This is a genomic window from Caulobacter sp. SLTY, assembly GCF_009905535.1.
GTDB lineage: Bacteria > Pseudomonadota > Alphaproteobacteria > Caulobacterales > Caulobacteraceae > Caulobacter.
On record NZ_JAAALA010000021.1, the window covers coordinates 1 to 57671 of the forward strand.

Sequence of the window (57671 nt, forward strand, 5' to 3'; positions counted from 1 at the left end):
CGGATGTGTGCCCGCGCCGCACATGTAGAGGCCCTTCACCGGCGCCCGGTGGGCCCCGTGCCCCAGCACCGGCCGGGCGGAGAACAGCTGGTCCAGGCTCAGCACCCCGTGGAAGATGTCCCCGCCGACCAGGCCGAAGTCGCGCTCCAGGTCGAGGGGGCTCTTGATCTGCCGGCCCAGCACCGAGGCCTTGAAGCCCGGCGCCCACTTGTCGACCGTGGCGATCATCAGGTCGGCGACCTCCTCGCGGTGGTCGTCCCATGACCGGCCGTCGCTGAGTTCCGGCGCCACATGCTGACAGAACAGGCTGGCCACATGCTGGCCCGCGGGACTGAGGCTGTCGTCCAACGTCGATGGGATCAGCATCTCGACGATCGGCTCCTTGGACCAGCCGTGGGTCCGCGCGTCGATCCAGGCCCGCTCCATGTAAGCCAGCGTCGGCGCCATGATGATGCCGGCGGTCATGTGGTCACCGTTGTCCGGCCGGCAGGTGAACTTCGGCAGCTCGCTCAGCGCCACGTTCATCCGGAAGGTGCCCGACCCCGACCGGTACCGCGCGATCCGCTCGTTGAAGTCCCCCGGCAACAGGGTCGGATCGACCAGCTTCTCGAACAGCAGCTTGGGGTGGATGTTGGACACCACCGCCCGCGCCCGCAGGGTCTCGCCCGAGTCGGTGACCACCCCCACCGCCTTGCCGTTCTCGACCAGCACCTCTGCTACCCCGACCCCGGTGCGAATCTCGACGCCCTTCTCGCGCGCCGCCGAAGCGATGGCCTGGCTGATGGCGCCCATGCCGCCGATGGCATGGCCCCAGGCGCCCTTCTTGCCGTTCACCTCGCCGAACACATGGTGCAGCAGCACATAGGCCGAGCCCGCCGCGTAGGGGCTGGCGTAGTTGCCCACCACCCCGTCGAAACCCAGCACCGCCTTGATCGGATCGCGCTCGAACCATCCATCCAGCCAGTCCCCCGCCGACTGCGAGAACAGCGCCAGCAGGTCGCGCCGGGCCGTGGTGTCGAGGCTCACCACCCGCTTGCCCAGGGTGGCGCTCTTGAGCAGTTCGGGCAGCGCCTGCAGCCAGCCGCCCTCGACCATGTCAGGCGGCGTCTGCAGCACCACGTCGCGCAGGACGTCGGCGATCGCGTCCAGCCGGTCGTTGTAGGCGTCGAGCCGGTCGGCATCCTTCTGCGAGAACCTCGCCACCTCCGCATGGGTCCGCCCCTCGCCGGTGACCAGGCTGTCGCTGTCGCTGACCGGCAGGAAGTTGGCCGCCCGCCGCTCGACGACCTTCAGGCCATGCCGGGGCAGATCCAGGTCGGCGATGACCTTGGGATTGAGCAGGCTGACCGTGTAGGCGGCCACGCTGTTGCGGAAGCCAGGGTGGAATTCCTCGGTCACCGCCGCCCCGCCGACCACGCCGCGCTTTTCCAGCACTGTGACCTTCAGCCCCGCCCGGGCCAGGTAGAAGGCGCAGGTCAGGCCGTTGTGGCCGCCACCGATAACAATGATGTCGCTCATGACGCTGGTGTAGAGCGCGCGGCGGCCGCTCCGCAACCGTCAGCCATCCTGCGCCGCCGCCCGCTCCAGCGCCCGCCGGTTGACGATATCGATCCGGCCATAGCCCAGGCGGATCGCCCCGACCGCTTCCAGCTCGCCCAACCAGCCGTTCACCGCCTTACGGCTGAACCCCAGCATCTCGGCGATGTCGGTCTGGTTGGCCGCCACCGTGTCGGAGGCCAGGGCCAGCATCATCAGCCGCGAAGCCAGCTGGGCCCTTGGCGGCAGCGCCACCCGCTCGGCCGCCACCTGAACGTTGAACTGCAGCTGGCGATAGATCAGCTGGGCCACCACCTGCCACACCCCCGGCCAGCTTACCGCCACCTGGCGCAAGGCGGCGTCCGACAGGACCAGCACCAGGCTGCGCGCGCCCGCCACCGCCGTGACGAGCCTTGGCCCACCGCCGAACACCGGACTCTGCCCAATGGCGGCGCCCGGCCCCAGCACGCCGATGAGCGCCTCGCGGTCCCCCGGGGCCTGGGCGAACAGCCTAAGCCGCCCTTCCAGCACCATCAGGATCCCCGCCGCCTCGTCGCCCTCGCCATGCGCCCACTCCCCCGGCGCCAGCCAGCGCAGGCGGGCGGCGGCCAGCAGCGCCTGGCGCAGGCCCGCCGGATGGTCGGCCAGCCAGCCCATGCGCTCGATCTGGTCACGGTAAGGGGCGAGGAGCGGGTCCATGGCCCAACTGTTACCCTGGTGACAATCTCTTGTCTCTGGTCGTGGCCTGATGCCGGCAGCGAAGGAGGACGCCATGATCCAGGAAGCCCTGACCATCGAGAAGCTGCCCGGCTGCGGCGCCATGGTCCATGACGTCGACCTGTCGCGGGTCGACGCCAAGATGGCCGATGTCCTGCGCGAGGCGCTGTTCGAGCACGGTGTGCTGTTCTTTCGCGGCCAGACGCTGAGCCGCCAGCAGCACCTGGACCTGGCCCGCGCCTTCGCCCCGATCGACGTCAACCGCTTCTTCCCGGCCGATCCGGAGTGGCCGGAGATCGCCAAGGTCGAGAAGACCAAGGACCAGACCAGCAACATCGGTGGCGGCTGGCACACCGACCACAGCTACGACGCCGAACCGGCCCTCGGCTCCATCCTGGTCGCCCGCGACCTGCCCCCCAGCGGCGGGGACACCCTGTTCGCCGACATGTATGCGGCCTGGGAAAGCCTGTCGCCCGAGCTGCAGGACCGGGTGCGCCACATGAAGGCGATCCATTCCACCGCCCATGTCTTCGGCGAGGGCGGCGCCTATGCCAACTCCGACCAGGACGCCCTGTCCGGCAGCCGCGACCTGCCCGAGACGGTGCATCCGGTGGTCATCAAACATCCGGGCAGCGGCAAGCCCGTCCTCTACGTGAACCCCGCCTTCACCACCGGCTTCGTCGGCCTGTCGAAGGAGGAAGGCCAGGAGCTGCTCTACCAGCTGCTGCCCAACGCCATCGCCAAGAAGCGCACCTATGCCTTCCAGTGGGAACCGGGCTCGGTCGCCATCTGGGACAATCGCGCCACCTGGCACTTCGCCAAGAACGACTACCACGGCCATTACCGACTGATGCACCGGGTGACGATGGCCGGGGTCCCGCTGGAAGCGGCGTTCTAGCCGACCGACCACGATGTTCGTCAGTCGCTCCCCCTCTGGGGGAGCTGTCCGGCGCGAATACGCGACGGGCTGAGGGGGCAGCGCCGGACCTTCAGGACAAGGCGCGTTCTGGCGCTGCTTTGACAGCTGAGTTCATGGTCAATCCGAAACGCCGGCCCGCCTCCACCACCACGCGCTACGCGCGCGGTTCCCCGCCCCGAAAGGGGCCCGAATTTCATATTGCCGCCGTCCCAAAGCAAAAGGCCCGCCGTTGCCGGCGGGCCTTCGCATTCTCAGAGACAGCGGCGGCTTAGGCCGCCCCCGCCCCGCCCTTCTTCTCGGCGTAGATGACCAGCGGCTGGGCGCGGCCTTCCACCACCTCGGCGTTAACCACCACTTCTTCCACGCCCTCATAGCTGGGCAGGTCGAACATGGTGTCGAGCAGGATGCCTTCCATGATCGAGCGCAGGCCGCGGGCGCCGGTGCGGCGGGCGATGGCCTTGCGGGCCACGGCCGAGAGGGCGTCGTCGGTGAACTTCAGGCCGACGTTCTCCATCTCGAACAGGCGGCCGTACTGCTTGATCAGTGCGTTCTTCGGCTCGGTCAGGATGGTCATCAGCGCCGCCTCGTCGAGGTCCTCAAGCGTGGCGATGACCGGCAGGCGTCCGATGAATTCGGGGATCAGGCCGAAGCGCTGCAGGTCGTCCGGCTCGACGCCGCGCAGGATCGCGCCGGTGCGCCGCTCGTCCGGATCGGCCACCTTGGCGCCGAAGCCGATCGAGGTGCCCGCGCCGCGGTTGGCGATGATCTTCTCGAGGCCGGCGAAGGCGCCGCCGCAGATGAACAGGATGTTGGCCGTGTCCACCTGCAGGAACTCCTGCTGGGGATGCTTGCGGCCGCCTTGCGGGGGCACGGAAGCCACGGTGCCTTCCATGATCTTCAGCAGCGCCTGCTGGACCCCCTCGCCCGACACGTCGCGGGTGATGGAGGGGTTGTCCGACTTGCGGCTGATCTTGTCGATTTCATCGATGTAGACGATGCCGCGCTGGGCCCGCTCGACGTTGTAATCGGCGGCCTGGAGCAGCTTCAGGATGATGTTCTCGACATCCTCACCGACATAGCCGGCCTCGGTCAGAGTCGTCGCGTCGGCCATGGTGAACGGCACGTCGATGATCCGGGCCAGGGTCTGGGCCAGCAGGGTCTTACCGGTGCCCGTCGGGCCGACGAGCAGGATGTTCGACTTCGAGAGCTCGATGTCCGAGTTCTTGGTCGCGTGGTTGAGGCGCTTGTAGTGGTTGTGGACCGCCACCGAGAGCACCTTCTTGGCGTGCTCCTGGCCGATCACATAGTCGTCGAGGACTTCGCGGATCTCCTTCGGAGTCGGGACACCGTCCTTCGACTTCACGAAGGCAATCTTGTGCTCCTCGCGGATGATATCCATGCACAGCTCGACGCATTCATCACAGATGAACACGGTCGGGCCGGCGATCAGCTTGCGCACCTCATGCTGGCTCTTTCCGCAGAAGGAGCAGTACAGGGTGCTTTTCGAGTCGCCGCTGGCGGCCTTGGTCATATCGCTTCTCACACTCCGGTGGCGCGTCGGCCTTATCGCTTCAACGCCCCCTCCCCGCGGAACGATCCTGCGAGCAGAAATCGCAGGTTACACTGGGCGGGTTGTCTAAACCTTGACATTCCCCGATCTGCTGCGTCGCGGCAAGCGCCGCGATGCCACAGGGATCGGGATTCCGGTCACGGATGGACCGTCTCTGCGTCGTTAAGCTTGAAATGGTGCGCCGTTTGTAGCGGTACAATGGGCATATTGGCGTCGCATCGCCTTAATGTGACGAATCGTGATGCAAGCGACGCGAGATTGGGGAAGGGCCCACGCATTTGGGCCGTATGGGGATTGATGGCGCGCAGAGCGACGATGTTGGGCCGACTCAACGTGGGCGGAGGGATCATGACCGATCCCCTGCATGAGATCGGCTTGGTCGCCTTCGACTTCGACGGCACCATGACGGTGAAGGACAGCTTCACCGCCTTCCTGGCCTGGCGGGCGGGCGGGGTTCGCTATGCCGTCGGCTGTGTGAAACTGACGCCGAAGATCATCGCCTATCTGTTCGACCGCAACCGCGGGAAGCTGAAGGCCGCCGCGGTTCGTGAGTTCCTGAAAGGCGCCACCCAGAGCCAGCTGGAACAGCAGGCCCGGGTCTTCGCCGAGAAGAACTCCGGCCGGCTGCTCCGGCCCGACGCGGTCGACACCTGGCGCCGCTGGCGCACCAAGGGGGCGAAGACGGTGATCGTCACGGCCTCGCCGGACTTCGTGGTCGCACCCTTCGCGCGGGGCCTGGGGGCCGACGGGCTGATCGGCACCGAACTGGCCTTCGACGCGGACGGGCGCTGCATCGGCGTTTTGGCGGGCCAGAACTGCCGGGGACCGGAGAAGGTGCGCCGGCTCAAAGAAACCTACGGCGAAGATCTGCGCCTCACCGCCGCCTATGGCGACACCTCCGGCGACAAGGAGATGCTCGCGATCGCCGATGAGCCTGGGTACCGGGTGTTTCGCGGGAAGCCGTAAGGGCGACCACTCGCTCGCCGCACCCCCACGCCGTCATCCTCGGGCTTGTCCCGAGGACCCATTGGAAAGCTGCCGCGAGCGCCTGTCCTGGGGGCGCTGTCGCGGCTTTACCCTGGATTTCGCGCGGCCGGACAAATGGGTCCTCGGGACAAGCCCGAGGATGACGGTATTGGGGGGCAGAAACGAAAACGGCCCGCATCGCTGCGGGCCGTTCCGTATCAGGTTGGCGGAAAGCCTTACGCTTCCACGCCGGCCTCGGCCGACTCGCGGCTCTCGTAGACGTGGTCGACGATGCCCCAGGCCTTGGCCTCTTCCGAGCTCATGAAGTGGTCGCGGTCGAGGGTGGTTTCGACCTCCTCGTAGGTGCGGCCGCAGTGCTTAACGTAGATCTCGTTCAGCCGCTGCTTGGTCTTCAGGATGTCCTCGGCGTGGCGCATGATATCCGAGGCCTGGCCGCGGAAGCCGCCGCTGGGCTGGTGGACCATGATGCGGGCGTTGGGCAGGGCGATCCGCTGGCCGGCGGCGCCGGCGCAGAGCAGGAGCGAGCCCATCGAGGCGGCCATGCCCATGCAGACGGTCGAAACCGGGCTCTTGATGTACTGCATGGTGTCGTAGATCGCGAGACCGCTGGTCACCACCCCGCCCGGCGAGTTGATGTACATCGAGATCTCTTTCTTGGGGTTCTCCGACTCCAGGAAGAGCAGCTGGCTGCAGATCAGCGAGCTCATCCCGTCCTCGACCGGCCCGGTCAGGAAGATGATCCGCTCCTTGAGCAGGCGGGAGAAGATGTCGAAGGCCCGCTCGCCACGGCTGGTCTGCTCGACCACCATCGGGACGAGGTTCATGGCCGTGCGCTGGTGGTGTTCGTAGTCGTACATGCGCGAAGAGCTCCTTGGATTTCGCATGGCGTGTCGCGAATCGAACCGCGCCGACGTCAGGCCACCGATATCGGGCGGCGGTTAACAGGATGCAAGGGCGAGACGCAGAGTCCCTTCCCGCTGCCCTCAGAACGAAAAAGGGCGCGGCGTTGGACGCCGCGCCCTTTCAATTCGTTCCGATCGCGAAGGATCAGTAGCCTTCCGGCATATCGTCTTCGGCTTCCAACTCTTCCTTGGAGACCTTCTTGTCGGTCACTTCGGCCTTGCCGAAGATCAGCTCGACGACCTTGTCCTCATAGAGGGGCGCGCGCAGCTGGGCCTGGGCCTGGGGGTTCTGGCGGAGCAGGTCGAAGGCCTGTTGCGGTTGCAGGCCGTACTGCTGGGCCATGGCCATGGCTTCGCGTTGCAGGGCCTGGCTCAGCTCCTGGTCCGAAACGGTGACATTGTTGATGCGCCCGATCTCGGCCAGCACCAGGCCAAGGCGCACGCGGCGCTCGGCGATCTTGCGGTACTCGGCCTTCAGCTCGTCGTCGGACTTGCCGGCGTCGTCCTCGGCCAGGTTGTCGCTGCTCTTGTCCTGCTCGACCTGTTGCCAGATGCCGGCGAACTCGGCTTCGACCATGCCGGGGGGCAGCGGGAAGTCGTGGCCCTTGTCCAGTTCGTCGAGCAGGGCGCGCTTCAGCTTGAAGCGGCTGGCGCGGCCGTACTGGTCGGCCAGGTTCTTGCTGAGGATGTCGCGCAGGGCGGCCAGGTCCGACAGGCCCAGGCGGGTGGCCAGCTCGTCGTTGACTTCGCTATCCTTAGGGGCGCGGACTTCATGCACCTTCACGGCGAACTCGGCATCCTTGCCGGCCAGTTCGGCCGACTGGTAGCCCTCGGGGAAGGTCACCTTCACCGTCACATCGTCGCCCGGCTTGGCGCCGATCAACTGGTCTTCGAAGCCGGGGATGAATTGGCCCGAACCCAGGACCAGCTCGTGGCCCTCGGCCTTGCCGCCCTGGAACTCGACACCGTCGACGCTGCCGACGAAATCGATCAGGACCTGGTCGTCGGCCTTGGCCTTGACGGCCTTGCCGGTGCGCGGCTCGTAGCTGCGGGCCTGCTTGGCCAGGTCGTTCAGGGCCTCGTCGACTTCCTTGTCGGTCGGCTCATAGACCGGCTTGGTCAGCTTCAGCTTGGAGACGTCCAGCGGCTCGAACTCCGGCATCAGCTCGACCGACAGGTCGTAGGCCAGGTCGGCCTTGCCATCGACCACGTCGTTCATGTCGACGGTGGGCTTCAGGTCCGGCTGCGCGGCGGGGCGCAGCTTGTTGTCGTCCAGGATCTTCTGGGTGGTCTCGTTCAGGGCGGCGTCGATCACCTCGCCCATCAGGCCCTTGCCGTAGATCTTCTTGACGTGGGCGGCCGGCACCTTGCCGGGGCGGAAGCCCTTGATGTTCATCTGGGGCCGGATCTCCTCGATCCGCTTCTCCAGGCGCTCGGCCAGTTCGCCGGCCGGGACGGTCACGCCATAGACCTTGCTCAGGCCTTCACCGGACTTTTCAACAATCTGCATGGTCTGTCTTCATCTGTCGGACCCGCCTGCCCGTTGGGCCGGGCGCATCCGCGTGGGGGGTGGATCGGGCGCGCCGAAAAGACCCCCCAAGGAGGCCGAAGCAACGCGAAGCGGGCCTTATGTCACGGGCGCCCCTCAGGGCCAACCCCAAACCCTATTTGTCGCCTTCGCCCTCTTTCAGGGTCTTGGCCATGGTTCCCTCGATATCCCGCTTCTGGCTGTCGGAATTGCGGGCGTCGCGGCGGGCTTCATAGACGCCGGTCAGATAGGCGGTGTCCCAATCGGTCAGCGCCTGCTGGGGCTCGACCCCTGCGGCCTTGTCGGCGAACAGGCTGAGGATGGAATTGGCGCTGGTCGGGGCGGCTTCCGGATCGATCTGGGCCAGGGAGACGAAGGCGATGTAGTCGGCCAGGGCGGCGAACCGCACCTGCCCCACCCGCTTGGCGTCCACCACCACGATGGCGCGGTCGAAGTCGTCGCGGGTGCGACTGCTGATCCGGCCGGTGGAATAGACCTGGACCTGGTCGCCGGAGTTATAGCGGGTGCCGTCCTCGGTGACCCGGTGGGTGACGTGCCACCACCGGACCGGGGCGTCGGACTTGGTGAACCGCCGCAGGGCCGTGCGGCCCGCGGTCATCTCCAGGTCGTACCGAGAGAAGGCCTGGGGATGGTTCTTCAGGGCGCGCTGCACGAAGCCATCGCCATCGGGGGTGAACACCACCAGGACGTTGACCTTGCACCCGGGCTCCCCGACCTCCAGCCCGACCTTCAGCGCTGTGGCGGCGATGCGGTCAGCGATGAACTGCGCGTACTCCGGCTTCACCCCCGCCACCCCGGCGCAGACCTTGCGGTCCCAGCGGGCGATACGGCCATTGCCGCTGTCGGCGGCCACGTTGTCGACGAAGGCCTTGATGGCTTCCTTCTCGTCGAGCTTGGCGGGGGCGGAGATGACCACGCCGGAGACGGTGGACTCGTCCTTAGGCTCCTCGCCCGGCTGGAACGCGAGCGCGGCGGCCGCCGCCAGAGCGATGATCGACATGGAAACGGTCCCCGGCCCTGGGCCATTGATACTTGGTGCGGATGAGAGGACTCGAACCTCCACGCCTCACGGCGCTGGAACCTAAATCCAGTGCGTCTACCAGTTCCGCCACATCCGCAAGGTTCGCGAAACCCCTTACGGGACGGGGCGAAATCGCGCCAGCGCAAAGAAAATGTGTCGCAGCACGACGGGAGCAAAAGGGAACGCAAAGCCAACGAAATTGGGGCTTGGGAAGCTGCTGCGTCACACCTACGGCACAATTTGTGCCGGTTTGTTCGCAGCCCGCGGGTTGGCTCGCGAGCTATCCGGCGGACCTTGCAAGCCGGTCGATCTCATCCCGGTAGAGCGCCTTTAGACTCTCCGGAGCCTCGATGGTGATCGCGCCGCGCCAGGTGAATAGGTGCCAGCACAGCTCCAGCTGACCACCGACTCGCAGGTGAATGAGGACGCTGCCGTCCGCCTGAGGCTCCAGACGTTGGCTCGGATGGAAGCGGAAGGACCGGGCCCGGTCGGCCGCATCAGGCTCGACCCTCAGAACGATGTCCTCCGGCTCCTCCTGGAAGACACCGAACGACCGTTCCGAGTAGGCCGCCAGGTCGAAGTCCGCCGGCGCTTCCGCCTTGGCAGCCTCGACGCGCGCCGCCGAAATACGATCCAGGCGCCAAAGGACAACCTCTGGTCGCTCCGCCTGCCGGCCGACCAGATAGTAGACTGAACCAAAGAGCAGGCCGCAGGGATCAACCAATCGACGCGTGGCCGGTTCGCCTTCTGTGGAGGCGTACAGGAAGCTCACTTTCTGGAGGGCCAGCAACCCCTGCCGCAGGGTCCGAAGCGTTTGCTCGCACTCCCCTGGACGCGGCCCGGGCCGGAGCGCGATCCGCTCCGCCATCGCTAGCGCCTCGACGTCAGGCGCCAGCCGGCGGCGAAGGTCAGACTTGAGTCGGCCTTGGATACGACCGGCCAGGGTCGTGAGGTTCTTCGCGCGGGAGGCTTGGCCGTCCTGTTCCGCCGTTTGGGCGCTGAGCGTCAGATCGGCCAGTTCCTCGGCTGTCGGGACGTCCATGAAGGCGTCCAGCCCGCCTCTCAGCACGAACCGCTTCCCTCGGCCCTCACGAACTTCCTCGACTTGCGGAAAGAGCTCCCGCACTGCGTCACGCATTCTTTCGGCGGTCCGCCGGTCAACGGAGAACTCCTGGGCAATCTCCTCAAGCGAGACCCCATCGGCGGAGGACGCCATCCGGCGCGCCAGCTGAATGATCAGGACAGCTTTTTCCAGCCTCACCGGTCGTCTCCAGCAACTACGACAGGACCGAGCGGCCAGAGGAGCGGATGCATCCTATTCCGCCAGAAGTCTGCGCTTCCTCACGGCAAACTCCTCCTCGGTCAGGATCCCCTTGTCCCTGAGATCCGCCAACTGCAGGAGCGAGTTGTGCAGATCGGCGGCCGGCTGGGCCGCGGGCTCCCGCGACGGGCCTCGCTTAAGGTTCTTGTAGACGCCCAAACCCGCACCGATCGTCGCGCCCACGACGGGCCCTATCAGCGGCACAGGTACGGCTACCGCCGCGCCGATCCCGGCGCCGATCGCGACATCTTTCGCCATGTCGGATCGAATAGCGGACTTCGCCAGCTTCCCCGCCTCGGCGCTCGCGTCGGTCGCGACCTGCTTGGTCCAGTCCATGGCGATCCGGGCATCTTCCCCGTCCACCTTTCCGTCGCCGTTCAGGTCACCGACCAAGGTCGCGGCCTTTGAGGCGGCGGAGCCCGCCGCTTGAGCCGCTTGGCCCAAGCCTTCACCAATCTTCTTGAACATGCGTATTCCCCCCCAACTTTCAGAACTATATGCCGATTTCTTGCGGCTTGACCATTACGGGTAGCGCGGCAGACGAGGCCTAGAACTCAGGCCAGCTGGGCGACCGTGGTGGAGAGCTCAATCGAGAGCGGGTGTTCTGGCGACAGCCTCTCAGAAAACACTCCGACCAACTCTCGATAGTACCAGACGGTCCCATCGCGACCGGCCTTGAAGCGCTGGAAGACGACGTCCCCAACCACCCTGCGATCAGCAACGATCGCACGGGCGTTGTGGAGTTTGTCGCAGGCCGAGACGAGGAGGACGTCGGCTGGCGCCTCCCTTAAGTGGGCGAGGTAAGCTTTCTTGCGGTCCCTCCAGGGCGCCTTGACGCCCGCGTCGTCGGGTACGCCATCAGTGCACCCCTCAACGATCATGCCCACCCGCGGGCCGAAGCGCTCTCCGACCGCGTGCCGATGAACCTCGCCGCAGTCCTCGTTGACGTCATGCAGAAGCCCGGCGATCGCCTGATCCTCGTCCCCGCCATATTCCAGCACCAGGGAGCACACCCCCAAGAGGTGAGACAGGTAGGGTATGGTGGTCTGCTTCCGGACCTGGCCGTTGTGGGCTTCGGCCGCGTAGTCGAGCGCCTCGTGGAGGCGGGGAAATCTGTGCATCAGTTTCTTTCGATTTGACCGCCCACTCGAAGTGGCGGCGATGTCTTGTGGACGAAAACTAGAGGATCGCCTTCCCGACCGTACTCCAGGCCTCGAGAATGCCGCGATCCCCAAAGGGAAACTTGCCGGCGCGCCCCAGGAGCAGGCGGTCAATCAGCCACGCCAGCGTTGCGAGGTCCCGCTGGGTGTCCGTCTCAGAATACTGCTTTGGATCGCGGTTGATCGTCACTCGCTCGAAGGTGACTCTTCCCGGTTCCTCCCGGATGTCCGCGGCGTAGATCAACGCGCCAGTCCAGCTTCGACGAAACAACAGCTGGGCCCCTTTTCGATGGATGAACCATTTGTCTTCCATCTCCTCGGGAATGTAGCCGTTACGGATCAGGCAAGCGTCCAGCCCCTGGAAGGTCCGCTCGAAAGGAACCGTGATCCGCTCGTCTGGCATTGGGCCGTTCTTGCTGCCGAAACTCGCTTCAGTGGCGCCGGTGAAGATCGCTTCGTCCTTATCGCGAAAGATCTGGCTGACGACGTCCTCCATCGTCATTTGCCTTTTGTAACTCGATGGCGGAAAGGAGCGCTCGAGCAGGTCCGGCCAGTGCAGCCCGACCCAGGCCCGTGTCAGCGGCTCAAGGACCAGGCTTTCTCCGATCTGCCCACCAGCAGCGCCTTCCACGACCTTGAGCTCGAGGCGTGAGCCAGATCGCGAAATCACCCGAAAGAGCCCCTCAATCAAGGCGGGTCCAGACGGCTGCAAGGGCGCCACCAGGGACAGTTTGACTGTGCCTTTCCCTGCCTGCAGAGGCTCGAAATCTAGAACGAACGCAGGGCTGGCTGCCCAGCGATCAGGCCGCGCCGGTGTTGCTGTTAGGCCAAACCACCGGCGGATTTCTAATGTGAACACCGCCAACCCCACTTTCGAGACAAAGAGCTATCAACTCGAAACGACAAAGTCGGTCGGGTGACCATTGCGGTTCAGAGCTGCCATCGATCAGCGCCCCCTCCCCCAGTCTTACAGCTCGCGCAGAAGCACCTCAGCCTGCGCCAGCACCGTCTGCACCGCCGCGTCCGACAAATCCGGCGGGTAGCCGTACTTCTTGAGGGTCCTCTTCACCAGGACACGCATCCTGGCCCGCGCGCCCTCTCGCTGGTGCCAATCAACCGTTGCATTGTTGCGAAGCTGTTCCAGCAGTTCGTGCGCGATCAGCCGCAGGGTCTCGCTGCCCATGGCCTCGACGGCGCTCTCGTTCTCAGCGAGGGCGTCGTAGAAGGCCACCTCTTCGGGTGACAGTCCCTGTTCCTCCCCGCGAGCCCGGGCGGCCTTCAGGTCCTTGGCCAGTTCGATCAGCTCGTTGATCATCTCGACGGCTGACAGGGCGCCGGCGTGATACCGCTTCACGGCGTCTTCCAGGCGCTTTGAGAAGGACCGGCTTTCGACGACGTTGGTCCGCATCCGGCTGCTGATCTCGCCGGCCAGCAGTTTCTTCAGCGCCTCGAGAGCCAGGTTCTTCTTCTCCATCCCCTGGATCTCGAGGAGGAACTCCTCGGACAGGATGGAGATGTCCGGTGTGGTGATCCCGGCCACCTTCAGGACGTCGATGATCTCCGCCGAGGCGACGGCCCTGTCGATCAGTTGCTGCACCGCCAGGGTCTTGTCGGCCATGCTCAGCTTGCCGGTGGCGGTGCTCTTGGCGATGGCCGCCCGCACCGCCTGGAAGAAGCCGATCTCGTCGCGCACCTCGCGGGCGTCGTCGCTCGCCGACGCGAGCGCGTAGGCGCGGGTGAGCTCCAGCACCAGGTCGAGATAGCGCCGGTGCGCCTTCTTCTTGTCCTCGGGGGACTGGGCCCTGGCGGCCTCGGTCTCCGCCCACTTGAGCACCCAGTCGATGGCGCCGGCCAGGCACTTCAGCCGCTCCATCGGCTGGCCATGGATGCCGGCCGAGTAGTCGAAGCCGTGGAAGATGCCGCAGACGATCTCGTACCGCTCCAGCATCGCCGCCACCGCGGCCTCCTCGTCGATGCCGGTCTTCTCCTGATCGGACTCCGTGTAATCGCCGAGCGCCTTTTTCAGGTTGGTTGCGATGCCGATGTAGTCAACCACCAGCCCGCCGGGCTTGTCGCGGAACACCCGGTTCACCCGGGCGATCGCCTGCATCAGGCCATGCCCGCGCATGGGCTTGTCGACGTACATGGTGTTCATGCAGGGGGCGTCGAAGCCGGTCAGCCACATGTCCCGCACCAGAACCAGCTTCAGCGGGTCGTTCGGGTCCCGAGCCCGCTTGGCCAAGCCGTCGCGGCGGCGCTTGTTGCCGATGTGCTGCTGCCATTCGGGCGGGTCAGAAGCAGCCCCGGTCATCACCACCTTGATGGCGCCGGCCGCGTCGTCTTCCGAATGCCAGTCAGGCCGCAGCGCGACGATCTCGTTGTAGAGCGCCACGCAGATGCGCCGGCTCATGCACACGGCCATGGCCTTGCCGTCCATAGCGTCCAGCCGCGCCTCAAGGTGCTGCACGAGGTCGGCGGCGATCTGGGTCAGCCGTTTCTCGGACCCCACCAGCGCCTCGACCGTGGACCACTTGGCCTTCGCCTTCTCGGCCTCGGTCTGGGTCTCGTCCTCAATGAGCGCCTCGACCTCCGCGTCGATCTTCGGCTTCTCGTCCTCGTTCAGCTCGATGCGGGCCAGCCGGCTCTCATAGTAGATCGGCACCGTCGCGCCGTCCTCGACGGCGCGGCTGATGTCGTAGACGTCGATGTATTGGCCGAAGATCGCCGGGGTGTTGACGTCTACCGCCTCGATCGGCGTGCCGGTAAAGCCGATGAAGGAGGCGTTCGGCATCGCCTGGCGAATGTAGTGGGCATAGCCGTAGCGGCGCACACCGGTCTTCGCATCGAGCCGGGCGTCGAAACCGTATTGGCTGCGGTGGGCCTCGTCGGCCATGACAATCACGTTGCGGCGGTCGGTCAGCTCCGGGAAACTCTCCTCCCCGCGCTCGGGCGAGAACTTCTGCACGGTGGTGAAGATCACCCCGCCGGCATTGCGCGCCAGCAGGCGCCGCAGGTCCTCGCGACCGTCCGCCTGCTCGGGGTTCTGGCGCAGCAGGTCCCTGCAAAGGCTGAAGGTCGCGGCCAGCTGGTCGTCCAGGTCGTTGCGGTCGGTTAGCACGACTATGGTGGGGTTCTCGAGCTCGGGCGTCTTGACCACCAGGCCCGCAAAGAAGGCCATCAGGAAGCTCTTGCCAGACCCTTGCGTGTGCCAGATCACCCCGATCTTGCGGTCGCCGTCCGGGCGGCTGGCGGCAATAGCCTCGCGCACGGCCTTTCGGGCGCCGTGGAACTGATGATAGCCGGCGATGATCTTGAAGGGCCCGGAGCCCGCGTCGCCGAAGACGATGAAATCGCGGATCAGCGCCAGAAAATGCTCCCGATCGAACACCCCGCGCAACAGGGTTTCCAGCTCGGGCTCGCCGCGGTGGGCGAAGTCCTCGCCGGTCACCGTCCGCCACGGCATGAACCGTTCCTTGTCGGCGGTCAGGCTGCCGATGCGCGCCTCGATACCGTCGGAGGTCACCAGCACGGCATTGCTGCGGAAAAGTTTCGGGATCTGCAGGCGGTAGGTCTGCAGCTGGCTGAAGGCGTCGTCGATTGTCGCGTTCTCGGCAGCCGCGTTCTTCAACTCCAGCACCGCCAGCGGCAGGCCGTTGACGAAGGCGATCAGATCTGGGCGCCGGTTGTGGTGGCCTTCGACCACGGTGAACTGGTTGACCACCAGCCAGTCGTTCGCGGCCACATTGTCGAGATCGATCAGCCAAACCCGGCCGCCGGTAATGGCGCCGTTGGCGGCCCGATACTCCACCGGCACGCCGTCGGTGATCAGCCGGTGCAGGCGGCGGTTCTCCTCGACCAGGGACCCCGTCTCGCTGGTCAGGACCTGGCGGATGGCCTCGCTCCGCGCGCCCTCCGGGATCAGCGGATTGAGCTCGGCGACGGCCCTCTCCAGCCGCTTGAGAAGAACCACGTCGGAAAAGGCGGCGCGCTGCGGCGCGGGGCCGTCCGGGGCGATGGCCGAGCCGGGAAGGAAAAGCCAACCGAGGTCCTTCAGGATCTCGATGCCGGCCTGTTCGACGATGTCTTCGGAGAAGCCGCTCATACCGCGCCCCCCAGCGCCAAACCCAACAGGCGGCCGCGAATATCGGCCGACGAGGCGGCCAAGTCCACGGTGGCGATCCGGATGCGGTGCTTCTGGATCACCGCCCACTCGTCGATCCGGCAGTTGACGGCCGGATAGAGCAGCACCCCCTCCGCCGCGTCGGCCAGGTCATGCCCCTGCCCCGCCTGCGTCTGGAGATAGGCGTAGAGCTGGTAGAGGTGGCCGCTTTTGAAGACCTCCTTGTCGAAGGCGTTGCGGGACAGGGCGTCGGCGAACTTGGTCTCGACCACCACCCGCCGTCCCGGCGGTCCCACCTTCTGCAGCACGACGTCGGCGTTCATGCCCGGCAGCCAGTAGGCCATTCCGTCGCTCTGGTCGGCGACGGCCCAGCTGAGCGCTTTCTGCGGCGACACCGTCCAGCCGTCGCGCCCCTGCAGCTCGCAACGATAGAAGCCGGCCACCGCCCGCTCGAAGATGCGGCGAAGCAGCTTCTCGTCCCGCTCCAGCCGGGTGGTCCGGTCGTCGCCTTCCGTCTCGCTCGGCAGCACCAGGTCGAGCGCCAGTTCGGCGACCTTGACCATCAGCCGATCCTCGGCGTCGTGCCGGGCGATCTGGTCGCGGGCCAGCTCTGATCGGGACGGCCGGGCCGGCCCCACGCCCTGCTCCTCCAACTGGCGGGCGAGGCTCCGGCAACGGCGGGCCAAGTCGCGGTCGCGCACCTGCGGCCCCATCCGCTCCAGGGCCACCCGCACCAGCCGGTTTCGCGGCGTGTCGCAGGTCAGGTCTTCGAAGCGGCAGGCCACCTCCCCCCGGTTCAACAGCTGGCCGGCCTCGGTCCTCAGCCAGTCGATGCGGCCACGGACCCGATTGAGCACAGCGGCGCGCGGCTCATAGGCCCGGGACAGGTTCTTACGCAGCCGCCGCTCCACCACCCAGGCCAGCAGCCGAGCCAGAAGCTCCGGCAGGTCCGCGGCCTCGTCGGCCAACCCGTCGAAACGGTCGCCGAACGCGGCCAGGTCGGCGGCGTACATCAGCAGCAGCCAGAGGTTACGGACGGGGATGCCGACATGACTGCGCCAGACGGGCGCCTCAGCCTCCGCGACGGCGGCGCCCAAGGGGGTCACACCGGCGCCCGAAGCTTGGTCTTCTCCTCGCGGGCCAGCTTCTCGTCATCATACCAGTACTCGTCGAGCAGCGGGGCGATCTCGGTCTCGACCACGGCCTTGAACCAGCCGCTCCAGTCCTCGACGCCGGCTTTGGGCGGGGTGACGAAGCTGTGGCCGATACAGAACTGCGACCGCAGTCGGTTATCAGCTGCGATGACGCCGTTGAGGCTATCCAGCCGCGACTGAATGGTGGCGACCAGGCTCTCGGGCGCCCCCGAAGCGAGACACCACCCCTTCCAGGCGTCGTTGAGGGCCGGCGCCAAGGTGCGGAAGGCGAACCGGCGGCGAAGGGCCAGATCGACCAGGGCCAGCGATCGGTCGGCCAGGTTCATGGTGCCGATGATGTGCAGGTTGGGCGGGATGTGGACCCGCTCGTCGGAGGTGCGCGGATAGGCAAGCCGCAGCGCCTCCCCCGGTACCCGTTTGTCGGCCTCCAGCAGGGTCAGCAACTCCCCAAGGATCTGCGCCGGGTTGCCCCGATTGATCTCCTCAATGACCAGAACGAAATCCTCGTCGGGCCTTGCGAGGGCGGCAGCGACGCATTCGAGGAAGACGCCATCCGCCAGCCTCAGTCCGCCCTGCCCGTCCTCGCCGGCGTAGGGCCGCCAGCCCCTGACGAAGTCCTCGTAGGACAGGGAAGGCTGGAACTGCACGGCGAGAACGCGGCCCGGGTCCTTGGCGCCGGCGAGGGCGTAGCCAAGCCGCCGGGCCAGCCAGGTCTTGCCGGTGCCGGGCGGTCCCTGAAGCACCAGGTTTTTCTTGTGCCGCAACAGGGCCAGCATCGCCTGGAGCTCAGCCTCCGGCAGGAAACAGCCGTCGGCGATAATGTCCGCCACGCCGTAGGGCGTAACCTCCTCAGGGTCCAAGCGAAACGGCTCGTCCTCCTCGAACCCCACGTCCGCCGCCTGATCCTCGATAGGCAGCGTCCAGCGGGCCTCGAAGTCCTCAGGCAGGGCGGCCGCGTAGTCCTCGCCGTCCTCGGTCAGGAACAGCCGCTTGAGCCCATTGACCGTTCGACCCTCGGCGAGGCCCGTCGCCTCGAGCCAGAGGATCAGCTGGGTGGCCGCGCGCGACGTCTTCCGGGTCTTGAACAGATCCCGCAGCTCGGCCGCCAGCACCAGCTGCTCTATCCCCTTCGGCTGGGCCGCCAGGCGCTTGAGCAGATGACCGACGCCGAAGACCCGACCGATCAGGGGCGCGCGCAGCAGGTGCGCCGGTTGACTGGAGGCCAGCACCTCGGTCCCCCTGGGGGTGGGACGATAGCCGCCGTCCGACAGCTGGATAAGGCCAAGGCCGCCCATGGCCTGCGAGATCACGCTGGGCGCGCTGCTCTGGGACTTGAGGTTCGGCGCCTCCCGACCGATCACATCGATCAGATCAGCCCGGCTGAGCCCCTGCTCGCATTCGCGGAGCATGGCGACCAGCAGTGGCACGTTGTAACCGACGTAGGTCAGGCTGCGCCGCTGGGCCACCGCCGGCAGCAGCGACAGCGCCGGCAGATCGACGGGCTCGCGGCCGACACCGACCGTCTCCTCCGCGCCGGGATCGGGCGCCCCGAAGGTCTTCTCCCACAGGAACCAGCTGAACATCGCGTGGTCGACGTCCTCGCCGTCCAGGCCTTGCAGCGCCTCCCGGAGCCGCTCCCGGATCAGCGGGTTCTGGCCGATCCAGTTGGTCGGGGCCTTGCCGGCTCCGACCAGGCCCTGGACCTGATAGGTGCGCCGGTCGTCCATCAGACAGGTCATGTGGTGCGGGAACAGAGCCGCCAGAAGCCGGGCGATGCGCGCCCGTGGGCGCTTGGCGGTGTACCTGGGCCGCACCCGTTCGAGGATCGAGTCGTAAGCCCGTTGCAGCGCCATGGCCGCCGATTGCGGTTCGTCCGGCAGGCCGGCGTCACGGAGTTCCAGCAGATAGCCGGCGACTTCGGCGTCCTCATAGGCGCCGGCGACCGACACCGAACTGCCGGGGCCGATACCGCTGACCCCACCGGACTCCCAGAGCTGGCGCTGGAAGTCGGCGGGAAACCAGTCTTGCTCCTTCGCCTGTTGAACGAAGGCGACCTGCTCGGCGTAGTTCGCCCGCCACTTCTTGGCCCAGTCATCTCCGTAGACCACCTTGAACTCGGCATAGAGTTGGCGAAGGGCGGCGGTGTCCAGGTGTTGGGTCACGAGCTACTCGCAGTCGTTGAGGCGGCCAGGGCCTGATCGATGATCCGACCGAGTTCTTCCAGGTTTCTGGGGACAAATCGGACAAGGTCCGCCCGAGCGAGCTGAGGCATGCGCTTCAGGCCTGAATGCCTGCCATAGGATGGCATGCCGTCCTTGCCGATTTCCGAAAACAGCGTCGAAGCCGGTGATCGGTCCTGAGCAATCGAGCCGCCGACCAGCGCGCCCGCTGCTTCAATCGTCATCCATAGATTGGCGCTGGAAGCATCGTCCTTCTCGAGCATCACTTCGATCTCGCGGCCGCTCGCGGCCTGGAGGATATAGCGAGCCGCCTTGCCCTGCTGATGCCCCGCAGGATGCTCCAGGGCCACCGCATCGAGCATCGACACCGCCGCCCGCTTGAGCGTCGTGCGCTCCAGGCTCATCCTGCAGCCTCGGCTGGCGCAACAGAAATCTCTCCTGACATCAGGCGGGGGAGGAGGTAGTCGCGGGTTTCGGCGAGGGTACGGGCCTCCAAAGCGCCCGCCCGTATCCGCTCAAAGATTGGCTCGGCGAAGGTGTCGAATGCCGCCAGCACGGGTCCCGGCGCCACCGGTATAGGGATGCTCTTCACCGAGTTGGAATTGACGGCCGTTGCGATCGACGAAGTGCTCCCGAGGGTCGAGAAGTCGAATCCTTTCATCCAGCAGAAGGCAAACCATGCTGATGGGCTGTCTGCTCGGGCTTGAAGCTGGGCGATAGCCTCGTTGGAGTACATGGTGCCAACAGTAAGGGCGATCCGTCCCACGGTGAGCTTGAAACTGACCACAACGGACCGGTCCGGGATCGGTGGCACGCGGAATGCCTGTATTGCTCTCGCCGTTAGGTCTTCTGACGTCGCAAATATGAAGGTGCCGCAGTTGCCCATGTCACGAATAGACATCCAAGGCTCACCGCTGCCGCCCGGAACGAAATGCGCGGACTCTTTGCGAGGAGGTGTGCGACCTATCTTAACGTCAAAGGCCTCACCAACGGTGCTCCGGCCAAACCCTGGAGGAAGCCCATCGACGCCGAAACTGCTGGGAAACAGCGCTGCCAGTTCAGTAGCCTTGACGGTCTCCTCCACGACACCGCCCATGATCTCGACCGGGACTGTGGCTCCTGCCAGTTTTCTCCGAACCGGTCCGAAATCGACGAACCAGTCGCGGAAGATCGCCTGGGCCATCGCCTCCAGCGTCTCGTTCGTCCGCCGGTTCAGTTCGATTTTGCTGTCAAGGGCGTCGAGTATATCAGCAATAGGCTCCTCCGCTTCGCCAAGCCTAGGGATCTGGAGCGCTTTGAGGACTGGTATACGGACGTTGCTTACAGTTGACCCTGTCCCCTCATTCCAAAAAATCTGGTGCCGTACTGCCGGTGAGCGCAGGGCGTAGAACAAATATCGGGGGTTCACGTCGGCTGAGGGCCTCAGGAGCACCTGCCTTTGGCCGACGCAGCATTCCAGGTCCTCTGGAACCACGCACACCTCGCCCATTGGCGCTTCTCGAGTGAAGATGATGTCGCCGGGCTTCGGCTTCGCGCGGCGAATACGGTGAAGATAGTCTGTTTCGTTTGTATAGCTGCGCTCGCTCAGGTCGAGCCTTCCATCTCGTATGTTCTGGTTCCTGATGACCAAGTAACCCGACGACGTCCACTCCGGTGTCGAGTGTGGGCAATCGATAACCAACTCGCACATGCCCTCCAAGGTGTCCGTCCGACCGGTCACCGCAACGTCCCCAACGCCCGCTGGATGCGGCCTTCCAAACTCTGCCCCTCCTCGAACTGCTGCGCGAGCTTTGCCCGCAGCGCCCCAAACCGCTCTTCGAACGAGACCCCATCGTCTTCTAGTTCTGCCGCCCCGACATAGCGCCCCGGGGTCAGCACATGCCCATGCCCCCTCACCTCGTCTAGCGTCGCCGACCGGCAGAACCCCGGCTCATCCGCATAGGGTTCCAGCCCCGCCGCCACGACCGTCTCCGGCCGTCTCCGCCATCGGTGATAGGTACCCGCGATCAGCGCTACGTCCGCGTCCGAAAACTCCCGCCGAGTCCGGTCGACCAGCTGGCCCAGCTTCCGGGCGTCGATGAACAGGATCTCGCCTCGCCGGTCGCGGTGGCCGTTAGCGCTCTTGTCCCGCGCCAGGAACCACAGGCAGGCGGGGATCTGGGTCGAGTAGAACAGCTGGCCCGGCAGGGCGACCATGCAGTCGACCTGGTCGGCCTCGACCAGGGCCTTGCGGATCTCGCCCTCGCCCGACTGCTGGGACGACATCGAGCCGTTGGCCAGCACCACCCCGGCCGTACCGCGCGGCGAAAGGTGGTGCAGGATGTGCTGCAGCCAGGCGAAGTTGGCGTTGCCCTGGGGCGGGGTCCCGTGGGTCCAGCGGGCGTCGCCCTCAAGCTGCGGCTGCCACCAGTCGGAGATGTTGAACGGCGGGTTGGCCATCACGAAGTCGAACTTCTGGGTGGCGAACTCGTCGCGCAGGAAGCTGCCCTCGTTGTTCCAGCGGATGTCGGCGTCGATGCCGCGCACCGCCAGGTTCATCCGGCACAGGCGCCAGGTGGTGTGGTTGCGCTCCTGGCCGTAGATGGCGATGTCGGAGCGGCGGCCCTGGTGGTCCTGGATGAACCGCTCGGACTGCACGAACATGCCGCCCGAGCCGCAGCAGGGGTCGTAGACCCGGCCCTGGCCCGGCTCCAGCATCTCGACGATGGTCTGGACCACCGAGCGCGGGGTGTAGAATTCCCCTCCCCGCCGGCCTTCGGCGCCGGCGAACTGCGAGATGAAGTACTCATAGGCGCGACCCAGCCGGTCGCGGGCCTCGCCGTGGTCGCCGCGCATGTCGACGTTGGAGAACAGATCGATCAGCTCGCCCAGCATGGTCTTGTCCAGCTGAGGCCGGCTGTAGGTCTTGGGCAGGACGTCCTTGAGGACGGTGATGTTGGCCTGCTCGATCGCCTCCATCGCGTTATCGATCAGCCCACCGATGTCGCCCTTCTTTTCCTGCCGGGTAGCGACGTCGGTGTAGGTGATCTCCGGCCGCTTGGCGTTGGCCTGCAGATGCGCCCAACGAGCCTCCGGTGGCACCCAGAAGACGTTCGCGGCGGTGTATTCGTCAGGATCCTCCGGATCGGCGCCGGCCTCGCTCTTGAGCCGCTCGTACTGGGCCTCAAAGGCTTCCGAGATGTACTTCAGAAAGATCAGACCAAGCGCGACGTGCTTGTATTCCGACGGCTCCAGGTTGCCGCGCAGCTTGTCGGCCGCTTTGAACAGCTCCGCTTCGAAGCCGAGGTCACCTTTCGGCGCCGCCGTTTTGCCAGCCATGATTGCACTCCCCCGAACTCTCACCCGTCTAGACTGACTCCCCGAAACGCTGCAACGTGGGGGTGGGGGAGACGCTAGCAGGGTCCCGGCGTCGCGCACCAGCACGAAGCGCAGGTGGTGCGACCGGATCTGACGGACAATTCCGATAGGTCCTTCTCCAGCATTTTATGAAGCGTAGCGGCCTGTCGGGTGAGGTCGGGCGTTTGAGGGGGCTTGGGTGGAACAGAGTTTGAATTCGGCGCTCGACGTGGTGCTGCATCTCTTGGGGCTGGTCTACACCCACGAGTGGTTCGTGCCGTTTGTCGTCCTGCCGATCATGCTCGGCGTCGCCGGCTGGCTGCACTGGTGTGCCCGCAAGGAACTGAACCCCTATCTCAAGGCGGCCAGGGCACGGGTCGAGGCCTTGAACAAGGCGATCGGCCCCGACTCCGATCCGGTCGTCTCACGAGAGCAGTTCGCGGCCAACTACCTCGATGTCTCGGCCGCCATGGGCAAGGAAGAGCCCGGCGCACAGGCGCTCGTTCAAGCTTGGCGGGAGTTTCAGGAGTCGATCATCGACGAGGACGCCTCGCCGATCCGCAACACCAACCGGCCGAGCGCCTTCTTCAATCGTGTCGCCCCACGGTTGGCGTACCTGACGTTCGCTTCCAATGTCTTCGTCGGCATCGGCCTGATCCTGACCTTCCTGGGCCTGATCGTGGCGCTCGGCCAGGCCTCCAAGGGCATGGGCAACAGCGACATCGGGGCTTCAAAACTAGCGCTGCAAGGACTGCTGACCGTCGCCGGCGCCAAGTTCTTCTCCTCCGTGGCCGGACTCGGCGCCTCGATCTGGCTCCGCTTCGCCGAACATGGCCTGAGCAAGAAGTCGAAGAGCCTGACTGACAGCATCTGCACCCTCCTGGAGCATGGACTCCTCTACGTTCCGCCCCAGCGGCTCGCGGTCGAGCAGCTGGAGATCCTGAAGGAGCAGCGCGACCAGCTGAAGATGTTCAACACCGACTTCGCTATGCAACTGGGCGAGAAGATCGGTTCGCAGTTCCAGCAGGCGTTCGATCCGGTGGCAGCCTCCATCACCCGGATGGCCGACACGATGAACGACGTCACCTCCGGCATCGGCGACGGCGCCCGCAAGGCCATAGAGGAGGTCAGCGGCGACCAGCTGCGCGGCCTCAGCGAAGTGCTCGCGACCCTTGGCCTGAAGATCGAGCAGATCAGCACGGCCGTCGGCAGTTCCGGCGACGAGGCGGCCCGCCAGATCCGGGACGCCGGCGCCGACTTCTCCCGCGCGGCTTCCGACATTCGCGAGGCGTTCGACCGCCTGGCGGGACAGGTCGACGGCATGGGCGCCAACATGCGGTCCCAGAGCGAGGCCGCCGCGAAGGCACAGGACGAGACCCTGCACCGGGTGTTGTCCGAACTCTCGCAGGCGCAGGCGAAGTCGGCCGAGGCGATGAACGAGGCGGTGGACGGCCTCAAACGCGCCGGGCTGGAGGCCGCGGCGACGATGCAGAGCGAGGTGCAGTCCGCCCTGGCGAGCGGGGTGGCCGAAAGCCAGAAGGTCTTCGCCCATGCCCTTGAAGAGTCTGGCGGGGAGCTTCGCACCACCGCTCTTGGCCTCGCCAAGGCGGTTGGCGACGCGGCCGAGAGCATCGATCGCGCGTCCGACGGCTTCGCCCGAAGCGGCCAGCAGGCCGAGCGCTCGGCCGAGGCATTGTCCAATGTCTCCGGCCAGGCGAACACCCTGGTGTCGGCGATCGAAGAGGCTCGCAGAGGTTTCGGCGCCGTGGCGACCCCGATCGTCAAAGCCGTGGAGGCGGTCGACGGCGCGGTTGCCCGCATCCAGGCGGCCCTGCAGGCGGGGCAGGTTTCGGACGAGAAGGCGATGGCTGAGATGCGTGGTCTCGCCGAACAGATGAAGCAGACCTACGAGGCCGCGGAGGAGGCCTGGTCGGAATATCGGGCCCGGTTCGCAGAGGTCGACAAGTCTCTCGCCCAGGCCGCCGAGAAGATGTCCTCGACCCTTGGAGACAGCCTCAACCAGTTCGCCAGCTTTGCGCAGAAGACCGACGGCGCGCTCGCCGACGCCGTGGGCAAGCTGGATAGCGGCCTTTCACCGATCCAGGACCTCGCGGACTCGCTGGTCGAGTACGCCGAGAAGCTCGACGGCTATGCGAATTCCAGGCGCCCGGTCTCGGAGCCTGCTGAATGATCATCGACGACGCCCACGAGTCCGAGGTCGACGAGGAAAACTACTTCGTCTCGATGACCGACATGATGGTCGGCCTGGTGTTCATCTTCATCATCATGCTGATGTATTTCGCGGTTCAGTTTCAGGATGTTACCGCCAAGCTTACTGGAGCGGACTTAGAGCGTGCCAAAATCCTTCGCGATCTTGAGCGCACGCTTAAGGCCAAAGGCGTTCCAGTCACCATCGAAGAGCAGAATGGCGTTCTGCGCCTGCCCGACGCCATTTTGTTCGACAGCGGTCGCGCTGAACTTAAGCCCGAGGGCAAGGTGGCAGTGGGCCATCTGGCCGACGCGCTGAGAGACGTTATCCCATGCTACACAGACTCTCAGTCGGCGGACGCCTCGCGACCAGTTCGTTGCCCCAAGACCCCTTATCGGATCGAGTCCGTTTACGTTGAAGGACATACGGATGTGGACCGCTACAGCGGCGGCGGGATGCTGCGGGACAATTGGGATCTGTCGGTAGTTCGGGCGACCAATACCTATCGCGAGCTTACAATCCGACAGCCTGGACTTTCCCAACGGTGCTCCAGGCGGCAAGGGCGTTGTGAAGCAGTGCTGAGTGTCAGCGGATATGGCGCCGAACGGCCTGTGGACACTGGAGACAGCCCGGCGGCAAAACGCTCAAACCGCCGCATCGACTTGCGCCTCCTCATGGTCACACCTGATGCCAGCGCCACCTCGGAAGTGGACAAGGTGTCGGAGCGCCTCAAGACGCCATGACAACGAGCCTCCAGAGTCTCCTAGGTCGGCCCGACGCCCTGTCCCTGCGGCTGAAGGTTGAGCCGATCGAGCCCAAGCTGTTGCAGCGCAAAGTGGAGCAAATGAAGGGTCTAGCCGGGAGCGCCCTGCCGCCTGAGGCGATTGAAATCCTGCAAGGCCGCATTCATCGGGTGATCGCGTCTGAAGGGCCCCAGGCGTTGTCGCGTCGCGATCTGCGCGACGCCTGCGCTGTGTTCGTGAGCCCGCCCCATCCCATTGTCGGCGAGGCCGTCAGCGCCGACGCGATCATGAGCGAGGTTGGCCGGACCGGCCGTCTGTCGGCGCTTCTCGGGCTGATCGCCGCCTACATCGACGGCTTCATCCAGGACGCCGCCTTCCATGATTTCGCGGCCCGTCTCCGCAAGCTGCTCAAGACCTGGAGAGGAAAGCCGGTTCCGACCTGGCTGGAGCTGGACAGGACGATCAGCTTCTTCGAGCCCGACAAGGTTCCCCAGAAGATTGCCGCCGCCGTGCTCGGCTCAGACCGGCCCGCAGGGGAAATCCTCAGAAAGCTCGGCCTGGACTCGCCTATCCGTTTGCACGGCGGGCTCGCGGAAGCGGCGTTTATCGCCGCCGCGAAGATTGTGGCTTCCAGGTCAGGGCCCTCAGTCATCCCCCTGCAAGAGAAACTGGCCGAATGGGCTACCGGCCCTCACGGCGGTTTTGCCTTCCCCAAGTCTCTGCCGCTGGCGATCGACGCTCTGCTTCTGCCCTGGCTGAAAGAGGACCCGCCGAACGATCACCGCGCCATGTTGCTGGACCGGGTTCAGGGCTTCGGAGGCGGAGATCCGCGGACAAAGCCCGCAGGTTGGGCCGCCGTCCGCTCCCAGGCGCCTCAGGCCTTCGGCGTGATGATGCGATGGCTGACGCGCGCATCGGTGTTCCAGTTCTTCGACATCGTCGACCGCAGCCTGGCCCGAGATCCCGAGGCTCGAAGAATGTGGGATTATCGGCGCCGGTTCTGGACATCCTACCTTCTGGGCACGGACGGGGCGCCGACAATCGAGGAGGCCTGGGTCGCCTTCGGCGCCGAGGGGGCGCATCTTGCCCGGCGCGCCGCTCGGGAAAACAACGATGCGAGTCTTGGATCCTTCGGGACGCAGGAAGACCGCAGTCCCACTCATGCGGCGCTGATCATGCGGATCGGAGATCTCGTGATCGTCGATTGGAGCCACAACTCGAAGTGCAACTTCTGGCATCGCGGGGACAAGAAGGCGCCGGCCCTTTACCAGTCCCGATACCCGGCCGGGACGCTCTATTCCTCTCGCGAGCAGCTGTCGCACTCCGCGCCGGCCAGCTTCAGCTGGCAGAAGTCCTTCGCCCAGGTGATCGAAGGCAAGGCGTTCTGGTCCGAACGGCCAAGCTGGAGGCTGAAGCGTGTTTAAGGACCTGCTCAAGAAGAAGCCCCAGCAGGCGGCCTTCCGCTGCCACATCGAAGGCGACGAACTCGTCCTGCAGCTGGTGGCCGCAGAGGCGCCCGTTCCCTTTGACCGCTGGTCCGAACTGAAGCCGGAAGCCACGCCGGCCCTAAATGAAGTCCGGGCGCTAGGAGGTCAGCTCGACCCGCCGGGTGTCGTTGTGGAACCGGCCGGGTTGAGGATGAGCGCACCGGTCTTGGCGCGTCTCGACGCCGCTACACCAGCCGACCTGGGCCTGCCGCCCCCGACTCGCCTGGCCCTGGACCTCCGCCCCCACGAAGGCATTCAGTCGCCGGACTTTCACGTTCGCACCCGCTGGGTCCTTCCGGGCGGCATTCCGGAGAAGGTGATCGTCCACGGCGCGATCCTGAAGACCGCCAAGGGTCTGCAGCGCATCCCTGAGCCCCTCTTTTCCCTCTACCAGGCGGCCCTGTCCCTGGCGGGGCCGATCCCGGACTCCGCTGCGAGGTACCAGGCACTGGCCGACCTGAAGGCCCACTGGCCCGAGGATCCGGACCTCCCGGTCGTGTCGGATGGCTATCTTTCGGCGCTGCGCATTCACTATGCCTCGGCGGTTTCCGTAAAGCTGACGGCCCTCACGCCTGAAAAGACCGAGTTCGAGCCCCTGCTCTTCGGCGCCAAGGCAGTGGCGGAGTCCGAGGAAGGCGACCGGGCGCTGGACGAGGATGAAGACAGCCTGCTCACAAGTTCGGCCCAACGGCGGTTCGGCAAGACCCTGTTCTACGCGGGCGACGGCGGCCGGGCGGCCTATGTGCTGGGAACAGGGGAGTACATCTACATCGACCCGGCGGTACGGCCGGTCCTCGCGGTGATCCGACAGCTTCAGGGCTCGCCCGAGGCAGACCGCAGGAATTTCGTGCTCAACCCGGCCGGCCAGCTTCGCGAGAGATTGGGGGCGGAAGTCGCTGACAGGATCGGGCTGGAGAGGCTGTTCGTTGAGACCGAGCAGTTCTCCGAACGCGTTTCCGGGGTCGATGTCTGGCGCAAAGCTGTTCTGCCTTGGCTCACACCTCTGGGGAAAAACCAGTGGATCCCAGAACGGTTCGGGCTCCGCATTGGGGACGACTACTTCGCGATTGCGCCCCAGGCGGCCTCCACCTTGATCGATCGGGTTGAAGCGGCTCGGGCTGCCGAGGCTCCCCAGGTCGATGTGGGCGACCTGCTTTATCCTGTCGAGGAGTCCGGTCCGCCCCCTCCCCCGTTTCTCGGTATGAACGAGCAGACGTTTGCGGCGGTCGAGAGCCTCAGACCATTCGCAGCCCGACACGACGGCGACCCTACGACTGTAGAAGGCGACCTAGCCGCGCTATGGGACGGGGCCACTCAGGGCAAGCTGTTCCTCATCGTCAGAGACAACTTCGACGAGGTTGACTACGCGCCGATCGGCCAAGAAGCGGATGCAGACGCCTCTGCACTTGACGTGAACCTGCCCGAGACACTCAGGACCACCCCCAAGCCGCACCAGACCGATGGGATCCGCTGGCTGGCCACATGCGCCGCGATTGGGCGTCCAGGCGCCCTGCTTGCGGATGACATGGGTCTTGGGAAGACTTTGCAGGCGATCGCCTTCATGGCCTGGTTGCAGGGAGAGGCACGGCTGGGCCGCCGTGAACACGCACCCTTCCTGATCGTCGCGCCAACCGGCCTGCTTGGAAACTGGCAAGGCGAGATCCGTAAACACCTGGAGGAGCCCGGCCTCGGCGTTGTCGCTCGGGCCTTTGGTGGTGACCTCAAACGCCTTCGCGAGGAGTCCGGCCTCGCAGGCCGCGACATCGACACAGGTAGGGCGTCTCTGGACAGCGGCGCCTGGCGGAATGCCGGTGTCGTCCTGACCACCTATGAGACGGTGCGCGACTACCACTTCAGCTTTGCGCGGACCCGGTTCGGGCTCATCGTCTATGACGAAATCCAGAAACTGAAGAACCCGACAAGTCAAATGTCCCGCGCCGCAAGGGCGCTGAACAGCGACTTCGTCCTGGGCATGACCGGCACCCCGGTCGAGAACCGCCTGCAGGATCTCTGGTCGATCATGGATGTCATGGCGCCCGGACTTCTGGGATCGAGCCGGGACTTCGAGCGGCGGCATCCTCCAGAGAACCGTGAAGCTCTCGCCGGGCTGAAGGCCCAGCTTATGGACGCCGTGCCCCCGTACATGGTGCGGCGACTGAAGTCTGAGGCGCTTGAGGGTCTGCCCCGAAAGACCATCGTCCCCTATCAACTGGATATGCCGCCAGTTCAGGCGGAGGCCTACAAGGACGTTGTCATCAGGGCCGCGGCCGCGTCGGCCTCGGGCGCGCTTGGCAAGGGTGGAATGCTGACCTACCTCGCGGCGATGCGGGGAGTATCTCTCCACCCGCGCAACCCTCGAGACCCCATCGGAGATTTGGCGGACTACGCAGCGGAGTCCGCTCGCGTCGAGTGCGCGTTCAAGGTCTTGGATGAGGCCAAGGCGAAGAGCGAGAAGGTCCTCGTCTTCGTCGAAGACCTAGCCATGCAGAACCGGTTCGCCCAGCTCGTACAGGAGCGGTACAAGCTGGCTCGTCGGCCAATGCAGATCAACGGCGGGGTGCCTGGGCTTGCCCGCCAACGGATGGTTGATGTCTTTCAGAGCGAACCAGACCGCTTCGACGTGATGGTTCTCTCTCCAAAGGCCGGCGGTGTAGGCCTGACGATCACCGCCGCGAACCACGTCATCCATCTTTCACGCTGGTGGAACCCGGCGGTTGAAGACCAGGCAACGGACCGGGTGTTCCGGATAGGTCAGACCAAGGACGTTTTCGTCCATGTGCCCATGGCTGTTCACCCCGAAGGCGCCTTGCGGGAGTCCAGCTTTGACCTTCGGCTCAACGCTCTGATCGAGCGCAAGCGTACTCTGACCAGAGACCTGTTCCTGCCTCCCGACGCCAACGACGCTGATCTTGCAGACCTGTTCGACGATGTCTCCCTCTCCCGGACCGTTTCGGCTGAAGCAGAGCCCAGCATCGGCGCGCGCTCGGATGACGTTGCAGCGGCGCCAGAGGCAACCCATCCCCAACGGCAAGAATTTCAGCCGGCTGCGCCTGTCCCGCCAACCATGGACGCAAGCGCCCACGAGCTTCAGACAGGGCCTGTTGAAGAGGCTGTGGCTCGGCGACCTGTGCTGCGTCTGCCCAAGGAACTGCAAACGACGGGCGCAAGAGTCTGGATCTGTGGCGCGAACGAGCCGAGGCCGACGTCGGAGATCCTGGCGCTGTTTCACGGCCGAAGGATCACACGTGCAACTATCAGCGACCCTTACGCTATTGCGACCCCGAACGCACGGCGGGCCCAGATCCAGTTCATTTCAGACTTGGCGGAAGTTGCGAAGCTAGGCTCGGCTGTGATCGAGTACGCGCCGGACATCGACTTGGACTTTGATGACGCCCGTGCGCGCAGCGACATCGGCGCCTTGTTTGGCCAAAGCCCTGCTGCAAGTCGAGGCGTCACGCTCACGCCGAAGCGTCGGAATAAGCGTGGGCGGCATGACGACTTCCATGACCGCCAGGTGATGCTGGAAATCGAGCATGCTGGTGGCGCGGTAAAGGTGCACACGCTGGTTATCGGCCGGGGCGTTGAGGCGCTTTACGATGAACGCTGGCAATGCTCGGCAAGCTACGCGCCCCCTTCTTCTTGAGGGGAGCGCCCGCTCCGAGTTGGCGGCCACACGATGTCGCCGCTGGCGGAAGTCGCGACTGTCGTTGCGTTCTCGAACCACTTCGATTTTGACGGCGATATGATAGCGGCCGAAATTGAAAAACTCCGCCGGATATTTTTCGGTATGGTCGCAAGCAAGATGCTCAAAACTATAGGGAAAAAGGGTGTACCCCTTGCCGAAAAGCCCCGCTAGTAAGCGCGACCCTGCGGCATTCTGAAATCAATCGCTCATTCCGGAGCGAGACATCAGAACCGGAGACTAACCTCTTGATTAGCATTGAAGAACTTCGCGCCCTTGAAGGCTTTGAGTGGATCGCCAAGCCGCGCGAAAACCTGGCTTCGCAGGACACCCTCCTTTGGGCCGCCGTTGAAGAACTCGCCTCCGCCCTGGAGGTCGAACTCGAACCGGAGCACTTCATCGAAGCCGAGCCCCGCATCGTCCTGATCATCGCTGGGGCGGTCGACTACTTCCTCGAGATCGGCCATCCGCCCCCTCACGCGGCGGCTCACGTGCTCTTGATGGCCGAACGTCTGAAGCGCGGACTGACGGCGCGGGGCGGCGACAAGTAGCGCCGCTTAGCACTGGGTCTCTACGGCCGTTTTCCGGCCCGTAGAGACCCCTCGCCCCATTCAGAGATGTCGCCTAGCCGATATCCAGATCTGGGCCCCAGTGGGGCCTGGAGAGTCTGCAATCGCAATATCACTTTTCAGCGCCCTGACCGCGCAGGTGCAGCCCCCCCGAAGAGCGGGCCCCCGAACCCTGTCCGAGGGCTGACCAGGCGATCCGCGTCTTCGACGCTCAGCTCGCGTGCTGGGTTCGAGAGCTGCCCGACTTGCCGCCCGAGGACCGGGTTCGGCCGACCTTACCCGAGGTAACGCCGGAAGGGGATGGGTCGGAGGTGTTCTGGGACGTGTTCGACGTTCAGACCGGCCGCCGGTTGTGGTCGATCGAGGCTGCCGACTTCGAAGCGGCCTTGTTCGAGAAGCGCCGCCTGTACCGGTTGGCGGGTGGCAAGTCGGGCAGGGGCTATCTCGCGCCGGCCGAGGATTGACCAAGGTAGGGCGGATTGCAGCTGGCGGTCCGCCCCCCGGCTGGGTTTCGGGTACCCCCACCTTTATCTCTTCAACAATTTGTCCTTTAGAAAAGTATAGTAGATATAATTTAAGATAGGACTTTAGATTGGACGGTAGCTGGAGTACCTTAAACTCTTCACTTGAAGGGAATATCCAGTAGACATGGCGCGTCCTCGCATACCTATGCTGACACGCTTGGCGCGCCTCCTATCAGTTTCCGAGGAACAACTCCAGACCACGCTCGATAGCTGGCCTCCCGAGGAAGCTCACCAATATCGCTGCATGGATGGGCCCCGCAAGATCACCATTACAGCCCCCTGCATGGCCGGCTCTCAGACTATCCGAACCTCCACCCCAACTGGCGGTTCGACCCGCACCACCATCGGCGCCCTGTTCGAGCTGATCCTCGATCGTCCGCTTCACAAGAGCTGGCGGCCGATCCGTCTCTGCGCCTCGCCGGACTGTCGTAATCCGCTCCACTACGAGCTGACCGTCATCAACCACACCGATGGCACCATTGGCGAGAACCTGCCTCTGCGCTGCTTCCGCAACCACCTGGCCCAGCAACTGGCTGGGGAAGTCGAAGACGATCCCGAGGACGTCATCGACACCGTTCTGTCCGTCGACGGCGGCCGGGACATGACACCCGAAGCGCTCAGCGAGCGGTTCATGGGCGGCTACACGCCGGCCCAATTCGCCGAGGCCCTGAAGGCGATCCGCGCCCAAGGTCTCTGATCCGCCACCCAAACCCTGGGTAAGGCAATCCTCGCAGACAGCATGACCGACCACTGGCGAACCGACCCAGGCCGTGATTTCGAGAGGGCCTTGATCGAGAAGCGACGCCTGTGCCGGTTGGCAGGCGGTCGTAGCGGCTGGGGATACCTGGCCGAGGCCCGCGACTGACCAGGGTAGGGCGGATTGCCGCTGCGGCTCGCGGTCCGCCCTGACTGGGAGTTTGGTTTACCCCCTCTCTATATCTAATTGTTATCTATTTTTTATAAATATATAGTAGTAGTAAAAAAATATTAGTTTTTGTTTTGGACGGTCGATGGGGTAAACCAAACTCAGTGTTCACACAGATATCCAGTAGATATGTCTCGACCAAGCAAGCCGTTGCTGGCCCGGGTCGCCAGCCTCCTAGCAGTTTCTGAGCAGGAACTCCAGACCCTGCTCGATAGCTGGCCGACCCCCACTGCCAGCCAATATCAGTGCCTGCATGGTCCAGTCGTCATCAAACACGGCCGGTCCACCCGGCGGACCATATCCGCGATCTTCGAGCTGATCCTCGATCGCCCGCTTCACAAGAGCTGGCGACCGACACGCCTGTGTGGCATCGAGACCTGCCGGAACCCGCTGCACTACGAGCTGCGGACCATCCACCATGTCGATGGCACGGTCTCCGAGCCGCTGCCGATGCGCTGTTTCCAGATTGACCTCGCCCAACAACTGGCCGGCGAGGTCGAAGACGACCCCGAGGACGTCATCGACACCCTGCTGGCCATAGAAGGCGGCCGGGACATGACGCCCGACGAGCTGCACGAGCGAACCGCTGGCATCTACAGCCCTTCGCAATACGCAGCTGCCCTAGAGGCGATCCACGCCGAAGGTCTCTGATTTCGGATAATCACTGGACATAGGCCCGAACTACTCACTCGGTCGCCAACTAGGCTCTAGACAGCAGGACTCCCGTCGGAGTCTATACAGCACATGCTCGTTGAAGACACCGCAGCCGCAGCCAGACGCTAGGCGCCGCTCACTGGCGGCGCCGGCGCACCACTGCGAGAGCCCTCACATGACCCAGCCTTCCCTGCTCACCTTTGACGAGGTCTGCGGAAAGCTGCGCGTATCCCAGAAGACCCTTCGGTCCATCATCGCGCGCGGCGAACTTCCCGCCCTCAAGGTCGGCGCCGCCTGGCGCATCCGATCCGACGATTTCTCCAAGTACATCGAGACCCCATGTCCCTCTATAAGCGCGGCGCAACCTGGCACTACGACTTCACGATTGACGGCATCCGCCACCGCGGTTCGACCGGTTTCAAACTCAAGAAGGACGCCGACGCCTTCGCTGACGCGCACCGCCGCGCTCTCATCCTGGGAATTGCATCTCCAGACCAAATCCCGACCGTTGGCGAGGTAGCCGACAAGTGGTTCGCCTCTCGCATTGCGCAGAACAAGACCGCGACCACTGTTGCTCAACGGATCAAGATCCTGTTCCGCCACTTGGACCCCAATCTTCCGGTCGATCAGGTCAGCCATGCCGTGATTGAGGACGCAATCCTTTCCAGGCGCCGCGAGCCCATCCGGCAGGGTGCGAAGAAGAACCCCCGGCCGCCGGCGCCCGCGACCGTAAACCGCGATATGATCGACACCACACTCCGCCCGATCCTGGCCTACGCCGAAGAGATGGAGCACCCCATCAGGCGGATAAAGTGGGGCAAGCTTCGCCTCGCCCAACCTCCGGGTCTGATGCCGATCCTCTCGGACGATGTGCGCGCCCGCTGGCGTGCGGCGCTACCGGAATGGCATCGGCCCTTGTTCGATTTCTTCGAGCGCTACGGCCCCCGGCTCAAGGAGGCCTTCTTCCATCCCGACTGCCTCAACGTCGAAGCCGCGGAAGTCTACCTGCTCAACACAAAGAACGGGCGCAACCACGCGCTGATCCTGTTGGAGGAGGATGTTCCTGACCTTGCCGCCCGCAAGGCCCGCGCCGTGGCCGCCGGGCTCGACACGATCTGGTTCCGCGACGACGGGGGCAGGCTGACGCCCATCCACTGGCGAGCCTTCCAGAGCGCCAGCAAACAGGCCCTCCGGGCTGCGGGCATCAAGGGGGTTCGACCGGTCCACGACCTGCGCCACCACGCCGCTACGACCCTCGCCCGGGACAGCGGAAGCCTGCGGCTGGTGCAGCAGCTCCTCAACCACCAGAACATCGCCAGCGCGGCGCGCTATTCGCAGGTCACCAAAGACGACCTCCGATCTGCGATGCGTCACGCCCACGGCACAACAGCGGCGCAAACAACGGAAACCTACAGCAAATTCAAAGAGGTATCCAGAGGCGGGACAGTCACCTAAATCCAGTGCGTCTACCAGTTCCGCCACATCCGCAAGGTTCGCGGGGAGGGATACGGGGGGTTGCAGCGGTAGGCAAGTGAAGGACTCGTCATCCGGCGATGCGCCGTCGGTTATGGTCGCGCCAGCAACCTGCCCAGCCTGGCGGGGGCCAAATCCGGCAGGTCTTCCGCGATCAGGCCCGGGCCGAACCGGCCGGCGCAGTCGGCGTGGATCCAGGCGGCGGCGCAGGCGGCGAGGAAGCTGTCCATGCCCTGGGCGATCAGGCCGGCGATGAAGCCGGCCAGCACGTCGCCGGAGCCGGCGGTGGCCAGCCAGGGCGTGCCGTTGAGGTTGACGGCGGCGCGGCCGTCGGGGGCGGCAATGACGGTGTCCGGTCCTTTAAGCAGCACCACGGCGCCGGCCCGCATCGACGCCGCCCGGGCGGCCTCGATGCGGGTGGGACCGGCGTCGAGCAGGCCGGGGAACAGGCGTTCGAACTCACCGGGATGGGGGGTGAGCACGTCATCCTTGTCGAGCACGTCGAACAGGTCATCCGGGCGGTCGCGGAACACGGTCAGGGCGTCGGCGTCGACCACCAGGGCGGCGCCGGTGCGGGTCAGGGCGAAGAGGTTGGCGCGGGTGGCCGGGGTGACGCCGGCGGCGGGGCCGATGACTGCGGCGTCGGCGGCCCCGGCCAGGGCGGCGAGGTCGGCGTCGCTGTCGAAGGCGCGGACCATCACCGCCTCCAGGGCGGCGGCGTAGATCGGACCGGCGGCGGGCGGGCTGAGCACGGTCACCAAGCCGGCGCCTATCCTGAGTGCGCCCCGGGCCGACAGCCGCGCCGCGCCGGTGTGCAGGCCGTCGCCGCCGACCACCACGGCGCGGCCACGGGAATGCTTGTGGGTGGCGGGGGTCGGGAAAGGCATTGCGCGGCGCCAGAGGTCCGGCGTGTTCTCGATCAGCTGGGACGGGGTGAGGCCGAGGCCGATGTCGGCGACCTGGATCTGGCCGCAGGCGGCCGCGCCGGGCTGGAGGACATGGCCGAGCTTGCGGCGGTGGAAGGTGACGGTCAGGTCAGCGCGGAAAGCGGTGTCGCCGCGCGGTTGGCCGGTGTTTCCGTCGATGCCGCTGGGGATGTCGACCGCGATCACCTGGGGATGGCCGTGGGAGGCGCGGGCGGCTGCCAGGGCCTCGCCCTCCAGCGGTCGGGTCAGGCCGGCGCCGAACAGGGCGTCGACCACCAGGTCGGCCGGCGGGCCGCCGCCGATGCGGTAGGTGGGACCGGTCCAGCGCTGGGCGTTGGCGCGGGCGTCGGCGGTGGTCGGCGGTCCGGACGCCTCGACCCAGACGCGCCAACCTCGCCGCTTGAGCAGTCGGGCGATCACATAGCCATCGCCTCCGTTGTTCCCCGGCCCGCACAGCACCGCCACCTTGCAGGCGCGGGTGCGGGCCACGATGGCGTCCGTCACTGCCTGGCCGGCGCGCTCCATAAGGGTCAGGCTGGGGGTTCCGGCCGCCACGGCCGCCGCGTCGGCGGCGGTCATCTCGGCGACGGTCAGGATTTCACGCGACATCGGCGAACAATCGCATGCGGCGGGAGCGGTCTCAATCGCCGCCCTGCGTCAGAGGACCTGCGTTGCCGCCTCGGCGCCCTTTTCGACCAGCATCAGCCGGCCGTCGATGATCTCGAACCGGGTGATCGAGGTGTGGTCGGGGCGGAAGCCCATGACGCGGTCGTCCTCAAGCGCCGTCGAGACTGCCGCGTTGATCGCAACGTAGTGGCTGAACACCGCGGCGCCGGGATACTCGGCCACGGCGGCGGCCACCGAGCGGCGCCACTGGTCGTAGTCGAGGTCGCCCTTGATCTCGCGCCACAGGCCGCCGAACGCCGCGCGCAACCAGCCGGGGCGGGTGTCGAGGGTTTCGGCGCTGGGGGTCGGGATCTCGCCGACGCGGGGATCGATCACCAGGTCGACGCCGAGCGCCTCGGCGGTCGGGGCGGCGGTCTCGCGGCACCGGCGCAGGGGGGAGCTGACCACCTGGGTGGGGCGCAGGCCGTCCGGCAGGGCCAGCAGAGCCTCGGCGGCGGCGCGGGCCTGGGCGCGACCGGCGTCGTCGAGGCCGGGGTCCTCGTCGGCGTCGCCCCAGGTGGAGGCCGGCTTGCCGTGGCGGATCATGTGGACGTGAGGCATTCAGGTCAGTCCGGGACGAAGAGGTTGCGCTTGCCGTCGGGGTGGCGGCTTACCACGCCCGTGCGGCCGACGCCCTCGCTGGTCTCCAGGCTCTTGAGGATCTCCGGCTCCTTGGGCGCCACCGCCACGAAGCGGCGGCCCTGCGCATCTCGGCCGATGACCACCCCGCCGCGATAGTCGTCGCGGTCGTGAATGACCGTGTAGGCCTCGATGGTCGCCGGACCTTCCGGGGTTTCGGTGATCTCCGGATGCGGCAGGGCGTCGATCTTGGCCTGGATGATCTTCGGGTCCTGGCGGTCGAACGGCTTGTCGGGCGGCGTGGTCGAGTAGACGCCGGTCGATTGCTTGGTCAGGAACCAGCCGTTGGCGGTGCACAGCCCCCACTTGCCGCGCCCGGCGCGCAGGGCGGCGATCATCTCGGCGATGCCGTGCATGGCGTAGTTGTTCCCCGGCCCGCCGAAATAGGGCAGCCCGCCGGTCAGGGTGAAGCCGCGCGGGTCGTCGATCTTCAGGCCCAGTTCCTCGATCCCGACCTCAACAGCGATCGGGAAACAGCTGTAGATGTCGAAGAGGTCAATATCGTCGATAGTGACCCCAGCCATCTCCAGCGCCCGCTGGCCGGTCAGGCGCATGGCCGGGCTGGAATGGTAGTTCTGGCGCTCCAGCGGGAACCACAGGTCCGAAGCGTCGGCGCAGCCGTGCAGGTAGACCCATTTGTCTTCCGGAACGCCCAGCTCCCGCGCCTTCCTGGCCGAACAGACCAGGACGCCGGCCGACTGGTCGACCTGCATGATGGCGTTGAGATTCTTCGGGTAGGGAAACCCGATCATCCGGTTCTTCTCGCTGACCGTGGTCAGCTCCTCGACCGACTTTTCGACCGGGAACCAGGCGTGGGGATTTTGCGCCGCCACCTTGGTGAACGGCGCGAACAGTTCGCCCAACCGCCGCTGATGATCCTCGATCGAGCGGCCGTCACGGGCGCGCAGGGCATTCTCGAACACCGGATAGATGTTGATCGGCCGATCCAGGCCATGGGCGGCTTCGTAGGGCGTCGCGCCGGGGCGACCGTCGCCGATCCGCACCGGCTCCTCTTCGATCTCATCGCCATAGCCTTCGAACCCATGGCCGCCCTTCAACCGCTTCATCAGCGAGCCGAGGAATTCCGCGCCGCAGGCGAAGCCGAACTGCGTCTCGCCCTTGGCGATGCGCTCGCAGAGGATGTTCAGCGCCTGCTGGGGGCTGTTGCCGCCCATGTGGCTGTAGACGGCGTAGGCCGGATCGGCGCCCAGCGCCCGGGCCAGGCTGGCCGGCGGGTTCTTCAGCCTCGGGAACGGCAGGTCCGACAGGGCGCCCGGCGCGTCCACCGTGAACCCGACCACCGCCAGGGCGTCCAGGTCGGCCAGCGCCGCCGCATCGATGCCGGCGTCCGCCGCCGCGCGATCCGCCGCAATCTTCAGCAATTCCAGCGGAGTGGGCGCCGTCTCCGGATTGCCCTTGTAGGTGAATTGGCCCGCTCCGATGAGAACCGGCGTCTCGTCCCGCATCTTCCGCACTCCGCGACTGGTGGATGGGTCCGGATAAGGCCATGACGCGGCGGTATCCAAGCGGTTTCAGGCCCTGCTCGAAAGCCGGGCGCCAGGCGCCTTGATTTGCGGCGCCGGGCGGTTTCCACTGGCGCCGCTGCAACCGGTGAGACGAGCGGACTTGTCCCCTCCCCCGCCCCTATGCTCCGTCGCCTCTAACGTTCGGGCCAAAGAGCCCCGGGAATGCCATGAAAAAGATCGAAGCCGTCATCAAGCCGTTCAAGCTGGACGAGGTGAAGGAGGCCCTTCAGGAGATGGGCGTCCAGGGCATGACCGTGCTCGAGGCCAAGGGCTACGGCCGCCAGAAGGGCCACACCGAGCTGTATCGCGGCGCCGAGTACGTCGTGGACTTCCTACCCAAGATCAAGGTTGAGGTGGTGGTCGACGATGGCCAGTTGGCGGGCGCCCTGGAGGCGATTCAGAACGCCGCCCGCACCGGCCGCATAGGCGACGGCAAGATCTTCGTCTCCGAAATCTCCGACGTCATCCGCATCCGCACGGGTGAGAGCGGCGCCTCGGCGATCTAAGAAAACATCATCGAAATCAATAACCTAGGGGATAGGTTCTCATGGCGACCACCGCGAAAGACATTCTGGCCCAGATCAAGGAGAAGGACGTCAAATACGTCGACGTCCGCTTCACCGACATCCGCGGCAAGCTGCAGCACGTCACCTTCGACATCGACCTGGTCGACATGGACTTCCTGGAAGACGGCACCATGTTCGACGGCTCCTCGATCGCCGGCTGGAAAGCCATCAACGAAAGCGACATGAAGCTGCGTCCGGACCTGGACAGCGCCATCATCGACCCCTTCTACCAGCAGACCACGCTTTGCCTGATGTGCGATGTCGTGAACCCCGACACCGGCACCCCCTACAACCGCGACCCGCGCTCAATCGCCAAGGCGGCGCTGGCCTACACCCAGTCGCTGGGCGTCGGCGACACCGTCTATTTCGGTCCGGAAGCCGAGTTCTTCATGTTCGACGACGTGCGCTGGTCGACCGCCCCGAACAACACCTTCTACAGCTATGACTCGACCGAGCTGCCCGGCAACTCGGCCAAAGAGTACGCCGAGGGCAATATGGGGCATCGTCCCGGCCCCAAGGGCGGCTACTTCCCGGTCAACCCGGTGGACAGCGCCCAGGACATTCGTGGCGAGATGCTGGCCGTGATGGGCGAGTTGGGCATGAAGCCGGAAAAGCACCACCACGAGGTGGCCCCGGCGCAGCACGAGCTGGGCCTGAAGTTCGACACCATGGTGACCATGGCCGACCGGCTGCAACTCTATAAGTACGTCATCCACAACGTGGCGGCCGCCTACGGCAAGACCGTCACCTTCATGGCCAAGCCGATGTTCGGCGACAACGGCAGCGGCATGCACGTGCACCAGTCGATCTGGAAGGACGGCAAGCCGATGTTCGCCGGCGACCTGTACGCCGGCCTGAGCCAGGAATGCCTGTGGTACATCGGCGGCATCATCAAGCACGCCAAGGCCATCAACGCCTTCTCCAACTCGACCACCAACAGCTACAAGCGCCTGGTGCCCGGCTACGAAGCCCCGGTGAAACTGGCCTACTCGGCCCGCAACCGCTCGGCCTCGATCCGCATCCCGCACGTCGACAGCCCCAAGGCCAAGCGACTGGAAGCCCGCTTCCCCGACCCGATGGGCAACCCATACCTGACCTTCGTGGCCCTGCTGATGGCCGGCCTCGACGGGATCGAGAACAAGATCGATCCGGGTCCGGCCATGGACAAGAACCTCTACGACCTGCCGCCCCGCGAGCAGAAGAAGGTTCCGGAAGTCTGCGGCAGCCTGCGTGAAGCCCTCGAGAACCTCGACAAGGATCGCGGCTTCCTCAAGAAGGGCGGCGTCATGGATGACGACTTCATCGACGCCTACATCGAGCTGAAGATGGAAGAGGTGATGCGCCTGCAGCTTCACCCGCACCCGGTCGAATTCGACATGTACTACAAGTGCTAGTCGGGATGGGCTGAGCTAGAACGGAAGGGCCGGAGATCGATCTCCGGCCCTTTTCGCATCCAGGGACCCGCCATGGCCGCCATTGTCGTAGACCCAGACCATGTCCGCGAGTTCAAGGACGCCCAGGCCTTCTACGACTGGCTCGCCGAGCACCACGCCTCGCAGCCGGAGGTCTGGATCAAGATCCACAAGGTCGCCTCCGGCCTGCCCTCGATCACGCCGAAAGAGGCGGTCGACGTGGTGCTGTGCTGGGGCTGGATCGACGCGGTGCGCAAGAGCTTCGACGATAGGAGCTTCCTCCAGCGCTATACCCCGCGCGGCAAGAAGAGCATCTGGAGCAAGCTCAACATCGACAACGTCGCCCGCCTCATCAAGGAGGGCACGATGACCGAGCACGGCCTTCGCGAGGTTGAGGCCGCCAAGGCCGACGGCCGCTGGGACCGCGCCTACGGCAGCGGCAGCAAGGGCCTGCCCATCCCCGACGACCTGCAATCGGCCATCGACGCCAGCCCAAAGGCCAAGGCGATGCTGCCCAAACTGACCGAGCAGAATCGCTTCGCCCTCGCCTTCCGCGTCCACAACCTCAAGACTGAAGCCGGCCGGAAGAAGAAGATCGCCGCCTTCGTCGAGATGCTGGAGCGCGGGGAGACGATCTATCCGCAGAAGGGGTAGATCAGCACTCGCCCTGCTTCGCCACGCTCACCCCGGCGGACGCCGCCGTACAGGCGTTGCCATAGGTCTTGCCGTCCGCGCCGCAGACGGGCCGGTATTCACGGGTGCACATTTGCGGCCTCTTGCGGCAGGTTCCCGAGCCGTCGGCGATCTTCAGCATCTCCGGGCTCATCTGGCAGTAGAGGCCATCCTGGCACTGAAAGCCGGCGATGCCGCCGCACATCTGGCCCTCGGCGCGCGGGGCTCTGGGGGTCGGTTCCTGGGCCGGGACAGTGGTCTGGCAGGCGCCGATCGCCAGGCCGGCGAGAAGCACGACGAAAAGGCTCTTGGCGGAACGGATCATCTGTGGGGCTCCCGGTTTGGTTCCGACACTAACGCGCCGGCGGATGAACCGTGCCTGAAGCCGACAAGTCCCAATCGCGTAACGTCGTTCTTTCGGCTATCAAGTGGAATAATCCGCCTGTATCGTCGTGGGACGGGGGAACGCCTTCAATGCTGGACAGCAGGTGGATCGCGAGCGCCCATGACGCCGCCAAGGCGAGCATGGACAGCGCGATCCTGGCCGAAATCGCGGGCCGGCCGGGCTTCCGGGACCTGATCCCGGCGTTCGTCCAGACCTGGAGGGTGGGGACGGGCGAGAGCGCCGACTTGGCCCGCGCGCTGCGCGATGTGGCGCAGTATCTGTCGGGCATCTGGGCGATGCAGCTGCATTTCACCCCTGGCGGCCTGACCCTGTCCCGGCTGGCGGAAACCTTGCGGCGAACCGGTCTATCCAGTCCCGGCCGCGCGCGCTCGATGCTGATCTTCATGCGCTTCATGGGCCACATCGAGCCGAGCCCGGCCTTCGACGGCCGTGAACGCCGCTACCGGCCGACCTCAAAGATGCTGAGGGCCTTCAAGGCGCGTTTGAAGCGGGACGTGGTCGCCCTGTGGCCGGCCCATCCGGCCATACTGGCCATCGGCGCTGAGTTCGACCGCGATGAGGTGTTCGCCGCCTATGTGACGGGCATCGGCGAGATGCTCACCGAGGCCTTCCCCCTTTATGTCCCTGCCGGGCGGCCGACCATGGAAACGGTCACCCAGAAGTTCGGCGGCTCCTCGGTGCTGGGCGAGCTGCTGCTGTCCTGCCCGGAACAGTCGGCGATCCCGCCGGTCGGGCCGCTGCCGGTCACCCTCAGCGGCCTGGCCCGCGACGCCCAGATCTCACGGCCCCAGGCCCGCGCCGTGCTGAAGGCCGCTCAGCAGGCCGGATTTCTGATGACCCTGCCGGACGGACGCTATCAGCTGACCCCCCTGATGGCGGAGCACACCGACCTGCTCCTGGCCGGAACCTTGATCACCCTCGCCTATGCCGCGACGCGGGCGGTGGCCGTCCTCGAGGCGGCGCCCAAGCCGCGAGCGCGGCAGGCCTGACAGGCGGGCGCAGGCGGCCCTTGATCCCGTGACCGTTTTCGTCTGATCTCCCCCTCTTGCTGTTTCGGGACGGGTAAATGACATCCAGATTGAGGGCGCTCCTCGCCGCCGCCGCGCTATCGGCCATGGTCGCCGCCTGCGCCACCACCGGGGGCGCCGCGCCCGCGAAGGGTCCCGAAAAGGCCGAGCACAAGCCGCTGGCGCCCGGAACCGGCGGGGCCGATCCGGCGCCCTACGCTTCGACCTATGCCCCCCTGCCCGGCCGGCCGACAGCCATCGTCGGGGCCACGGTGCTGACCGCCGATGGGCGGCAGATCGACAATGGCGTGGTGCTGTTCGCGGGCGGCAAGATTACCGCCGTCGGCGGGCCCGAGCTGGCGGTCCCCGAGAGCCACCAGGTCATCGACGGCAAGGGCAAGTGGGTGACCCCCGGCATCATCGACGCCCACAGCCACCTGGGCGTCTATCCCTCCCCCGGCGTCTCGGCCCGCTCCGACGGCAACGAGGCCACCGATCCCAACACCGCCCAGGTCTGGTCCGAGCATTCGATCTGGCCGCAGGATCCCGGCTTCAACCGGGCCCGGGCAGGCGGGGTGACCACCCTGATGATCCTGCCAGGCAGCGCCAACCTGTTCGGCGGCCGCTCGGTCACCGTGCGCAACGTGCCGAGCGTGACCATGCAGGGGATGAAGTTCCCCGGCGCCCCCTATGGGGTGAAGATGGCCTGCGGCGAGAATCCCAAGCGGGTCTACGGCGGCCGCAGCCGCAGCCCGGCCACGGCGATGGGCAATGTGGCTGGCTATCGCAAGGCCTGGATCGACGCCGCCGAGTACCGCCGCAAGTGGGACGACTACAACGCCAAGCGCCAGAAGGGCGAGAAGGCCGACGCGCCCAAGCGCGATCTTCAGCTGGAGACCCTGGCCGGCGTCCTGCGCGGCGAGATTCTGGTTCAGAACCACTGCTATCGCGGCGACGAAATGGCGGTGATGATCGATGTGGCCAAGGAGTTCGGCTACAAGATCACCATGTTCCACCACGCCAACGAGGCCTACAAGGTCGGCCCGTTGCTGAAGGCGAATGACATCTGCTTCGCCACCTGGGCCAGCTGGGCCGGGTTCAAGATGGAAAGCTATGACGGCATCGAGGCCAACGCGGCGATCGCCTACAAGGCCGGCGCCTGCACCGTCATCCACTCGGACGACGACACCATCACCCAGCACCTGAACCAGGAAGCGGCCATCGCCATGGCCGCCGGCAACCGCATCGGCTTCAACATCACGCCAGCGGAAGCCATCGCCTGGATCACCTCCAACCCGGCCAAGGCCATGGGCATCGCCGACCAGACCGGCAGCCTGACGGTCGGCAAGCGCGCCGACGTGGTGCTGTGGTCCGGCAATCCATTCAGCGTCTACAGCCAGGCCGAGAAGGTGTTCATCGACGGCGGCCTCGCCTACGACCGGCGCGACCCGCGCTTCCAGCCCAAATCCGACTTCGAACTCGGTCAGCCCGGTGAAGGGGCCTTCCACCCATGAAAACCCTCCTCCTCGCGGCCAGTAGCCTGATTGGGGCGGTGCTGATCGCCGGTCCCGCCGCCGCCCAGACCTACGCCATCACCAACGCCCGCATCGAAACGATCGGCCCGGCCGGGACGATCGACAACGGCACGATTGTCATCAGGGACGGCAAGATCGCCGCCGTCGGGTCCAATGTGCAGGCCCCGGCCGGGGCCACGGTCATCGACGCCAAGGGCGGAGTGGTGACGCCGGGCTTCATCGCCGTGTCCTCCAACCTGACCGTGTCGGAAGTCTCGGCCGTTCAATCGACCCGCGATGATCGCTCGGGCAAGCTGTCGGCCGGGTTCGACATCCAGTACGGCATCAACCCCAACTCGACGATGATCCCCTGGGCCCGGCAGAGCGGCCTGACCCGCGCCGTGGCCACCCCGGTGCTGACCGCCGGCGGCGGCGGCCATCATCACGACGACAGCGGGGCCGAGGAAACCGCCGGCGGCGGCGGCGGAAACGGCGACGGAGATCCCCACCTGTTCGCCGGCCAGGCGGCCGTGGTCAGCCTCGCTTCCAACCAGCCTGACCTGCTGGTCCGGGCCAAGGCCGCCGTGGTGCTCGACATGGGCGAGGCCGGGGCCCAGTCCGCCGGATCGCGCGGCGCGGCCATGGTGCTGGTCCGCTCGGCCCTGGAGGACGCCCGCGCCTACGCCCGCAACAAGGCCGCCTACGACCGGGGCGAGACCCGCGAATTCGGCCTCTCGCGCGTTGATCTTGAGGCCCTCGTGCCCGTGGTCCAGGGCCGAACGCCGCTGCTGGTCCGCGTCAGCCGCGCCTCCGACATCCTGCAGGTCCTCAAGATGGCCAGGGAGGAAGGCGTCAGCGTCATCCTCGAAGGCGCCGAAGAGGGCTGGATGGTTGCCCCGCAGATCGCCGCCGCCAAGGTTCCGGTGATCATCGACGCCCAGCGAAACCTGCCCAGCAGCTTCGAGACCCTCGGCGCCCGCCTCGACAACGCCGCCCGGCTGCAGGCGGCCGGCGTCATCGTGGCCATCATCGGCAGCCGCGACCAGAACAACCTGCGCCAGGCCCGGCTGAACGCCGGAACGGCCGTCTCCTACGGCCTCACCTACCAGCAGGGCCTGGCGTCGCTGACCATCAACCCGGCCCGGATCTGGAAGATGGAGACCCAGGTCGGCAGCCTGGAGGTCGGAAAGGTCGCCGACGTGGTGGTCTGGACGGGCGATCCCCTGGAAACCACCACCTGGCCTACCGACGTCTTCATCGCCGGACAGCGCCAGCCGCAGAACGTCCGCGCGTTCGAGCTGCGCGATCGCTATGCGACCCCGACGCAGGGGTATCCGCAGGCTTACACCAAGCCCTGAGCCCTGAGCGGTGAAGGGGACGTCGCGCCGTCAGTGGCGACTCGATCTGCGGCGACGCCTGCTGGCGCGGTGGTTCTCCCGCCGCGCCGAGGGCGGCCTCCGACTGCCCCCGTCGGTGGTGCGGTTCGAGGCCATCCGCGCGCTGGGAATCTGCGCGCTGAGCTTCTTCATGGGGTTGACCGACCTGTTCGGGGTCGGCGACGCCCTGCGGACCATCTCTCAGGACGGCTTCTACTACGTCACCGCCGACCGCATGCCGCGTCGGACCATGCCGCCGATCACCGTGGTGCTGGCCACCGACGGCGACCTTCGCTTCCTCCAGACCACCTGGCCTCTCGATCACGCCATCCTGGCCGATGTGGTGGATGAGATCAGCGCCCATGAGCCCGCTGCCCTGTTCATGGACACCCTGTTTCTGGATGTCCGCGATCCGGCCTCGACAGCGGCGCTGGAGAATGCCGTTGCCCGCACCGCCGGCCGCGCGCCCCTGGTCATGGCTTCGCCGGACCTTCCGACTTCCGGCTGGCGCGCCCCCGAAAGCCGGGACCTCTATCGCCGGCTGACGGCGTCCGGCGTGGTGGTCGCCAACGCCAACTTCAGCGAACAGCAGGGCGAGACCCTGGTCATGCAGCAGAGCCGAAGGCAGCCCTCGGTCGCCGCCGTGCTGCGTGACCTGTACTGCGCCAAGGGGGCCGACTGCGCGCGTTTTGAGAGTCGACGGGACGCCGCACTGGAATTGGCCTGGCGTGGTCGCCCTGTGACCTGCGACGGGTCCGACGACTGCCGCGCCATTCCCTCCGGCGAACCCTGGCGGTTCGCCAGCATGGCGACCGGCGCGGTGTTCCCGAGCCTGAAGAGCCAGCCCCTCTCCGCTCAGGGCCTGCTGCCCTATCAGACCATCACGCTTGAAACCCTGCTGACCGACCCTGAGGCCGGCGCGGCCCTCAAGGGCCGGACGGTGCTGTTCGGATTCAGCTTCCGGGGGATCACCGACGCGGCCGCTTCCCCCACGTTTGGAACGGTCCCCGGCGTCTACGCCCATGCCGCCCTGTTCGACGGCCTTGTCGTCTGGGGCGACCGAAACTTCGTCAGCGCCTTTCCTTTCGACCTGCCCAAGCCCGCCTATGAGCTGCTGATGATTGCGGCGCTGACGATTGTGATGTTTGCTGTCCGCCTGGGGCTGTTGGCCCGGTCGGGTCCGGCGATGGATCCGGGCTGGTTGGAGTGGTTTTCCTCGCTCGCCGTATTCCTGGCGGGACTTGTGGTCGCACTCATCGAGGCGACGGTTTCGAGGACGACCCCCGAACACTGGCTCATCGCCCCTACGATCGTGTCGGCATCGGGCTTCATCTGGCTGCAGGGGGCGAAACTCTATGTCGACACGCGCCTTTTTGGTCGTCGCGGCGGCAATGACGGTGGTGGCGCCTAGCGCCTCCGGCCCGGCCGTCGCCCAGACCCAACGCATCGAGGGAACCTGCACGATCAAAGGCTTTCGTCCCGAACAGGTCGCCCGTCAGCCGGTATACGCACCCGGCGCCAAGGTCGCCTCCCCGGAGTTAGCCAAGGGCCTGAAGTTCCCCGCCCGCATGATGGGCTTTGACGGCGCCACTCAGCGGTTCCAACTCTGGCTCGATCCCAAGGGCGCCAAGCGCGTCGAGGTCCGTCGCACCCACGTGCTTGCAGAGGGGCCCGGATGCCCCAGCACCGCCGCCGGATCCGAAAAATCGATCCGGTGCTTCCCGGAAATGACCCTCGGCGCCCGCGCTTCCAACCCCGTCTATTGCGAACAGGTCGGGCCGAACCGCAAATGATCCGACGCCTGCTTCTGGGCCTATGCTTGGCCCTGGCCTGCGGCGCCGCGACGGCCCAGGTCCCGGTCAACGCCCAACAGGTCCGCACCCCGGCGGGCCTCACCTATACCGATCCCTGGTATCTCCAGCGTGAGCTCTACCGGACCAGGACCTGGGATACCCGGTGGACCGATCCTGTCCTCAACGGCCTGGTCGATCGCGCCGCCCGGCGGCTGGAGAAGGCCAACGGCCTGCCACGGAACTTCATCGCGGTAGACATCACCACCTGTCCGTACGCCAGCGCCAGAGCCTACGTCGGCGGCTGGGTGAACATCTGCCTCCCCGCCCTTCTGCGCATGGAGAACGAGGACGAGGTCGCCTTCGTCCTGGCGCATGAGATCTACCACGTCCTCAAGGGCCATAACCTGGACATGAAGGAGGGCCCACGAACCGCCCACTCGACCGGCGCCGCCGAGTTGGAGGCCGACCGTGGGGGCATGGCGCTGCTCGTGCGGGCCGGCTACTCGCCCGACGGCGCGATCCTGTTCCTCGACAAGGCTCTGGCCCACACCCCCGGCGCGGCGGAACGGGCCGACCTCAAGCGCCGCGCCGACCGCCTGGGCGCGCTCGTCGCACAGACCTACGCTCAGGCCAGCGACGAACGGGAGTTCACCCCGATGCCGGCCACATTCCAGGACGCAGCCAGCAATGCGACTGCCTACATTGCCGAGGGCGACCGGATCTATGGTCTCTATGTTTCGGGAACCGCGGCGGCTCACGGCAAGGGCGCCCAGGGCGACCAGATGCGACACCAGAACTGCCTGAAGGTGTTCGGCGAACTGTCGGCCCTGGCCGACCGGCGAGGCTTCCAGGAATGGCTGATCAACATCGCCGCGGTCGCCAACACCCAGTGCATCTACTACCTGAAGACTGACGTGAACTACGCCGCCTTCGTGCGCAAACATGTTCGCCTGCAGACGGTTTCCTACCAGACGCTGGGCCTGCTTCTGCTGTCCGTAAACATCAGTTACGGCACGGACCTGGAGAGCCGCATCCTGGTCGAGCTCGAGCGCCGCCTGTTCGCCCCGCTGCCGGACGAGCCCTCGCCGATCCGTGAGCCCGACCGGTGGATGCGCAACACCACTCAGGCGCGGCTGGGGACCACCTGCAAGATCCTCGGCTTGTACGACTTTCAGGCAGCGACCGACCGGGTGCTGAACAATCCGGCCTCTCGCCGCCGACTGGCTGCCCGGGTCGGGCATGCTCCGACGCTGAAGATTTTCCTGGATGGCTGCCAGGAGGCTCTCGATCACGGCCGCGAGCAGCGCCTCAAGGCTTACAGGGACGTCTTCCAGACGCGTTACACCCGTTCCGGCAACACCCGCGAACAGGCCCACAACATCGCTGAAAAGCTGTCCCGTCTCTATTCGATCAACCTGTTCATCGCCGATGCCAACGCGATCGTCGGCCTCACCAACCCCTATGCCCGACGCCCTGACTGAGGCTCGGCGATGCGGCGGTTGAACTGCGACCCCGAGGGGCGCATTAGATCCTCCCCGAATCGCCTAGACTCCCCCGCGTAATGTCCAAACCCGCTCCCGCTCCCTCGCTGTTCGACGACGCCCTGAACCCGCCGGCCGCCCCGCCGCTGGCGCAGCCGCATGAGCCGGTTCCCGCCGACCAGCCGAAGCCGACGGCTGCCAAACCGACCAGTGACTACAACGCCAGCTCGATCGAGGTGCTCGAGGGCCTGGAGCCGGTGCGCAAGCGGCCCGGCATGTATATCGGCGGCACCGATGAGCGGGCGCTGCACCATCTGTTCGCCGAGGTGCTGGACAACAGCATGGACGAGGCCGTGGCCGGCCACGCCAAGTCCATCGAGGTCCACCTCGACGCCGAGGGCTTCCTGACCGTCACCGACAACGGCCGCGGCATCCCCATCGACCCGCACCCGAAATATCCGGGCAAGTCGGCGCTGGAAGTGATCATGACCGTCCTGCACTCGGGCGGGAAGTTCAGCGGCAAGGCCTATGAGACCTCCGGCGGCCTGCACGGCGTCGGCGTCTCGGTGGTCAACGCCCTGTCGGAGCGGGTCGAAGTCACCGTCTGGAAAGACGGTTTCGAGCATCGCCAAGTGTTCTCGCGCGGCAAGCCGCTGGGCAAGCTCGAGCAGTTGGCCCCCAGCCGAAAGAAGGGCACGGCGATCAAGTTCCTGCCCGACCCGGTGATCTTCGGCGAGGGCGCGTCGTTCAAGCCGGCGCGGCTCTACCGCATGGCCCGGTCAAAGGCCTATCTGTTCCGTGGCGTGGCCATCAAATGGTCCTGCGACCCCAGCCGCATCCAGGACAAGACCCCACCTGAGGCCGTTTTCCACTTCCCCAACGGCCTGGCCGACTTCCTCGCCGAGCGCACGCAGGGCATTGCCACCGTCACCCCCGAGGCCTTTAGCGGCCGCATCGAGCGGACGGGCGAGGCCGGGGCCGTCGAATGGGCGCTGACCTGGACGCCGCAAGGGTTCGGCGAAGCCGACGGCTTCATGCAGTCCTACTGCAACACCGTGCCGACCCCCGAGGGCGGCACCCACGAGAGCGGCCTGCGCGCCGCCGTGACCCGGGGGCTGAAGGCCTATGGCGAGCTGGCCGGCGAGAAGCGGGCCGGGATCATCACCGCCGATGACGTGATCGCCAACGCCGGCGCCCTGATCAGCGTCTTCATCAAGAACCCCGAGTTCCAGGGCCAGACCAAGGAGCGGCTCAGCTCCACCGACGCCCAGCGCCTGGTCGAGACCGCCCTGCGCGATCCCTTCGACCACTGGCTGACCGCCAGCCCCAAGGCCGCCCGCGCCCTGCTCGACTTCGTCATCGAGCGGGCCGAGGAACGGCTGAAGCGGCGCAAGGACCGCGACGTGGCCCGCGCCAGCGCCACTCGCAAGCTGCGCCTGCCCGGCAAGCTGGCCGACTGTTCCGGCGAGGCGGCGGAGGGCTCGGAAATCTTCCTGGTCGAGGGCGACAGCGCCGGCGGCAGCGCCAAGCAGGCCCGAAACCGCAAGACCCAGGCCATCCTGCCCCTGCGCGGCAAGATCCTCAACGTCGCCTCGGCGACCGGTGAGAAGCTGGGCCAGAACAAGGAACTCTCGGACCTGATGCTGGCCCTGGGCGTGCAGCCCGGCAGCCGCTTCAAGGAAGAGGACCTGCGCTACGACCGCGTGATCATCATGACCGACGCCGACGTGGACGGCGCCCACATCGCATCCCTGCTGATCACCTTCTTCTATCGCACCATGCCCCAGATGGTCCGCGCGGGGCGTCTCTACCTGGCCCTGCCGCCCCTCTACCGGCTGACCCACGGCGGCAAGTCGGTCTATGCCCGTGACGACGCCCACAAGGACGAGCTCATGGCCACCGACTTCAAGGGCAAGAAGCCGGAGATCGGCCGCTTCAAGGGCCTGGGCGAGATGATGGCCGCCCAGCTCAAGGAAACCACCATGGACCCGGCGACCCGCACCCTGGCGCGAGTCGTCCTGCCGCGCGCCGAGGAGCCGGTGGAAGAGCTGGTCGAGGCGCTGATGGGGCGGAAACCGGAAGCGCGGTTCAAATTTATCCAGGAAAACGCTGAGTTCGCCGGTGAACTCGACGTGTAAGGTTTGAATACTTCCGCGCCGGTATAGAGGAAATCCGGTCAGGTTCTGGGCGGCGCAGATCAACAGACGTCGCCATTGTCGACTCCTCGACCTTAGGCCTCACGGCAGGATCACGAAGCCTTTATGCGGGGAGCCAAGCGCCGCTCCCCGCGTTACGTGCCTGTTCTGGAAAGCGCCCGGCGTGAATTTGGGCGCGGAGCAGGGGCAAAGGTAAGACGATGAACTATGCACACGCTCGCCCGGAGGGTCCCTCCGAGGCGCCGCCGAGCTTGGACCTGATCACCACCGCACTCTTCCTCGACCTGGACGGCACGCTGGCGCCGATTGAAGACAGCCCCGAACTTGTCACCGCCGATCCGCTTCGAACCGAAATCCTCGAGGCCCTGCACAGCCTGCTCGACGGCCGGATGGCCGTGCTCAGCGGCCGGCAGATCCACGAGGTCGACCGCATTCTGGAGGGCGCCGTCGCCCATGTCGGCGGCCAGCATGGGCTGGAGCGCCGCCTGGCCGGCGGAACCCTCCAGTCCACCCCGCCCCACCCCGGCCTGGAAGACGCCGCCCAGGCCATGGAGAGCCTGGCGCGCGCTCAGTTCGGCCTGCTGGTCGAGCGCAAGAGCGCCGCTGTCGCCCTGCACTATCGCGCCAAGCCCGAATGTGGCCCGGCGGTGATCGACCTGGCCCACCGCCTGGCCCAGACCCATCGGCTGGAGGTCCAGGAGGGCCGGATGGTGGCCGAGCTGCGCACGCCCGGCCCGAACAAGGGCGACGCCCTGGAGGTATTCATGGCCGCGCCCCCCTTCGCCGGCGCCCGGCCTGTGATGATCGGCGACGACCTGACCGACGAAAGCGCGTTCGCCGCCGCCATCGGCCTGGGCGGTGACGCCATCCTGGTCGGGCCACCCCGCCCTTCGCACGCCCGCTGGCGGCTGCCTAACCCCGCGGCCTTGCTGTCCTGGCTGGCGGAAGCCACGCGCGGGTCACGGCCCCTGCCCCTGGTGGAGCCGGCCGCATGAGCCGATTGATCGTCGTTTCCAATCGCGTGGGGCTGAGCCGGGACGTCGGCGGCGGCGCCGTGGGCGGCCTCTCCGCCGCCCTCACCGCCGCCCTGCGCCAGAGCCAGGGCGTCTGGTTCGGCTGGAGCGGCGAGACCGTCGAGAAGTTCAACGGTCAACTGGCCCTGGATCGCGTCGGCGACGTGACCGTCGCTCGCATCGATCTCGAGCCTCGGGATATCGAAGAGTATTACAACGGCTATTCCAACAACACGCTTTGGCCGCTGTTCCACAACCGCATCGACCTGACCCACTACGACCGCGCCTCGGCCGACGGCTATGCCCGCGTCAACCAACGCTTCGCCGAAGCCCTGCGCTCGGTGGTCGGACCCAACGACGTCATCTGGGTGCACGACTACCACATGATCCCGCTGGCTCGGGAACTGCGCAAGCTGGGCTTCCGCAACCGGATCGGCTTCTTCCTCCACATCCCCTGGCCGGCGCGCCAGCTGCTCACGACCCTGCCCGGCCATCAGGCCCTGACCGACGCCCTGTTCGACTACGACCTTGTCGGCTTCCATACGGACGAATGGCTGTCGGCCTTCACCGGCTACCTGCGCAACGAGCGAGGCATCGAGGTCGACGCCGAGGGCTCGGTAGAATCCGCCGGCCGGCGCACCCGGCTTGGAGTCTTCCCGATCGGGGTCCACGCCGCCGACTTCGCCCCTGAAAACGCGTCCGAGGCATCCATCCAGGCCCAGAAGCGGATGGAGGAGAGTCTCTCGGGCCGCCAGATGATCATCGGTGTCGACCGCCTCGACTATTCCAAGGGCCTGGAAGAGCGGTTCATCGCCTATGAACAGTTCCTGCACGACCATCCCGACCAGCGGGAGAAGGTCTTCATGCTGCAGATCGCCACCCCCAGCCGGGATGCGGTCGAGGCCTACCAGGACCTGCGCGGTCGTCTGGACGCCGTGGCCGGCCGGATTAACGGCGCCTTCGCCACCCTGGACTGGGTGCCGCTGCGCTACGTCAACAGCGGCTTCCGCCAGGATGAGCTTGCCGGCGTCTATCGCTCGGCCCGCGTCGCCCTGATCACGCCCCTGCGCGACGGCATGAACCTGGTGGCCAAGGAATACGTCGCCGCCCAGGATCCGGCCGATCCCGGCGTGCTGATCCTGTCCCGCTTCGCCGGCGCCGCCGCCCAGATGAAAGAAGCGCTGATCGTTAATCCCTATGATCGTGAGGAGATGGCCCAGGCCATTCACCGTGCACTGACCATGGACCCGGCCGAACGCATCCTGCGCTGGCGGGCCCTGAAGGACGGGCTGGAGCGCGAGAGCCTGGACGGATGGTGGCAGAGCTACCTCGAAACCCTCGGCGCCACGCCCCGGCCAGCACCGAAGATCGTGCGGGTGGCCGGAACCGCCCCGTGACGTGACGGCCTTTCTGATCAGCTTTGCAGCCCTGACGGCGATCATCGCGGTGCGCTACCTGCTGACATCCGCCCTGATCCACGGCCTGGTCCTGCGCCGCCCCGATGCGCCTGAAACGACGCCCGGCGCCATTCGCCAGGAATTGGCCCTGTCCCTGGCGTCGTCGGCCATCTACGCCCTACCCGCCGCGCTCGTCGTCGAGGCCTGGAAGGCGGGACACACCCTGATCTACACCGACGCCTCAGCCCTGCCCTGGATCTGGCTGCCTCTCTCTGGACTGATCTTTCTCCTGATCCAGGACGCCCACTACTATTGGGTTCACCGGCTGATGCATCACCGGCGGTTGTTTCGCTGGCTCCACGCAGGCCATCATCGCTCGCGCCGCCCGACTGCCTTCGCGTCCTTTGCTTTCGACCTGACCGAGGCGGCCCTGGTCGCCTGGGTGCTGCCCCTGCTGACCTTCCTGATCCCGATCCATGTCGGCGTGCTGCTGTTCCTGCTGATCGCCATGACTGCCACCGCCACGCTCAATCACTGTGGCGTCGAGATCCTCCCCCGCCGCTTCGTGCGAGGCCCCATCGGCGGCTGGCTGATCACCGCCACCCATCACGGCATGCATCACGAGCGGATGCAGACCAACTTCGGCCTGCATTTCCGCTTGTGGGATCGGCTGATGGGAACGGACGTGATGCCCCAGGAACCGAAGGCCGGTTAGCCTCGGCCCGCGACCAGCCGATTGCGCAGCGGCTCGCCCTTTGGGCTCTTGCTGGTCCAGGTCGCGCCGACCCGTCCGTTGGGCACTGTCGAGCAGAAGGTCAGCGGAATTCCCGTCGGCCGGGTCTGGCGCAGGCAAACCTTGCCGCCCTTCAAAGTCCACTTCCCGGCCGTCCGCTTGCCGTTGGTCCGCTGGCCCTCGTAAGTCCCGTTCCGATTCAGCCAGAGCTTGGTCGATCGACCGCTGGGATAGGTCGAGACGATAGTGTTGCCGAACGCCGCCTCGACGGGCGAACGCGTCGCGGGGGCCGCCTGCGCCGGGGCGAGCGGCAGGGTGAATAGGGCGATCATTGTCGCCGGCAGGAGAGACTTCATCATCGCTGAGTAACGCGCGATTTCAGCTTTGGTTGACCTTGTCGAATCCTGCGCAAAGCCAGGTTCCGATTGACTTTGCGCGATCAGAGCCTATGTAGAGCCCCATTCGGGACAGGTCTGGCGAATCCGCGCCGCCCGCTCGCCCAAGCACGGGCGGTTCCGAATTCAGCAAAGTGACTATGACCGAATTTTCGAATCTGGGGCTGTCGCCCCTCACCCTCCAGGCGGTGTCTGACACCGGCTACACGATCGCCACCCCCATTCAGGAACAGGCCATCCCCGTCGCCCTCGCGGGCCGCGATGTCCTCGGGATCGCCCAGACGGGCACCGGCAAGACGGCCGCCTTCACCCTGCCGATGATCGACAAGCTGGCGGCGGGCCGAACCAAGGCCCGCATGCCGCGCGGCCTGGTCATCTGCCCGACCCGCGAACTGGCTGACCAGGTCGCCCAGAGCTTCGAGAAGTACGCCAAGGGTCAGAAGCTCAGCTGGGCCCTGCTGATCGGTGGCGTCTCGTTCGGCGACCAGGAGATGAAGCTGGATCGGGGCGTCGACGTGCTGATCGCCACACCCGGCCGCCTGCTCGACCATTTCGAGCGCGGCAAGCTGCTGATGACCGGCGTCCAGACCCTGGTGGTCGACGAGGCCGACCGGATGCTCGACATGGGCTTCATCCCGGACATCGAGCGCATCTTCAAGATGACGCCGCCGAAGAAGCAGACCCTGTTCTTCAGCGCCACCATGCCGCCGGAAATCACCCGGCTGACCAAGCAGTTCCTCAAGGATCCGACCCGCATCGAGGTCGCCCGCCCTGCCACCACGGCCGAGACCATCACCCAATACATGGTTCCGGTGCCGGTCACCTCGCCGGGCGCCAAGCGCCTCGCGCTCCGTGAACTGATCAACCGGGGCGAGGTGGTCAACGGCATCGTGTTCTGTAACCGCAAGAGCGAGGTCGATATCGTCGCCAAGTCGCTGACGGTCCACGGCTTCGACGCCGCGCCCATCCACGGCGACCTGGACCAGGGCACGCGAATGAAGACCCTGGAGCGGTTCCGCAATGGCGAGCTGAAGCTGCTGGTCGCCTCCGACGTCGCCGCGCGCGGGCTGGATATCCCGGCGGTCGGCCACGTGTTCAACTACGACGTCCCGCACCACGCCGACGACTACGTCCACCGCATCGGCCGCACCGGCCGCGCCGGACGCACGGGCGAGGCCTTCATGATCGTCACCCCGGCTGACGACAAGAACCTCGACAAGGTGCTGAAGCTGATCGGCAAGACCCCGGAAAAGATCGTCCTTGATCTCGACTGGCAGAGCGCCAAGGACAAGGACCAGCGCCGCAAGGAGATGGACCGCGAACGCGGCGGACCGCGCGGCGGCCGGCCCGAGCGCAAGCGCGACTTCAGCCGCGGCCGTCCCGAGTCCGAGACCAGCGTGGTCGGCATGGACGCCATCACCGCTCCCACGCCCCGTCCGCAGGGCGAAGAGGCTCCGGCCCGCGCGCCGCGTCCGGATCGCCCGCCGCGCGAAGAGCGCGCGCCCCGCGTGGAACAGGCTTCCGGTGAAGATCGTCCTCCGCGCGAGGAACGCCCCCGCCGTGAGCGCGGCGGCCGTGGCCGCGACCGAACCGAAGCGCCCCGCGCGGAGCCACAGGCGGCCGAGGCTCGTCCCGAGCCCCGGCAGGACGCGCGCCCGGAGCGCGCTGAGCGCCCCGAACGCCGCCCCGAACCGGTCCGAGGCGTCCGCGCCCAGCCCGCCCGCGAGGACGACGACCGGCGCGTCGTCGGCTTCGGGAACGACCTGCCCGGCTTCCTCAGCCGCCCGGTTCCGAAGTTCGCTTCAAGCGAAGACTAGAAGAAACCCCTTCTCAAGCCTGCCAGGCGAAGGATCGGGTTCTAGTACCCCAGCGCCTTGTCGCAGGCTTTCGCCTCCGTCACCAAGGCGTCACGGCCCTTGCCCTCCAGCTTGTCGGCTTCGGCCGACTGGATAGCGGCGGCGTTGGTCCCGGCCGGCAGGTCGCGGCGCGAGGCCAAGGCCACGGCCGTGCGTTGGCGGTTCTGGTCGAAACTCTTGACGAGCGCCTTGTCGCCGCCGCCCTGCTCGACCGCCGCGGCGGCCGCTTCATAGACGGCGAGGCACCGCGCCTGGGCGCGGAAATCGACAGGCTGCGCCTGGGCCGGAAGGGCCAGCAGGGTCGCCAGGAACAGGCCGCCCGGAATGAGGGCGCGCATGGGACATCTCCGTTTCGACTCGCGAGGGATCGCGACACCTACAAATGTAGGAACCCATCGCGGCGGCGAAAGGGCGGGTTCATGACCGCGCCGAAATGCCGCCTACCCTACCTGGAGATTTGCCCCCCCAGCATCTTGCGGATCGCCGCCCCATACGGCGGCCGCATAGCCACCAGGGGACCGATGTCCTTCTTGATCTGGGTGTAGATCGCCTTGCGGTGGCTGAACTCCTTGAACCCGTCCTGCCCGTGATAGCTGCCCATGCCCGACGGGCCCACGCCCCCGAACGGCAACTCTTCCTGAGCCACATGCATGATCACGTCGTTGACGGTGACCCCGCCGCTGGTGGTCGTGGTCAGCACCTTGGCCTTCTCCGCCTCGTCGGTCCCGAACCAGTAGAGGCCGAGCGGGCGTTCGTTGGCGTTGATGTAGCCGGTCGCCTCCTCGAGGGTCTTGTAGGTCTTCACCGGCAGCACCGGCCCGAAGATCTCCTCCTGCATCACCTTCATGTCGTCGGTGGGGTTGAGGATCAGGGTCGGGGCGATCTTGCGATGCTCCTGCTGGGTCAGGTCCTCGCCGTCCGGCTTGATCTCGACGATCTCCGCGCCCTTGGCCTTGGCGTCCTCGATGTAGCCCATGATCCTGTCGTAGTGCCGCTGGGCGACCACGGCGGTGTAGTCGGGGTTGTCCTTGATGGTCGGGAACATCCGGGTGACCGCCGCCTTGGCCTGGGTCACGAACTCGCCGACGCTCTCCTCGGGGGTCAGCACATAGTCGGGGGCCAGGCAGATCTGGCCGGCGTTCAGGGTCTTGCCGTTCATCACCCGCGCCGCCGTGGTCGCCATGTCGGCGCTGCGCGAGATGATCACCGGGCTCTTGCCGCCCAGCTCCAGGGTCAGCGGCACCAGATTGGCCGCGGCCGCCCGCATCACATGCCGGGCGATGGACGTTGCGCCGGTGAAGATCATGTGGTCGAAGGCCAGCTCGCTGAACGCCTGGCCGACCTCCGGCCCGCCGACGATCACCGCGATCTCTTCTTCCGAGAAGACGCTGCCGAACAT

Annotated in this window: 49 protein-coding genes and 1 tRNA gene (1 of these 50 running past the window's edge); 26 read left to right on the forward strand and 24 right to left on the reverse strand. The window is 66.2% G+C overall.

The genetic code is table 11. The features are described 5' to 3' along the window. The coding region (locus tag GVN21_RS12955) for an NAD(P)/FAD-dependent oxidoreductase (RefSeq protein ID WP_276608517.1) at window positions 1-1554 on the reverse strand (1554 nt) is incomplete at its 3' end. Between the two features lie 3 nt (window positions 1555-1557). Then, on the reverse strand, window positions 1558-2235 hold the full coding sequence (locus GVN21_RS12960; RefSeq protein ID WP_166575176.1) for a Crp/Fnr family transcriptional regulator: 678 nt from the start codon (window positions 2233-2235) through the stop codon (window positions 1558-1560). Between the two features lie 73 nt (window positions 2236-2308). Between GVN21_RS12960 and GVN21_RS12965 the strand changes: the two genes are divergently transcribed. After that, a complete protein-coding gene (locus tag GVN21_RS12965) occupies window positions 2309-3151 on the forward strand; it encodes a TauD/TfdA family dioxygenase (protein WP_166575177.1) in 843 nt (280 codons plus the stop codon). A gap of 289 nt (window positions 3152-3440) precedes the next feature. Here the strand turns inward: GVN21_RS12965 and clpX are convergent, their stop codons facing one another. After that, on the reverse strand, window positions 3441-4703 hold the full coding sequence (gene clpX, locus GVN21_RS12970) for an ATP-dependent Clp protease ATP-binding subunit ClpX (RefSeq protein WP_166575178.1): 1263 nt from the start codon (window positions 4701-4703) through the stop codon (window positions 3441-3443). A gap of 336 nt (window positions 4704-5039) precedes the next feature. On the opposite strand from clpX, the gene GVN21_RS12975 reads away from it, so the two are divergent. After that, window positions 5040-5708: an HAD-IB family hydrolase gene (locus tag GVN21_RS12975; protein WP_166575179.1), complete on the forward strand. Its 669-nt coding sequence runs from the start codon at window positions 5040-5042 to the stop codon at window positions 5706-5708. Between the two features lie 236 nt (window positions 5709-5944). Here the strand turns inward: GVN21_RS12975 and GVN21_RS12980 are convergent, their stop codons facing one another. The 14 genes from GVN21_RS12980 to GVN21_RS13045 form a co-directional block, all read right to left on the reverse strand. After that, the gene (locus GVN21_RS12980) at window positions 5945-6586 is read right to left on the reverse strand and encodes an ATP-dependent Clp protease proteolytic subunit (RefSeq protein ID WP_166575180.1); all 642 of its coding nucleotides are present in this window, start codon (window positions 6584-6586) and stop codon (window positions 5945-5947) included. 190 nt (window positions 6587-6776) lie between these two features. Beyond that, window positions 6777-8141, reverse strand: a complete 1365-nt coding sequence (gene tig, locus GVN21_RS12985) for a trigger factor (RefSeq protein ID WP_166575181.1) — start codon at window positions 8139-8141, stop codon at window positions 6777-6779. 154 nt (window positions 8142-8295) lie between these two features. Next, window positions 8296-9180: a hypothetical protein gene (locus GVN21_RS12990; protein ID WP_166575182.1), complete on the reverse strand. Its 885-nt coding sequence runs from the start codon at window positions 9178-9180 to the stop codon at window positions 8296-8298. A 33-nt stretch (window positions 9181-9213) separates the two neighbouring features. Further along, window positions 9214-9298 (reverse strand) — tRNA-Leu (locus GVN21_RS12995). A gap of 183 nt (window positions 9299-9481) precedes the next feature. After that, on the reverse strand, window positions 9482-10462 hold the full coding sequence (locus tag GVN21_RS13000) for a WYL domain-containing protein (protein WP_166575183.1): 981 nt from the start codon (window positions 10460-10462) through the stop codon (window positions 9482-9484). 54 nt (window positions 10463-10516) lie between these two features. Beyond that, entirely contained in the window at window positions 10517-10990 is a 474-nt protein-coding gene (locus GVN21_RS20580; RefSeq protein ID WP_205690077.1) for an SHOCT domain-containing protein, read from the reverse strand. 86 nt (window positions 10991-11076) lie between these two features. After that, window positions 11077-11643, reverse strand: coding sequence for an HD domain-containing protein (locus GVN21_RS13010; RefSeq protein WP_166575184.1), 567 nt, complete (start codon window positions 11641-11643; stop codon window positions 11077-11079). 58 nt (window positions 11644-11701) lie between these two features. Next, a complete protein-coding gene (locus tag GVN21_RS13015) occupies window positions 11702-12547 on the reverse strand; it encodes a hypothetical protein (protein WP_166575185.1) in 846 nt (281 codons plus the stop codon). 102 nt (window positions 12548-12649) lie between these two features. Beyond that, window positions 12650-15784, reverse strand: a complete 3135-nt coding sequence (locus GVN21_RS13020) for a type I restriction endonuclease subunit R (protein WP_166575186.1) — start codon at window positions 15782-15784, stop codon at window positions 12650-12652. Next, window positions 15781-16908: a 5-methylcytosine-specific restriction endonuclease system specificity protein McrC gene (gene mcrC, locus GVN21_RS13025; RefSeq protein WP_166575187.1), complete on the reverse strand. Its 1128-nt coding sequence runs from the start codon at window positions 16906-16908 to the stop codon at window positions 15781-15783. The genes GVN21_RS13020 and mcrC overlap by 4 nt, the downstream gene beginning before the upstream one ends. Continuing rightward, on the reverse strand, window positions 16905-19118 hold the full coding sequence (locus GVN21_RS21385; RefSeq protein WP_205690078.1) for an AAA family ATPase: 2214 nt from the start codon (window positions 19116-19118) through the stop codon (window positions 16905-16907). Before GVN21_RS21385 ends, mcrC begins: the two co-directional genes overlap by 4 nt. After that, on the reverse strand, window positions 19115-19540 hold the full coding sequence (locus GVN21_RS13035; RefSeq protein WP_166575188.1) for a hypothetical protein: 426 nt from the start codon (window positions 19538-19540) through the stop codon (window positions 19115-19117). The genes GVN21_RS21385 and GVN21_RS13035 overlap by 4 nt, the downstream gene beginning before the upstream one ends. Next, window positions 19537-20856: a restriction endonuclease subunit S gene (locus tag GVN21_RS13040; RefSeq protein ID WP_205690079.1), complete on the reverse strand. Its 1320-nt coding sequence runs from the start codon at window positions 20854-20856 to the stop codon at window positions 19537-19539. Before GVN21_RS13040 ends, GVN21_RS13035 begins: the two co-directional genes overlap by 4 nt. Next, window positions 20853-22454, reverse strand: coding sequence for a class I SAM-dependent DNA methyltransferase (locus GVN21_RS13045; protein WP_166575189.1), 1602 nt, complete (start codon window positions 22452-22454; stop codon window positions 20853-20855). Before GVN21_RS13045 ends, GVN21_RS13040 begins: the two co-directional genes overlap by 4 nt. A 217-nt stretch (window positions 22455-22671) precedes the next feature. On the opposite strand from GVN21_RS13045, the gene zorA reads away from it, so the two are divergent. From zorA to GVN21_RS13095, 10 genes are all read left to right on the forward strand, one after another. Continuing rightward, complete coding sequence (gene zorA, locus GVN21_RS13050; protein WP_166575190.1) at window positions 22672-24663, forward strand: anti-phage ZorAB system protein ZorA; 1992 nt, start codon at window positions 22672-22674, stop codon at window positions 24661-24663. Next, the gene (locus tag GVN21_RS13055; RefSeq protein ID WP_166575191.1) at window positions 24660-25424 is read left to right on the forward strand and encodes an OmpA family protein; all 765 of its coding nucleotides are present in this window, start codon (window positions 24660-24662) and stop codon (window positions 25422-25424) included. Before zorA ends, GVN21_RS13055 begins: the two co-directional genes overlap by 4 nt. Continuing rightward, a complete protein-coding gene (locus tag GVN21_RS13060) occupies window positions 25421-26848 on the forward strand; it encodes an EH signature domain-containing protein (RefSeq protein ID WP_166575192.1) in 1428 nt (475 codons plus the stop codon). The genes GVN21_RS13055 and GVN21_RS13060 overlap by 4 nt, the downstream gene beginning before the upstream one ends. Beyond that, entirely contained in the window at window positions 26841-30554 is a 3714-nt protein-coding gene (locus GVN21_RS13065; protein ID WP_166575193.1) for a DEAD/DEAH box helicase, read from the forward strand. The genes GVN21_RS13060 and GVN21_RS13065 overlap by 8 nt, the downstream gene beginning before the upstream one ends. A 33-nt stretch (window positions 30555-30587) precedes the next feature. Beyond that, window positions 30588-30767, forward strand: coding sequence for a hypothetical protein (locus GVN21_RS13070; RefSeq protein WP_166575194.1), 180 nt, complete (start codon window positions 30588-30590; stop codon window positions 30765-30767). Window positions 30768-30841: 74 nt separating this feature from the next. Next, window positions 30842-31144, forward strand: a complete 303-nt coding sequence (locus GVN21_RS13075; RefSeq protein WP_166575195.1) for a hypothetical protein — start codon at window positions 30842-30844, stop codon at window positions 31142-31144. A 263-nt stretch (window positions 31145-31407) separates the two neighbouring features. Continuing rightward, on the forward strand, window positions 31408-31626 hold the full coding sequence (locus tag GVN21_RS13080; protein ID WP_166575196.1) for a hypothetical protein: 219 nt from the start codon (window positions 31408-31410) through the stop codon (window positions 31624-31626). Window positions 31627-31930: 304 nt separating this feature from the next. Continuing rightward, a complete protein-coding gene (locus GVN21_RS13085) occupies window positions 31931-32383 on the forward strand; it encodes a hypothetical protein (protein ID WP_166575197.1) in 453 nt (150 codons plus the stop codon). A gap of 357 nt (window positions 32384-32740) precedes the next feature. Further along, on the forward strand, window positions 32741-33262 hold the full coding sequence (locus GVN21_RS13090) for a hypothetical protein (protein ID WP_166575198.1): 522 nt from the start codon (window positions 32741-32743) through the stop codon (window positions 33260-33262). Window positions 33263-33604: 342 nt separating this feature from the next. After that, complete coding sequence (locus GVN21_RS13095) at window positions 33605-34720, forward strand: tyrosine-type recombinase/integrase (RefSeq protein ID WP_166575199.1); 1116 nt, start codon at window positions 33605-33607, stop codon at window positions 34718-34720. Window positions 34721-34830: 110 nt separating this feature from the next. On the opposite strand, the gene GVN21_RS13100 is transcribed toward GVN21_RS13095, so the two are convergent. From GVN21_RS13100 to GVN21_RS13110, 3 genes are read right to left on the reverse strand one after another with little or no spacing between them, the layout of a single operon-like run. Further along, window positions 34831-36273: an NAD(P)H-hydrate dehydratase gene (locus GVN21_RS13100; protein ID WP_166575200.1), complete on the reverse strand. Its 1443-nt coding sequence runs from the start codon at window positions 36271-36273 to the stop codon at window positions 34831-34833. Between the two features lie 48 nt (window positions 36274-36321). After that, window positions 36322-36891 carry a histidine phosphatase family protein gene (locus tag GVN21_RS13105; RefSeq protein ID WP_166575201.1) on the reverse strand — a complete coding sequence of 190 codons (570 nt, stop codon included), beginning with the start codon at window positions 36889-36891 and terminating at the stop codon, window positions 36322-36324. 5 nt (window positions 36892-36896) lie between these two features. Then, a complete protein-coding gene (locus GVN21_RS13110; protein WP_166575202.1) occupies window positions 36897-38435 on the reverse strand; it encodes an acetyl-CoA acetyltransferase in 1539 nt (512 codons plus the stop codon). A 227-nt stretch (window positions 38436-38662) separates the two neighbouring features. On the opposite strand from GVN21_RS13110, the gene GVN21_RS13115 reads away from it, so the two are divergent. From GVN21_RS13115 to GVN21_RS13125, 3 genes are all read left to right on the forward strand, one after another. Further along, a complete protein-coding gene (locus tag GVN21_RS13115; RefSeq protein ID WP_166575203.1) occupies window positions 38663-39001 on the forward strand; it encodes a P-II family nitrogen regulator in 339 nt (112 codons plus the stop codon). A gap of 41 nt (window positions 39002-39042) precedes the next feature. After that, entirely contained in the window at window positions 39043-40455 is a 1413-nt protein-coding gene (gene glnA / locus GVN21_RS13120) for a type I glutamate--ammonia ligase (protein ID WP_166575204.1), read from the forward strand. Window positions 40456-40527: 72 nt separating this feature from the next. Further along, window positions 40528-41127: a YdeI/OmpD-associated family protein gene (locus GVN21_RS13125; RefSeq protein WP_166575205.1), complete on the forward strand. Its 600-nt coding sequence runs from the start codon at window positions 40528-40530 to the stop codon at window positions 41125-41127. Window position 41128: 1 nt separating this feature from the next. Here GVN21_RS13125 and GVN21_RS13130 read toward each other — a convergent pair whose 3' ends face one another. Next, entirely contained in the window at window positions 41129-41470 is a 342-nt protein-coding gene (locus tag GVN21_RS13130) for a Kazal-type serine protease inhibitor family protein (RefSeq protein WP_166575206.1), read from the reverse strand. A 149-nt stretch (window positions 41471-41619) separates the two neighbouring features. Between GVN21_RS13130 and GVN21_RS13135 the strand changes: the two genes are divergently transcribed. The 10 genes from GVN21_RS13135 to GVN21_RS13180 all read left to right on the forward strand — a co-directional run bounded on the left by GVN21_RS13135 (window position 41620) and on the right by GVN21_RS13180 (window position 54003). After that, window positions 41620-42540, forward strand: a complete 921-nt coding sequence (locus GVN21_RS13135; protein WP_166575207.1) for a hypothetical protein — start codon at window positions 41620-41622, stop codon at window positions 42538-42540. A 77-nt stretch (window positions 42541-42617) separates the two neighbouring features. Beyond that, complete coding sequence (locus GVN21_RS13140) at window positions 42618-44072, forward strand: amidohydrolase (protein WP_166575208.1); 1455 nt, start codon at window positions 42618-42620, stop codon at window positions 44070-44072. Continuing rightward, entirely contained in the window at window positions 44069-45430 is a 1362-nt protein-coding gene (locus tag GVN21_RS13145) for an amidohydrolase family protein (RefSeq protein WP_166575209.1), read from the forward strand. The genes GVN21_RS13140 and GVN21_RS13145 overlap by 4 nt, the downstream gene beginning before the upstream one ends. A 10-nt stretch (window positions 45431-45440) precedes the next feature. Then, on the forward strand, window positions 45441-46859 hold the full coding sequence (locus GVN21_RS13150) for a CHASE2 domain-containing protein (RefSeq protein WP_166575210.1): 1419 nt from the start codon (window positions 45441-45443) through the stop codon (window positions 46857-46859). Then, window positions 46804-47241, forward strand: coding sequence for a hypothetical protein (locus GVN21_RS13155; protein WP_166575211.1), 438 nt, complete (start codon window positions 46804-46806; stop codon window positions 47239-47241). The genes GVN21_RS13150 and GVN21_RS13155 overlap by 56 nt, the downstream gene beginning before the upstream one ends. Further along, entirely contained in the window at window positions 47238-48722 is a 1485-nt protein-coding gene (locus tag GVN21_RS13160) for a M48 family metallopeptidase (protein WP_166575212.1), read from the forward strand. The genes GVN21_RS13155 and GVN21_RS13160 overlap by 4 nt, the downstream gene beginning before the upstream one ends. Window positions 48723-48802: 80 nt before the next feature. Continuing rightward, entirely contained in the window at window positions 48803-50860 is a 2058-nt protein-coding gene (parE, locus tag GVN21_RS13165) for a DNA topoisomerase IV subunit B (RefSeq protein WP_166575213.1), read from the forward strand. Between the two features lie 218 nt (window positions 50861-51078). Next, a complete protein-coding gene (otsB, locus tag GVN21_RS13170) occupies window positions 51079-51873 on the forward strand; it encodes a trehalose-phosphatase (protein ID WP_166575214.1) in 795 nt (264 codons plus the stop codon). Beyond that, on the forward strand, window positions 51870-53288 hold the full coding sequence (gene otsA / locus GVN21_RS13175) for an alpha,alpha-trehalose-phosphate synthase (UDP-forming) (protein WP_166575215.1): 1419 nt from the start codon (window positions 51870-51872) through the stop codon (window positions 53286-53288). The genes otsB and otsA overlap by 4 nt, the downstream gene beginning before the upstream one ends. A gap of 1 nt (window position 53289) precedes the next feature. Beyond that, window positions 53290-54003, forward strand: coding sequence for a sterol desaturase family protein (locus GVN21_RS13180; RefSeq protein WP_166575216.1), 714 nt, complete (start codon window positions 53290-53292; stop codon window positions 54001-54003). On the opposite strand, the gene GVN21_RS13185 is transcribed toward GVN21_RS13180, so the two are convergent. After that, a complete protein-coding gene (locus tag GVN21_RS13185; protein WP_166575217.1) occupies window positions 54000-54353 on the reverse strand; it encodes a hypothetical protein in 354 nt (117 codons plus the stop codon). The genes GVN21_RS13180 and GVN21_RS13185 overlap by 4 nt on opposite strands. A gap of 203 nt (window positions 54354-54556) precedes the next feature. Here GVN21_RS13185 and GVN21_RS13190 point away from each other — a divergent pair, with 203 nt between their 5' ends. Next, window positions 54557-56233, forward strand: coding sequence for a DEAD/DEAH box helicase (locus GVN21_RS13190; protein WP_166575218.1), 1677 nt, complete (start codon window positions 54557-54559; stop codon window positions 56231-56233). 41 nt (window positions 56234-56274) lie between these two features. Here the strand turns inward: GVN21_RS13190 and GVN21_RS13195 are convergent, their stop codons facing one another. Together GVN21_RS13195 and GVN21_RS13200 are read right to left on the reverse strand one after the other, a co-directional pair. Next, window positions 56275-56610 (reverse strand): hypothetical protein, encoded by a 336-nt coding sequence (locus GVN21_RS13195; RefSeq protein ID WP_166575219.1) that lies wholly within the window; start codon window positions 56608-56610, stop codon window positions 56275-56277. A 107-nt stretch (window positions 56611-56717) separates the two neighbouring features. Beyond that, window positions 56718-57671, reverse strand: partial view of a coniferyl aldehyde dehydrogenase gene (locus tag GVN21_RS13200; protein ID WP_166575220.1) — the 3' portion only. 477 nt of this gene lie beyond the right edge of the window; 954 of the gene's 1431 nt are visible here — the last part of the coding sequence; its start codon lies beyond the right edge, outside the window; it ends in the stop codon at window positions 56718-56720.

What these genes read in the sequence shown, in the direction of transcription:
- GVN21_RS13195 (WP_166575219.1), bottom strand. Translation starts at nt 56,610, where the DNA reads ATGCGCGCCCTCATTCCGGGCGGCCTGTTCCTGGCGACCCTGCTGGCC.
- GVN21_RS13070 (WP_166575194.1), top strand. Translation starts at nt 30,588, where the DNA reads ATGTCGCCGCTGGCGGAAGTCGCGACTGTCGTTGCGTTCTCGAACCAC.
- GVN21_RS13020 (WP_166575186.1), bottom strand. Translation starts at nt 15,784, where the DNA reads ATGAGCGGCTTCTCCGAAGACATCGTCGAACAGGCCGGCATCGAGATC.
- GVN21_RS13125 (WP_166575205.1), top strand. Translation starts at nt 40,528, where the DNA reads ATGGCCGCCATTGTCGTAGACCCAGACCATGTCCGCGAGTTCAAGGAC.
- GVN21_RS12965 (WP_166575177.1), top strand. Translation starts at nt 2,309, where the DNA reads ATGATCCAGGAAGCCCTGACCATCGAGAAGCTGCCCGGCTGCGGCGCC.
- GVN21_RS13115 (WP_166575203.1), top strand. Translation starts at nt 38,663, where the DNA reads ATGAAAAAGATCGAAGCCGTCATCAAGCCGTTCAAGCTGGACGAGGTG.
- GVN21_RS12960 (WP_166575176.1), bottom strand. Translation starts at nt 2,235, where the DNA reads ATGGACCCGCTCCTCGCCCCTTACCGTGACCAGATCGAGCGCATGGGC.
- GVN21_RS13095 (WP_166575199.1), top strand. Translation starts at nt 33,605, where the DNA reads ATGTCCCTCTATAAGCGCGGCGCAACCTGGCACTACGACTTCACGATT.
- GVN21_RS13185 (WP_166575217.1), bottom strand. Translation starts at nt 54,353, where the DNA reads ATGATCGCCCTATTCACCCTGCCGCTCGCCCCGGCGCAGGCGGCCCCC.
- otsA (WP_166575215.1), top strand. Translation starts at nt 51,870, where the DNA reads ATGAGCCGATTGATCGTCGTTTCCAATCGCGTGGGGCTGAGCCGGGAC.
- GVN21_RS13100 (WP_166575200.1), bottom strand. Translation starts at nt 36,273, where the DNA reads ATGTCGCGTGAAATCCTGACCGTCGCCGAGATGACCGCCGCCGACGCG.
- GVN21_RS12990 (WP_166575182.1), bottom strand. Translation starts at nt 9,180, where the DNA reads ATGTCGATCATCGCTCTGGCGGCGGCCGCCGCGCTCGCGTTCCAGCCG.
- GVN21_RS13155 (WP_166575211.1), top strand. Translation starts at nt 46,804, where the DNA reads ATGTCGACACGCGCCTTTTTGGTCGTCGCGGCGGCAATGACGGTGGTG.
- GVN21_RS13190 (WP_166575218.1), top strand. Translation starts at nt 54,557, where the DNA reads ATGACCGAATTTTCGAATCTGGGGCTGTCGCCCCTCACCCTCCAGGCG.
- GVN21_RS13055 (WP_166575191.1), top strand. Translation starts at nt 24,660, where the DNA reads ATGATCATCGACGACGCCCACGAGTCCGAGGTCGACGAGGAAAACTAC.
- clpX (WP_166575178.1), bottom strand. Translation starts at nt 4,703, where the DNA reads ATGACCAAGGCCGCCAGCGGCGACTCGAAAAGCACCCTGTACTGCTCC.
- GVN21_RS13130 (WP_166575206.1), bottom strand. Translation starts at nt 41,470, where the DNA reads ATGATCCGTTCCGCCAAGAGCCTTTTCGTCGTGCTTCTCGCCGGCCTG.
- otsB (WP_166575214.1), top strand. Translation starts at nt 51,079, where the DNA reads ATGAACTATGCACACGCTCGCCCGGAGGGTCCCTCCGAGGCGCCGCCG.
- GVN21_RS13135 (WP_166575207.1), top strand. Translation starts at nt 41,620, where the DNA reads ATGCTGGACAGCAGGTGGATCGCGAGCGCCCATGACGCCGCCAAGGCG.
- GVN21_RS13010 (WP_166575184.1), bottom strand. Translation starts at nt 11,643, where the DNA reads ATGCACAGATTTCCCCGCCTCCACGAGGCGCTCGACTACGCGGCCGAA.
- GVN21_RS13140 (WP_166575208.1), top strand. Translation starts at nt 42,618, where the DNA reads ATGACATCCAGATTGAGGGCGCTCCTCGCCGCCGCCGCGCTATCGGCC.
- GVN21_RS13045 (WP_166575189.1), bottom strand. Translation starts at nt 22,454, where the DNA reads ATGGCTGGCAAAACGGCGGCGCCGAAAGGTGACCTCGGCTTCGAAGCG.
- GVN21_RS13145 (WP_166575209.1), top strand. Translation starts at nt 44,069, where the DNA reads ATGAAAACCCTCCTCCTCGCGGCCAGTAGCCTGATTGGGGCGGTGCTG.
- GVN21_RS13160 (WP_166575212.1), top strand. Translation starts at nt 47,238, where the DNA reads ATGATCCGACGCCTGCTTCTGGGCCTATGCTTGGCCCTGGCCTGCGGC.
- GVN21_RS13085 (WP_166575197.1), top strand. Translation starts at nt 31,931, where the DNA reads ATGGATGGGCCCCGCAAGATCACCATTACAGCCCCCTGCATGGCCGGC.
- GVN21_RS13035 (WP_166575188.1), bottom strand. Translation starts at nt 19,540, where the DNA reads ATGAGCCTGGAGCGCACGACGCTCAAGCGGGCGGCGGTGTCGATGCTC.
- GVN21_RS13090 (WP_166575198.1), top strand. Translation starts at nt 32,741, where the DNA reads ATGTCTCGACCAAGCAAGCCGTTGCTGGCCCGGGTCGCCAGCCTCCTA.
- glnA (WP_166575204.1), top strand. Translation starts at nt 39,043, where the DNA reads ATGGCGACCACCGCGAAAGACATTCTGGCCCAGATCAAGGAGAAGGAC.
- GVN21_RS13060 (WP_166575192.1), top strand. Translation starts at nt 25,421, where the DNA reads ATGACAACGAGCCTCCAGAGTCTCCTAGGTCGGCCCGACGCCCTGTCC.
- GVN21_RS20580 (WP_205690077.1), bottom strand. Translation starts at nt 10,990, where the DNA reads ATGTTCAAGAAGATTGGTGAAGGCTTGGGCCAAGCGGCTCAAGCGGCG.
- GVN21_RS12975 (WP_166575179.1), top strand. Translation starts at nt 5,040, where the DNA reads ATGGCGCGCAGAGCGACGATGTTGGGCCGACTCAACGTGGGCGGAGGG.
- GVN21_RS13105 (WP_166575201.1), bottom strand. Translation starts at nt 36,891, where the DNA reads ATGCCTCACGTCCACATGATCCGCCACGGCAAGCCGGCCTCCACCTGG.
- GVN21_RS12980 (WP_166575180.1), bottom strand. Translation starts at nt 6,586, where the DNA reads ATGTACGACTACGAACACCACCAGCGCACGGCCATGAACCTCGTCCCG.
- parE (WP_166575213.1), top strand. Translation starts at nt 48,803, where the DNA reads ATGTCCAAACCCGCTCCCGCTCCCTCGCTGTTCGACGACGCCCTGAAC.
- GVN21_RS13110 (WP_166575202.1), bottom strand. Translation starts at nt 38,435, where the DNA reads ATGCGGGACGAGACGCCGGTTCTCATCGGAGCGGGCCAATTCACCTAC.
- tig (WP_166575181.1), bottom strand. Translation starts at nt 8,141, where the DNA reads ATGCAGATTGTTGAAAAGTCCGGTGAAGGCCTGAGCAAGGTCTATGGC.